The organism is Micromonospora sp. NPDC005707, assembly GCF_040631005.1.
Classification (GTDB): domain Bacteria; phylum Actinomycetota; class Actinomycetes; order Mycobacteriales; family Micromonosporaceae; genus Micromonospora.
Map to the genome: position 1 here is coordinate 1 of NZ_JBEXYR010000023.1, position 55,889 is coordinate 55,889.

A 55,889-nucleotide genomic window follows, 5' to 3' on the forward strand; every position below is an offset into this window, starting at 1 on the left:
CCGACGGCAACACCCACTCCTTCGAGGGTGGCCACTACATCAGCGTCGTCGGCTACCAGGACGACGGCCACACCGTGACCATCGCCGACAGCGCCAACCCGAACACCGCGTCCTACCGGATCAGCGTGGACAACCTCGCCGACTGGATCGCCACCCGCGGCTACAGCGCCTCCTGACCGGCTATCCGCTGACAGGAGCGAGCACGAAGGGCCGGCCCCCACAAGGGGCCGGCCCTTCGTCGTGTCTCAGGAGCGGTGTCTCAGGACTCCGCGAGTACGGCGAGGATCCCCTCGCCGTACTTGGCCAGCTTGTTGTCGCCGACGCCGCTGATCCGGGACAGCTCGGCCAGGGAGGTCGGCGCCTCGGTGGCGATCTGCCGGAGGGTGGCGTCGTGGAAGATCACGTACGCGGGGACGCCCTGTTCCTTGGCGGTGGCCGCCCGCCAGGCGCGGAGCCGCTCGAACACCGGGAGGGCGGCCGGGGCGAGGTCGGCCACCACGGTGGCCGCGCCGCGGGGCTTGGCGGACCGGCCGGACGCCGGGCGCTCCGGCTCCCGCCGCATGGTGACCGTGCGCCGGCGGCCCAGCACCTCGGCGCTCGCCTCGGTGAGGGCCAGCGTGCCGTAGTCGCCCTCGACGGCGAGCAGGCCCTCGGCGAGCAGTTGCCGCACGACGCCCCGCCACTCTGCCTCGCGCAGGTCGGTGCCGATGCCGAAGGTGCTCAGCGCGTCGTGGCCGTGCTGGTCGATCTTGTCGGTGCGCTTGCCGAGCAGGATGTCCACGCAGTGCCCGGCGCCGAACCGCTGGTTGCGTTCGCGGTCGAGCCGGTAGACGGTGGAGAGCAGCTTCTGCGCGGCGACCGTGCCGTCCCAGGACTCCGGCGGCTCCAGGCAGGTGTCGCAGTTGCCGCAGTTGGCGGTGCCGCCCTCGCCGAAGTATTCGAGGAGCTGCGCACGGCGGCAGCGGACCGTCTCGCAGAGCGCCAGCATGGCGTCGAGATGGGTGGCCAGGTTGCGCCGGTGGGCCAGGTCGCCCTCCGACGTCTCGATCATCTTGCGCTGCTGCACGACGTCCTGGAGCCCGTACGCGAGCCAGGCCGTCGACGGCAGCCCGTCCCGCCCGGCGCGGCCGGTCTCCTGGTAGTAGCCCTCCACCGACTTGGGCAGGTCGAGGTGGGCGACGAAGCGGACGTCGGGCTTGTCGATGCCCATGCCGAAGGCGATGGTGGCGACCATGACGAGGCCGTCCTCGCGCAGGAAGCGCTGCTGGTTGGTCGCCCTGGTCGCCGCGTCGAGCCCGGCGTGGTAGGGCAGCGCCGCGATGCCGTTGGCGACGAGGAAGTCGGCGGTCTTCTCCACCGAGGCGCGGGACAGGCAGTAGACGATGCCGGCGTCGCCCGGGTGCTCGTCGCGCAGCAGTGCGAGCAGCTGCTTGCGCGGCTCCCGCTTGGGCACGATCCGGTACTGGATGTTGGGCCGGTCGAAGCTGGCCACGAAGTGCCGGGCGTCGGTGAGGTTGAGCCGGGTGGCGATCTCCGTGCGGGTGGCCTGGGTGGCGGTGGCGGTCAGCGCGATCCGGGGCACCCCCGGCCAGCGCTCGTGCAGCATCGACAGGTTGAGGTAGTCGGGGCGGAAATCGTGCCCCCACTGCGAGACGCAGTGCGCCTCGTCGATCGCGAAGAGCCCGATCCGCCCGCGCTCCAGCAGGGCGACGGTGGTGCGCGTCGCCAGCGCCTCCGGGGCGAGGTAGAGCAGGTCGAGCTCGCCCGCGAGGAAAGCCGCCTCGACCCGGCGCCGCTCGGCGAGGTCCTGGGTCGAGTTGAGGAACCCGGCCCGGACCCCGACCGCGGTGAGCGCGTCGACCTGGTCCTGCATGAGCGCGATCAGCGGCGACACGACCACCGCCACGCCGTCGCGGACCAGCGCCGGGATCTGGTAGCAGAGCGACTTGCCGCCCCCGGTCGGCATCAGCACCAGCGCGTCGCCGCCGGCCACCACGTGCTCGACGACCTCGTGCTGGAAGCCGCGGAAGGCGTCGTAGCCGAACACCCGGCGCAGCACCCGCAGCGCGTCCTCGGTCCGCTCATCGGTGGGGGAGACCATCCGCGCAGTCTACGAGCGCCCGCCGACACCACCCCGCCCGAACGGCGTGTGGCGGCAGCCGGGCCGCCGGGAAGCGGCAGCCGAGCCTCCCGAAACCGGCAACCCGACCCGGGCGAGGGCGGCAGCCGGACCTCGACAAAACGGACAAGCGCCTGTTCCGGTCGTCACCCCGTGGAATCCCGGGCGGGGTCGCAGCCGTTAGAGTCGCTGACTGACCACGCGCGGCCGACCGGCCGCGGCGCCACGGCTGGGGGTACGGGTGAGCGAGGCGCGGACGGCGGGAGACCTGGTGCCGACCAACGCGGAGACAGCTCTCGGGCGGCCGGCGCCGGCCGAGGCGGACACCACCCTGGTGGTGGTGACCGGCCTGTCCGGCGGTGGCCGCAGCACGGTGGCCCGGGCCCTGGAGAACGTCGGCTACTACGTGGTGGACAACCTGCCCCAGGCGCTGATGCTGGACATGGCCGAGCTGGCCTTCAAGGCCGGCGGCGCGGCCCGGCGTACGGCGATGGTGCTGGACGTCCGCTCGCGGGCCTTCTCCACCGACCTGGCCGGGGCGATCCGGGAGCTGCGCGAGCGCGGCTTCCAGCCCCGGGTGGTCTTCGTCGACGCCGACGACGAGGTGCTGATCCGCCGGTTCGAGAGCGTCCGCCGCTCGCACCCGCTGCAGGGCGACGGGCGGCTGGCCGACGGGATCGCCGTCGAGCGGGCGTTGCTGGAGGAGGCCCGGGACCAGGCCGACGTGATCATCGACACCAGCCACCTGAACGTGAACCAGCTCCGCCGCCGGGTCGAGGAGCTGTTCGGCGGGGAGGACTCCCGCCGGCTGCGGATCACCGTGCTCTCGTTCGGCTTCAAGTACGGCCTGCCGCCGGACGCCGACTTCGTGATGGACGCGCGGTTCCTGCCGAACCCCTACTGGGTACCGGAGCTGCGTGAGCACACCGGGCGCGAGGAGGCGGTGAGCGCGTACGTGCTGGGTCAGGAGGGCGCGGACGCCTTCGTGGCCGGGTACGCGGACCTGGTCAACGCCACCACCGCCGGTTTCGAGCGGGAGGGCAAGCGCTACCTGACCGTGGCCGTCGGCTGCACCGGTGGCAAGCACCGGAGCGTGGCGATCGCCGAGGAGCTGGCCGCCCGGCTGCGCCGCTCTGGCATCGCCGCCAACCCCCAGCACCGGGATCTGGGGCGCGAATGACCCCGACCAGGGTGGTCGCCTTCGGCGGCGGGCACGGGCTGTCGGCGTCGTTGCGGGCGCTGCGGCACTGCGTACCCGGACTGGATCTGGACATCACCGCGGTGGTCACGGTCGGCGACGACGGCGGCTCCAGCGGGCGGCTGCGCGCGGAGCGCGGCGGCCTGCCGCCGGGCGACCTGCGGCAGGCGCTCGTCGCGCTGGCCGGCGACCACCCGGCCACCCGGCGCAGCGCGGCGCTGTTCCAGCACCGCTTCGCCGCCGCCGGGGGCGGGCGGGACGGTGCCGATTCGCTCGCCGGCCACGCGGTCGGCAACCTGCTGCTGCACGGGCTGACCGAGCTGCTGGGGGACCCGGTGGTCGCGCTCGACCACGCGGGCGCGATGCTCGGCGCGGTCGGCCGGGTGCTGCCGATGTCGCGGCAGCCGGTCGGCATCGAGGCCCGGGTACGCGGCGCCGACCCGGACCGCCCGGACGAGGTCCGCACGGTGCGCGGCCAGCACCAGGTGGCGGTCACCTCCGGCACGGTCGAGTCGCTGCGGCTCACGCCGGCGGCGCCGGCCGCCTGCGCCGAGGCGGTGACCGCGGTCCGCGCCGCCGACTGGTTGATCTTCGGGCCGGGCAGCTGGTACACCAGTGTGCTGCCGCACCTGCTGGTCCCCGGCCTGGCCGACGCGATCGTCTCCAGCCCGGCCCGTCGGCTGGTCACTCTCAACCTGGTGGCGGAGAAGGAGACGCTCGGGTTGTCCCTGCCCGACCATCTGGACACCCTCCGGCGCTATCTGCCCGAGTTGAAAGTGGACATGGTGCTGGCCGACTTGAAGGCGGTGGGTGATCCCGTGGCGGTCGAACGTGCGGCAGAATCGCTGGGTGCCCGGCTGGTCCTCGCTCCCGTCGCCGTCACCGACGGCACACCCCGTCATGATCCGGCCGCCCTGGGCGCCGCGTTGGTGCCTGTCCTGGGCGCCGATCGTTAGACACGTACGTAATCACCGGCGACACGCCGGAACCCGGTCCGTGAGGGGGCGCGCAACATGGCGATGACGGCTGCGGTCAAGGACGAGCTGAGTCGGGTCGACGTGCCCAAGCCCTGCTGTCGGCGGGCGGAGATGGCTGCCCTGCTCCGGTTCGCCGGTGGGCTGCACATCGTGTCGGGTCGCGTCGTGGTCGAGGCGGAGCTCGACACCGGTGCGGTGGCCCGGCGGCTCCGCCGGGAGATCGCTGAGGTCTACGGCTACCCGAGCGAGATCCACGTGCTCGCCTCGGGCGGCCTGCGCAAGGGCAGCCACTTCATCGTGCGGGTGGTGAAGGACGGCGAGGCCCTCGCCCGGCAGACCGGCCTGCTGGACGTCCGGGGCCGGCCGGTGCGTGGCCTGCCCCCGCACGTGGTGGCCGCCAACGTGTGCTGCGCGGTCTCGGCCTGGCGGGGCGCGTTCATGGCGCACGGCTCGCTCACCGAGCCGGGCCGGTCCAGCGCGTTGGAGATCACCTGCCCCGGCCCGGAGTCCGCGCTGGCCCTGGTCGGCGCGGCCCGCCGGATCGGCATCAGCGCCAAGAACCGCGAGGTGCGCGGGGTGGACCGGGTGGTGGTCAAGGACGGCGACGCGATCGCCGCGCTGCTCACCCGGATCGGCGCCCACTCCAGCGTGCTGGCCTGGGAGGAGCGGCGGGTGCGCCGCGAGGTGCGGGCGACCGCCAACCGGCTGGCCAACTTCGACGACGCCAATCTGCGCCGCTCGGCCCGCGCCGCGGTGGCGGCCGCCGCCCGCGTCACCCGCGCGCTGGAGATCCTCGCCGACGACGCCCCCAACCACCTGACCTCGGCCGGCCAGCTGCGGCTGGAGCACCGGCAGGCCTCCCTGGAGGAACTGGGCGCGCTGGCCGAGCCGCCGCTGACCAAGGACGCGATCGCCGGCCGGATCCGCCGGCTGCTCGCGCTCGCCGACAAGCGGGCCCGCGACCTGGGCATCCCGGATACCGAAGCGGCCGTCACGCCCGACATGCTCGTGGTCTGATAGGACCGGTGAGGCGTCGGGCTGCGAAGGGGATCACCACCCGCCGCAGCGCGGCGGCGCGCGCTCGGATAAGGTCGCTGCGTACGGCAAGGGGGCCGGCAAAGGCACCCCTCGCCGTGCTCACCGCCTCGGGCGGTCTGGTCTCCTGGGACCGCGGCGGGGTGGCCGAGATGAACCGTCAACGGCCGGCTCCACCGGTCGGCGAACAATCTCCGCCGGCCGGGGTTCGACGCCGGCGGACCAGAACGCGAGGAGATGGGACCTGTGACCATCCGGGTTGGCATCAACGGCTTCGGCCGGATCGGCCGCAACTTCTTCCGGGCAGTGCTGGCGTCCGGCGCTGACATCGAGGTCGTGGCGGTCAACGACCTGACCGACAACGCGACGCTCGCCCACCTTGTCAAGTACGACAGCATCCTGGGCCGCCTTCCGCACGAGGTGAAGGCCACCGCCGACGAGATCACCGTGGGCGGCAAGACCATCAAGGCGTACGCCGAGAAGGACCCGGCCAAGCTGCCGTGGGGCGAGGTCGGCGCCGACGTCGTCATCGAGTCCACCGGTTTCTTCACCGACGCCACCAAGGCGAAGGCGCACGTCGACGGCGGGGCCAAGAAGGTCATCATCTCCGCCCCGGCGAAGAACGAGGACGTCACCGTGGTCATGGGCGTCAACCAGGACCAGTACGACCCGGCCAAGCACACGATCATCTCGAACGCCTCCTGCACCACCAACTGCCTCGCCCCGATGGCCAAGGTGCTGCACGACACGTTCGGCATCCAGCAGGGTCTGATGACGACCATCCACGCGTACACGCAGGACCAGAACCTGCAGGACGCGCCGCACAAGGACCTGCGCCGGGCCCGGGCCGCCGCGCTCAACATCGTGCCGACCTCGACGGGCGCCGCGAAGGCGATCGGCCTGGTCCTGCCGGACCTCAAGGGCAAGCTGGACGGCTACGCGCTGCGCGTGCCGATCCCGACCGGCTCCGTCACCGACCTGACCGTCACGGTCGGCCGGGAGACCACGGTGGACGAGGTCAACGCCGCGCTGAAGGCCGCCGCGGACGGCCCGCTCAAGGGCATCCTGATTTACAACGACGATGCGATCGTCTCCTCGGACATCGTCACCGACCCGGCGTCGTGCATCTTCGACGCGCCGCTGACCAAGGTGATCGGCAACCAGGTCAAGGTCGTCGGCTGGTACGACAACGAGTGGGGCTACTCGAACCGCCTGGTCGACCTGGTCAAGCTGGTGGGTTCGTCGCTGTGAGCATCCGCAACCTCGACGACCTGCTCGGCGAGGGGGTGTCGGGTCGGCGCGTGCTGGTGCGCGCCGACCTGAACGTCCCGCTCGACAAGCAGACCGGTGAGATCACGGACGACGGCCGCATCCGGGCCGTGCTGCCGACGCTGAGCGCGCTGGTCCAGGCCGGCGCCAAGGTGGTCGTCTGCTCGCACCTGGGCCGCCCGAAGGGCGCTCCGGACCCGCAGTTCAGCCTCCGCCCGGTCGCCGGGCGGCTCGGCGAGCTGCTCGGCGCGCCGGTGCGCTTCGCCGAGGACACCGTCGGCGACTCGGCCCGCGCCTGCGTGGAGGGCCTGGCCGACGGCCAGGTCGCCCTGCTGGAGAACCTACGCTTCAACAAGGGTGAGACCAGCAAGGACGACGCCGAGCGGGGCGCCTTCGCCGACCAGCTCGCGGCCTTCGGCGACGCGTACGTGGACGACGCCTTCGGCGCCGTGCACCGCAAGCACGCCAGCGTCCACGACGTGCCGGCCCGGCTGCCGCACGTCGCCGGCCGCCTCGTGCTGCGCGAGGTGGAGGTGCTCAGCAAGCTCACCGGCGACCCGGAGCGGCCGTACGTGGTGGTGCTGGGCGGCTCCAAGGTCTCCGACAAGCTGGCCGTGATCGAGGCGCTGCTGCCCACGGTCGACCGGCTGCTCATCGGCGGCGGGATGTGCTTCACCTTCCTCAAGGCCCAGGGCCACGAGGTGGGCACCTCGCTGTTGGAGGCGGAGATGGTCGAGACCTGCCGCAACCTGCTGGAGCGCTCCGGCGGCAAGATCATGCTCCCGGTCGACGTGGTGGCCGCGGACGCGTTCGCGCCCGACGCCGCCCATGACACCGTGCCGGCCGACGGCATCCCGAGCCACCGGCTGGGGCTGGACATCGGTCCCGAGACGGTGGCCGGCTTCGCCGCCGCGCTGTCCCAGGCGAAGACGATCTTCTGGAACGGCCCGATGGGCGTGTTCGAGATGGCCGCGTTCGCGAACGGCACCCGGGGCGTCGCCGAGGCGATCACCAAGACCGACGCGTTCAGCGTGGTGGGCGGCGGTGACTCGGCCGCGGCGGTGCGGGCGCTCGGCCTGGACGAGTCCTCGTTCGGCCACATCTCCACCGGCGGCGGCGCCTCCCTGGAATACCTCGAGGGCAAGACCCTCCCCGGCATCGCGGCCCTGGAGAACTGAATGGCGAGCACCCCCCGCCGGCCGCTGATGGCCGGCAACTGGAAGATGAACCTGAACCACCTCGAGGCCAACCTGCTGATCCAGAAGCTGGCCGCGAGCCTCACCGAGAAGCAGCTCACCGAGGTCGAGACGGTGGTCCTGCCGCCCTTCACCGACCTGCGCACCGTGCAGACCGCGGTGGACGGCGACAAGCTGCTGATCGGCTACGGCGCGCAGGACCTGTCGCCGTTCCAGTCGGGCGCGTACACCGGGGACATCTCCGGTGCGATGCTCGCCAAGCTGGGTTGCACCTACGTGGTGGTCGGCCACTCCGAGCGGCGGCAGTACCACCACGAGGACGACGCCCTGGTCAACGCCAAGGTGGCCGCCGCGCTGGCGAACGGGCTCACCCCGATCCTCTGCATCGGCGAGGGGCTGGAGATCCGCGAGCAGCTCCTGCACGTGCCGCACTGCTGCGACCAGCTCGACGGCGCGCTGAAGGGGCTCACGGCGGAGCAGGTGACCAAGGTCGTCGTGGCGTACGAGCCGGTCTGGGCGATCGGCACCGGCAAGACGGCGACCCCGGAGGACGCCCAGGAGGTCTGCGGCGAGGTGCGCAAGCGCCTGGTGGAGACCTTCGGCCAGGACACCGCGGACCAGGTCCGGATCCTCTACGGCGGGTCGGTGAAGTCGTCGAACGTGGCGGCGACAATGGCCCAGCCGGACGTGGACGGGGCCCTGGTCGGGGGCGCCAGCCTGGACGCCGAGGAATTCGCGCAGATCTGCCGGTTCCCGGAGCACATCGCCCGCTGATCGCTCGCTATCCTTGACGCTGCCCGCCCACCGGCCGGTGCCGCTGTGCCCGTCAGGACCGGGCAGTGATCGCAACGAGAGGATTGACCCCCGCCATGCCGATCTGGTTCGCCTACACGATGATCACGTTGTTGGTCATCACGAGCATCCTGCTCACCCTGCTGATCCTCCTGCACCGCGGTAAGGGCGGCGGGTTGTCGAGCATGTTCGGCGGCGGCGTCAGCTCCAGCCTGGCCGGTTCCTCCGTGGCCGAGAAGAACCTCGACCGCTACACCGTTCTGGTGGGGATCATCTGGTTCGCGTGCATCGTCGGGATCGGGCTCTGGCTCCGGCTCCAGACGGGCAGCGGCGCCTGAGCGAGCGCTCCGAGTCGTACAATCTGCGCGCGGTCCGTGACGGACCGCGCGCAGATTGTTTCTCCGCGCGTCGCCCGCCGCCCACCCCCGTAAGCGGCGGTCCCCTCCGACGACAGGAGCGAGCAGCCGTGTCCAGTGGCAACGTCATCCGCGGCACCCGGATCGGGTCCGCCCCCGAGCGGTTCGAGCAGCGCATCGAGCCGGCGCCCCGCCGGCCGGTCACCTACTGGTGCGCCAACGCCCACCGCGTCCAGTTCCTCATCGCCGCCGAGGCGGAGGCCCCGGAGACCTGGGACTGCCCGCGCTGCGGCGAGCCGGCCGGCCCCGATCCGGGCAACCCGCCCGGCCCGGCCCGGGCCGAGCCCTACAAGACCCACCTGGCGTACGTGCAGGAGCGGCGCACCCCGGAGCAGGGCGAGGCGCTGCTCGCCGAGGCCCTGGAGACGTTGCGCCGGCGGCGCGGCAGGGCCTGAGCACGCGGGAGCCCCGACCCGCCCGGGCCGGGGCTCCGCCGTCGTTCAGCGCAGGCTGCGCAGCCGGGGCGGCACGTCGGCCGCCGCGGCCCGGTCCAGCAGCCAGAGCGTCCGGGACACCCCGCGCACGCCGGCCGCCGGCAGCTGCACCGGCCCGGCACCGGCCAGGGCCATCCCGACCGCCCGGGCCTTGTCCGCCCCGGCGGCCACGAGCCAGACCTCCTCGGCCGTGTTGATCGTCGGGAGGGTCAGCGTGGTGCGCACCGGCGGCGGCTTGGGGCTGCCGCGTACCGCGCTGACCGGGCGGTTGTCGTGGTGCACCGGGTGCTCCGGGAAGACCGAGGCGACGTGCCCGTCCTCGCCGACGCCGAGCATCAGCACGTCGAAGTGGGGGAGTGCGGCGGTCCCCGGCCGGGCGGCCCGGGCCAGCTCCCGCGCGTACCCGGCGGCGGCCGCCTCCGGGTCGTTGCCGGCGGGCCCGTCCGATGCCGGCATCGGGTGGATGCGGGCCGGGTCCAGCGGGACCACGTCCAGCAGCGCCGCCCGGGCCTGGGTCTCGTTGCGCTCGGGGTCGCCGGCCGGCAGGAACCGCTCGTCGCCCCACCAGACGTCGACCCGGGACCAGTCGACGGCGTCGCGGGCCGGCAGCTGCGCCACCGCCCGGTACACCGCCGCGGCGATCCGGCCGCCGGTCAGCACCACCGACGCCTGGCCGCGCTCGGCCTGCGCGTCGAGCAGCTTCACCACCAACCGGGCCGCCACCGCCTGCGCCAGCAGGTCGGGGTCGGCGTGTACGGCGACACTCGCCTCACTCATTCATCGTGCCTTCGTCCTCGGACCGCCCCGCGGCGGTCACCTGTGCGGTCCGACCGCCGAGCGGTCCGCGCGTCCCGCTCACTCGTTGGCGGTCGCGCCGGCGTGCGCGGTGACCCCGGCCTCGGCCCGCTTTGCGGTCGCCGGATCCTTCCACACGTGCACCCGCTGGGGGACACGCTGGTCGAGCGCGGTCAGCCCGGCGGTCGCGCCGAGCGCCTCGGCGTAGACCTGGTCGGCGTCGAGCCGGCGCAGCTCCTCGGCCAGCTCGTCGCCGAGCGGGCGCCGGACCAGCGGCAGCGTCCGGTCCTCCTGGCCGCTGCGCCGGAAGATGGCCATGTTGTCGTCGCGGGTCAGCATCAGCTCGTCGCCGTTGGCGCAGCGCAACTGCACCTCGCGCATCCGGGGGAACTTGTCGGTGTGCTCCCAGACCGGGTCGATGCCCAGCCGGGCGGTCAGCCAGCCGCGCATGAGCGCGGCCGTCGGGTCGGTGCGCGGCGCCACCACGGTCGCCTCGGTGACCCGGGCCTGCGTGGTGTCGAACGCCCCGGCCACGAGGGTGCGCCACGGGGTGATCCGGGTCCAGGCCAGGTCGGTGTCGCCGGGTGCGTAGTCCGCGGCCCGCTGCCGCAACGCGGCGATCGGGTCGGCGGCCTGCGCCGCGTCGGTGATCCGCCGGTCGGCCACCACACCGAGGAAGTCGGTCGCGATCTCCTCCGGCGGCTCGCCGTGCCACCAGGTCACCACCGGCACGTCCGGCACCAGCAGCGGCATCACCACCGACTCGGCGTGCAGCGCGAGCCGGCCGTACATCCGGGTCACCACGGCCTCGCAGGGGCCGAGCCGGCCGCCGACGACGATCTCCGCGTCCAGCCGGTTGCGGTCCCGATCGACGTCGGAGCGCACCACCACGAGCAGCCGGCACGGGTGGGCGGCGGCCGCGATGGTCGCCGCCGCCTCGGCCTCCCGGACGCGCTTCTCGTCGACCACCACGATCAGCGTGAGCGCCATGCCGCTGGCCACCCCGCCCGCGCTGCGCCGCTCGGCGGCGAGCGCCTTGACCACCTCGTTCCCGGTGGTGTCCCACAGCCCGATCATGCTCTCCTCCAGGACCGGCCCTCGCTGGCCAGCATCTCGTCGGCGGCCCGAGGGCCCCACTCGCCGGCCCGGTACGGCTCCGGCTTGGTGCCCGCCCAGGCGTGCTCCAGCGGGTCCACCACCTGCCAGCTCTGCTCCACCTCGGCGGCGTCCGGGAACAGCGTCCGGTCACCGATGAGCACGTCCAGCACCAGCCGCTCGTACGCCTCGGGGCTGGACTCGGTGAACGCCTCGCCGTACTGGAAGTCCATGGCGATGTCGCGGACCTCCATGGTCGTGCCCGGCACCTTGGAGCCGAACTTCAGCACCACGCCCTCGTCGGGCTGGACCCGGATGACGAGCTGGTTGGGGCCGAGCGACTCCATGTCGGCGGCGTCGAACGGCAGGTGCGGCGCCGTCTTGAACACGATGGCCACCTCGGTGACCCGCCGGGGCAGCCGCTTGCCGGCCCGGATGTAGAACGGCACCCCGGCCCAGCGGCGGTTCTGGATGCCCAGCTTCACGGCCACGTACGTCTCGGTGGTGGAGTCCGCCGGGACGCCCTCCTCGTCGAGGTAGCCGACGGCGCGTTCGCCGCCCACCCAGCCGGGCAGGTACTGGCCGCGGACGGTGTCCCGGGAGACGTCCTTCGGCACCGTGATGGCCCTGAGCACCTTGAGCTTCTCGGTGCGGATCTCGTCGGCGTCGAAGCTGGTCGGCTCCTCCATGGCCACCAGGGCGAGCAGCTGGAGCAGGTGGTTCTGGAGCACGTCCCGGGCGGTGCCGACGGAGTCGTAGAAGGCGGCCCGGGTGCCGATGCCGACGTCCTCGGCCATGGTGATCTGCACCGAGTCGACGTACTTGGAGTTCCACAGCGGCTCGAACAGGTTGTTGGCGAACCGCAGGGCCAGGATGTTCTGGACCGTCTCCTTGCCCAGGTAGTGGTCGATCCGGAACACGTCCTGCCGCGTGAAGACGTCGTCGACCAGGTCGTTGAGCGACTTCGCCGAGGGCAGGTCGTTGCCGAACGGCTTCTCCACCACCACCCGGCGCCAGCCGCCGGACTTGGCGTTGTCCGCCATGCCGGTGCGGGCGAGCTGCTTGAGCACCACGGGGAACGCCGCCGGGGGGATGGAGAAGTAGAAGGCGGCGTTGCCCGGGATGCCGTGGGTGTCGCGCAGCTCGTCGAGGGTGGCGGCGAGGTGGTCGAAGGCCGCGTCGTCGTCGAACGAGCCGCCGACGAACTTGATGTTTCCGGCGAGCCGGGCCCAGACCTCTTCCCGCCACGGGGTGCGGGCGTGCTTCTTGGCCGCGTCGTGGGCCAGCGACTCGAAGTCGCCGTCGCCCCAGTCGCGCCTGGCGAAGCCCAGGACCACGAAACCGGGCGGCAGCAGCCCCCGGTTCGCCAGGTCGTAGACCGCCGGCAGGAGCTTCTTTTTGGCCAGGTCGCCGGTCACCCCGAAGATCACCAGAGCGCACGGCTCCGGGATCCGCGGCAGCCGGCGGTCCTGAGGATCGCGCAGCGGGTTCATGCCGCCTCCTCGCTCCGCCGATGTCACGTCGTTCATCGTCACGTCAGTGTCCGTCCGGCCGCATCCAGTAGCTGGGCGACGCCCGCCGCCCGCTCGGTCAGGTGCAGGCGCAGCACCGGTCGCCCGCGACCGGCGAGGGCCCGCCGGTCGCCGGCGGCCTGGGCCGCCTGAAGGTCTCCGAAGGTGTACGGGCGGCCGGGCACCGGCAGGTCGTCGGTGACCGCGCCGGTCACCTGGAGGTGACTGCCGGCCCGTGGGCCGCCCTTGTGGTACTGCCCGGTGGAGTGGAGGCACCGCGGCCCCCACCCGAAGGTGACCGGGCGCGTGACCGCCCGCGCCAGCAGCGGGCGCAGCCCCGCCACCGCCGCGTCGCCCGACCGGTCGAGGTAGGCGGTCACCGCCAGGTAGCCGTCGTCGGCCAGCCCGGCGAGCAGCCAGCGCAGCGCGCCGGCCAGGTCGGCGGGGGCCCCGGCCGGGGCGTACACCTCGATCGCGCCCTCGGTGGCCGAGGGCGGCTCCGCCGGCGTGCCGGCGGCGAGCAGCCGCGCGGTGTGCTCCGCGCTCTCGGCGACGTCCGGCTGGTCGAACGGGTCGACGTCGAGCACGGCGGCGGCGAGCGCGGTGGCGTACTCCCAGGTGAGGAACTGGGCACCGAGCGGACCGTTGACCGCCACGTCGGCGGGGCCGGGCACGGCGCCCGGGCCGAGGGAGCCGCCGTAGCCGACGGTCAGCACGTCCGGGCCGGTGGCGCCGGGGGCGTCCGGGGATTCGACCACGACCGGGAGGATGCCCCGGCCGGCCTTGCCGGTGGACTCGGCGAGCAGTTGCTCGGCCCAGTCGCCCAGCCCGTCGAGCCCCGTGCCGTCGGACACCAGCGCGACGGTGTCCCGGCCGCTGGTGGCCGCCGCGGCGAGCGCCGCCCCGAGGGCCAGGCCCGGGTTGTCCCGGTCCCGGTCGAGCACGCCGGCGAGGGCCTCGGCGTCGTCCAGCAGGTCGGCGACCGGCGCGCCGGCCAGCGCCGCGGGGACCAGCCCCAACGCGGTGAGCGCCGAGTACCGGTCGCCCACCTCCGGGTCGGACGGGATCACCACCACGCCCAGCTCGTCGGCGACCGCCTCCAGCGGCGAGCCGGGGTCGGTGACCACCACGAAATGCCGGGCCGTCTCCGCCTCGGTCAGCCCGGCGTCCAGGAACGCCTGCCAGTAGGCCCGCCGGATGCCGTCGGTCTCCACCGTGGCGCCGGACCGGCCGGCGACCACCACGACGGTACGGTCCAGCCGGTCGGTCAGGGCCGCGCGGACCTCGCCGGGGTCGGTGCCGTCCAGCACGGTCAGCGGCCGGCCGAGGGTCCGGGCGACCACCTCCGGGGCGAGCGAGGAGCCGCCCGTCCCGGCCAGGACCACGTGGTCCAGGTCCGCCAGCTCCTCGGTCAGCTCGGCGAGCTGGGGGAGCAGCTCCCGGGACCGCGCGTGGGCGTCCAGCCAGCCCAGCCGCGCCCGGGCCGCCGCCTCGGCCGCCGGACCCCAGAGCGTCGGGTCCTTGGCGGCGAGCCGGGCGGGGAGATCCGCGGCGACCAGCGCGGCCCGCACGGACGCGGGCGCGGACCCGTCGACCGCGTCCGCGCCGTGCACGGCCAACCCGGCGGCGATGTCCGCCCGGCCGGCCAGCAGGTCGCTCACCTCACCACCCCGTCCTCGTGGCGCGGCGCGTCCCGGGACGGTTCTCCTGTCCCGGGACGCGCCCGGCGCCGTCCGTCACGCGTTGCCCCCGGCCTTCTCGGCGGCCCGCGCGTTGCCCTTGGCGGCCCGGCCCGGCTTGCCGATGCCCTTGGCCGCCTCGGCGAGGGACTTCTTGACCCCGTCGAGCAGTTCCAGCCAGCTCGCCTCGAACTTCTCCACGCCCTCCCGCTCCAGGGTGGCGATCACGTCGGCCATGTCCACGCCGGCCGACTCCAGGTCGGTGAAGACCTTGCGGGCCGCGTCGTACGCGCCGGTGATGGTGTCGCTGCGGGTCTCGCCGTGGTCCGCGTAGGCGTGGATGACCGCCTCCGGCATGGTGTTGACCGTGCCGGGGGCGATCAGCTCCTCGACGTAGATGACGTCCCGGTAGTCGGGGTTCTTGGTCGAGGTGGAGGCCCACAGCGGGCGCTGCGGGTGGGCCCCCGCGTCGGCCAGCTTCTTCCACCGGTCCGAGCCGAAGACCTCGCTGTAGCGCTCGTACGCCAGCTGGGCGTTGGCGATGGCGGCCTTGCCGCGCAGCGCCTTGGCCTCGTCGGAGCCGATCTTCTCCAGCCGCTTGTCCACCTCGGTGTCGACCCGGGAGACGAAGAACGAGGCGACCGACCCGATCTTCGACAGGTCGTGGCCGTTCGCCTTCGCCTGCTCCAGACCGGCCAGGAACGCCTCCATGACCTGCGAGTACCGGTCCAGGCCGAAGATCAGCGTGACGTTCACGCTGATCCCCTCGGCCAGGGTCGCGGTGATCGCCGGCAGGCCCGCCTCGGTGGCCGGGATCTTGATGAACAGGTTCGGCCGGTCGACCAGCCACCAGAGCGCCTTGGCCTCGGCGACGGTCCGGTCGGACTCGTGGGCCAGCCGCGGGTCGACCTCGATCGACACCCGGCCGTCCACCCCGGCGCTCTTGTCGTAGGAGGGGCGCATCACGTCGCAGGCCCACCGCACGTCATACGTGGTGAGCATGCGGACCGCCTCCTCGACCTCGATGCCGCGGGCGGCGAGGTCGCGCAGCTGCCAGTTGTACTCGTCGGCGTCGCTCAGCGCCTTCGCGAAGATCGTCGGGTTGGTGGTCACCCCGGCCACGTGCGACTCGCGGCGGAGCTTGTCCAGCCCGCCGGAGCTCAGTCGTACCCGGGAAAGATCGTCGAGCCAGATCGCCACACCGGCGGCCTGGAGCTCGCTCAGCCTGTCCGTCATGCTGCCCACGCTCCCTCAGTTGCCGGTCGTGAAACCGGTGATGTCGCCCACCCGGGTCAGCGCCGCGTGCGCGGCGGCGACGATCCGGTCGGGGGTGAACCCGAACTGCTCGAAGAGCACGGTGTGCGGCGCGCTCGCCCCGTAGTGCTCCAGGCTCACGCACTCGCCGCTGTCCCCGACGATCGCCCGCCAGGACATGGCGATGCCCGCCTCCACGCTCACCCGTGCCTTTACCCCGCGCGGCAGCACCGACTCCCGGTAGGCCTCGTCCTGCTCGAAGAACCACTCCTGGCAGGGCATTGAGACGACCCGGGTGGGGGTGCCGTCGGCCTCCAGCCGCTCCCGGGCGGTGAGGCAGAGCTGCACCTCGGAACCGGTGCCGACGATGATCACCTGGGGCTTGCCGCCGGACGCCTCGGCCAGCACGTAGCCGCCCTTGGCGGTGCCCTCGGCGCCGGCCAGGTCGGTGCGGTCGACGGTCGGCAGCGCCTGCCGGCTGAGCGCCAGCGCGGTGGGGCGGTCGGTGTGCTCCAGGGCCTGCCGCCACGCCCAGGCGGTCTCGTTGGCGTCGGCCGGGCGGACCACGTCGAGGCCGGGGATGGCGCGCAGCGCGGTCAGGTGCTCCACCGGCTGGTGGGTCGGGCCGTCCTCGCCGAGGCCGATCGAGTCGTGCGTCCACACGTAGACCACGGGCAGCTTCATCAGCGCGGCGAGCCGCACCGAGGGGCGCATGTAGTCGCTGAACACCAGGAACGTGCCGCCGTACGGGCGGGTGCCGCCGTGCAGGGCGATGCCGTTGAGGATCGCGCCCATGGCGTGCTCGCGGATGCCGAAGTGCAGGGTGCGGCCGTACTCGTCGCCCGGGAAGTCCTTGGTGGCGTGCACCGCCGGGATGAAGGACGGCTCGCCCTTCATCGTGGTGTTGTTGCTCTCCGCCAGGTCGGCGGAGCCGCCCCACAGCTCGGGGAGCACCGGGGCGAGCGCCTCCAGGACCTTGCCGGAGGCGGCCCGGGTGGCGACGCCCTTGGCGTCGGCCGGGAAGGTCGGCACCGCGTCCGCCCAGCCGGTCGGGAGCGTGCGGGTGGACATCCGCTCCCACAGCGCCTTGCGCTCCGGGTTGGCCTGCGACCAGGCGTCGAACGCGGTGGTCCACGCCGCCTGCGCCTCGGCGCCCCGCTCCATCACCTGACGGGCGTGCTTGAGCACCTCGTCGTCGACCTCGAAGGTGCGCTCCGGGTCGAAGCCGAGGATCTGCTTGGTGGCCTTCACCTCGTCGCCGCCGAGCGCCGAGCCGTGGATCTTGCCGGTGTTCTGCTTGTTCGGGGCGGGCCAGCCGATGATGGTGCGCAGCGCGATGAAGGAGGGGCGGCCGGTCTCCGCCTTGGCGGCCAGCAGCGCCTCGTAGAGGGCTTCCACGTCCTCGTGGTAGTCGCCCTGGTCGGCGTCGCCGCGGCGCCAGTCGACCGTCTGGACGTGCCAGCCGTACGCCTCGTAGCGGGCCGCCACGTCCTCGCTCTTGGCGATCCGGGTGTCGTCCTCGATCGAGATCTCGTTGTCGTCGTAGATCACGCAGAGGTTGCCGAGCTGCTGGTGGCCGGCGAGGGCGCTGACCTCGTGGCTGATGCCCTCCTCGATGTCGCCGTCCGAGGCGATGCACCAGATGTCGTGGCGGAACGGGGAATCGGCCCGATCCGGGTCGGGGTCGAACAGGCCGCGCTCGCGGCGGGCCGCCATCGCCATGCCGACCGCGTTGCCGAGGCCCTGGCCGAGCGGGCCGGTGGTGGTCTCCACGCCCGGAGTGTGGCCGTGCTCCGGGTGCCCCGGGGTGAGCGAGCCCCACTGGCGCAGCGCCTTGAGGTCCTGCAGGGCCAGCGGGTAGCCGGAGAGGAAGAGCTGGATGTAGAGGGTCAGGCTGGAGTGCCCGGCGGAGAGCACGAACCGGTCCCGGCCGGGCCAGTTCGGGTCGGCCGGGTTGTGCCGCATGACCCGGTTGAAGAGCAGGTACGCCGCCGGGGCGAGGCTCATGGCCGTGCCCGGGTGGCCGTTGCCGGATTTCTCCACGGCGTCCATGGCCAGCACGCGGACCGTGTCGACGGCCCTGCGGTCGAGGTCGGACCAGTTGAGAGCGGGAAGCTCGGGTCGGTTGGCAGCCACGATGGTTGTGCTCCTCGGCAGATGGGCGGAACCCTCACTGATGACCCTATCGAGCGGCCCTAAACGTCCGCCCGGGGATCTCTGCATGCTGGTCTGTACGTCTCCGACCGGATCAGCCGTTCAACCGGGGATGTGACGGCCCGCACCGTTGCCGGGTCTGCGGGGCAGCCAAAACGACGCCGCGTAGTGTGTGGGGCGGTGTGTGGACCCGGAGGGGTCCGAGCCGACACCGACCTCCCCCGCCGAAGCCGGAAGGTGGCAATCCGTGAGCATGATCACCGAGCGCCCCGTCAGCGACTCTGCCGGGCACCCGCCGGTGAGCACGGTGGCGGAGGGGCCGGCGACCGGCCGGCGGGACGTGCGGGCCGTGGTGGCCGCGTACGTGGCGCTCACGAAGCCGCGGATCGTCGAGCTGCTGCTGGTCACCACCGTGCCGGCGATGATGCTGGCCGACGGCGGCATGCCGGCGCTCTGGCTGGTGGCCGTGGTGCTGGTCGGCGGCTCGCTGGCCGCGGGCGCGGCCAGCGTCCTCAACTGCTACATCGACCGTGACATCGACCAGTTGATGCGGCGCACCAAGCGCCGGCCGCTGCCCGCGCACACGGTGTCGCCGCGCAGCGCGCTGATCTTCGGCCTGGTGCTCGCGGTGATCTCGGTGGCGCTGATGGCCGCCGCCACCAACTGGCTGGCCGCCGGGCTGACCCTCGCGGCGATCGCCTACTACGACCTGGTCTACACGCTCTGGTTGAAGCGCACCACGGCCGCCAACACCTTCTGGGGCGGCGCCTGCGGGGCGGCGCCGGTGCTGATCGGCTGGGCGGCGGTCACCGGCTCCCTGGCACCGGAGGCGTGGGGCCTGTTCGCGGTGGTCTTCTTCTGGCAGATGCCGCACTTCTACGCCCTGGCGATCAAGTACAAGGCGGACTACGCGCGGGCCGGCATCCCGATGCTGCCGGTGGTGGCCTCGGTCCGCCGGGTCAACGCGGAGATCATCCTCTTCTCCTGGCTGACCCTGCTCTCCTCGCTGGCGGTCTGGCCGCTCGGGATGAGCCCGATCTACGGCGTGACCGCGCTGGTGGTCGGCGGGATCTTCGTCGTCGAGGCACACAAGCTCTGCCGGCGCGCGGCGCGCGGCGAGGCGGTCAAGCCGATGCGGCTCTTCCACTGGTCCACCACCTACCTCACCATCCTGTTCGCGGCCGTCGCCCTCGACGCCCTGCTCTAGTCGCTTTCCGGCGCTCACCGGGGTGGATGAGTTCCCCGTGTCGCGGATTTCATCAGAATTTTTTTCGGCCTGAGCCGGACGGGCTCAACCCGGACAGACTGTGACGATCTCCCCCGCCCGTTTTGGGCCGGCATAAGCGACATGTACGGGCGAATTACCTGTGGTCTTCCTTAAACCAGTAGGTAATTGGCATCACATTCAGTTCATCGTTCTCGCACATCCGAGTGGATGTCTGCTTAGGCTTCGCGTCATGGCAGATGGTTCCGATACGACGCTGACGGCTGACAAGACCGGCGAACAGGCCCCCAACGGCCTGGTCGCGGGCATCAAGTCGTTCGCCGCCGAACACGGCGGGGCGAAGGCGGTCATCGAGTACGTCGGCAAGCGCGGCGCACGAATCGTCCTCGTGGGTTCCGACGGGGCGTGGGCCGACCAGTTCGCCGACGGCACCGACACCGCGCGGCAGGCCTGCTCCAAGGCAGGAGTGACCGTCGAGAACGCCTGGGAGCGTGAGCTGATGGACCAGATGCGTCCGAGCAACGACCTCTGGCGGTCGATGGCCCGGCGCACGATGGCCCGTTGACATAAATTGACCAACCACCACCAGCCGACCCGGGGGAAACCCCGGGTCGCTCTCGTCACCTGCACCGCCCTTCCCGACCTCGACCCGGACGACCGGCTCGTGCTCGACCCGCTCGCCGCCCGCGGCGTCGCCGCCGAGGCGGTCGTCTGGGACGACCCGGCCGTGGACTGGTCCGGCTACGACCTGGTCGTGCTCCGCTCGCCCTGGGACTACGCGCTGCGCCGCGACGAGTTCGTCGCCTGGGCGCGCACGGTGCCCACCCTGGTCAACCCGGCCGACGTGGTCGCCTGGAACACCGACAAGCGCTACCTGGCCGAGCTGTCCGCGGCCGGCGTGCCCACCGTGCCGACCGCCTGGGTCGAGCCCGGGGCGGACTGGACCCCGCCGGCCGACACCGGGGAGTACGTGCTCAAGCCGGCGGTCAGCGCCGGCAGCCAGGACACCGGCCGGTACGACCTGGCCGACCCGGAGCACCGGGAGCTGGCCGTGGCGCACGTGCGGCGGCTGTCCGCCGCCGGCCGGGTCACCATGGTCCAGCCGTACCTGGAGGCGGTGGACACCGCCGGGGAGACCGCGCTGCTCTTCCTGGCCGGGCCGGACGGCCTGGCGTTCAGCCACGCGATCCGCAAGGGGCCGATGCTGACCGGCCCCGACCGCGGCGTGGCCGAGCTGTACAAGGAGGAGCGGATCGACGCCCGGGCGGCCACCCCGGAGCAGCTCGACACGGCGGAGAAGACCCTGGCCGTCGTGCCCGGCGGCACCGAGCGGCTGCTCTACGCCCGGGTGGACCTGATCCCCGGCCCGGACTCCTCGCCCGTCCTGGTCGAGTTGGAGCTGACCGAGCCGAGCCTGTTCGTCGGTTACGCCGACGGCGCCCCGGACCGGCTCGCCGCGGCGATCGCCACCCACCTGGCCCGGCGGTCCTGACCTCGCGCCCGGCCCGCGCCGAGCGGGCCGGGCCCGACCTCACTCCCCGTCGCAGTGGTTGCGTTCCCAGCGGCCGCCGATCGGTGGGGTGTCCAGCCGGACCGCCGCCTCGTTCCCGGCGAGGTCGTTGTCCTCCACCCGGCAGGACACGCAGCTGCCCGCCTCGGTGATCCACAGCCCGTAGGTCTGGGTGTGCTCCTCCCGGTGCCAGATCCGGTTGCCCCGCACGGTGGCCGAGTCGAACGGGGCGTTGATCGCGATCCCGGCGCGCTCCGGCGGCCCGGCGGGCAGCTCGTACGGCGTGCCCGGCGCCGGCGTGGCCTCGTTCCAGCCGGTAGCCCCGTCGGGCCGCACCTCGGCCAGGGACAGCTCGTCGCCGGTGTTGTCCGCGACGACCGCGGTCCGCGAGTCGACCCGCAGGACCTTGCCCCGGTGCCCGCCGGGCGGCCAGTCCGCCGTCCCGTCGGTGACCCGGCGCTGGGCGTAGCGCACCGTCGCGCCGGCGCCGTGGCACGCCGGCGCGGACCGGCGCCCGTTGTCCCGGATCCGGTTGTCCACCACCGCGGCGTCGGTCATCGGCCGGTCGATCCGGATCCCGTCCAGCGCGTTGTCCCAGATGTGGTTCCCCTGGATCACCACGTCCTCGGCGGGGCCCCGGTAGCCGTGGCCCAGGTCGTGCTCGTGGTAGCCGTAGCCGCCGTTGCGGCTGATCCGGTTGCCCCGGATCACGTACGGACCGGGGGTGTTGCCCATGCTGATCCCGTCGCCGACGTTGCGGTCGATCACGCAGTCGGTCAGCAGCCCGCCGCGGCCGGCGATCCCGGCCGTGCCGTTGGCGGAGACGTCGAAACCCGCCTCCAGGTTGTTCGTCAGGGTGCAGGCCGAGACGATCAGCCCGTCGGCCCCCCAGTCGGAGATGCCGAACCGGTTCGCCTGGCTGTGGCACCCGACGATGCGGAAACCGCGCGGGGGCGGCCAGTAGTCCTTCTGCAGCTCCAGGAAGATCCCGTTGGTCCCGTTGCCCACCGTGGTGCAGTTGGCGATGGTGAGCCGCTCCACGTCGCCCCAGCCGCCGATGCCGACGCCGATGCCCGCGCCGCCCATCTGCTCGCCGTTGTCCAGCCGGCCGCAGCCCACCACGACCACCCCGTCGATCAGGCCGTCCTGGAGGAAGTCGCAGCCCAGCCCGGTCGCCCCGGTGTGGTGGATGTAGAGGTTCCGGAAGACGCCACGCACCACGTACTGGAGGCCGAGGCCCTTGGCCAGGTAGTTGTACTGGGTCATGCCGACACCGGAGCCGTCGATCTCGAAGTCGGTGAAGGAGCAGTCGGCGATGTGCCGGTCCCGGTCCGCGCCGTGCTGCACCGTGGTCCAGAACGCCAGCGGGACGGGATCGTTCCGGTTGCCCTCGTTGCTGAGCAGGAACCGGGTCGCGGCGGGCCCCGCGCCGATTAGCGACACGCCGCTGCGCCAGACGGTGCCGGCGTCCCGGATCGAGTAGATGCCCGGCGGGCAGTAGATGACCCGCGCCCGGCCGTCGGCGGCGTACCCGTCACCCAGCCGTTCCACCAGGGCGGCCAGCGCCGGCTGGTCGTTGGTCACGCCGTCACCGGTGAGCCCGAAGTCGAGGGCGTCGCACCACAGCGGCGCGCCGGCCACCGGCGTCAGCCGCTGCGGGACGGTCGTGGTCAGGCCCTTGCGCGACACCGGCGGGCTCCCCTCGGGCGGACGATCCGTGGCGCGGACCGCATTCCCGCTGCCGCCCGGGGGTAACGCCGGGGGGAGCGCCGCGGGCGGCGCTCAGGCGGCGGCGGTGACCGGCTGGCCGGCCGGCGCGGCGGCGGCCGGGGCGGGCGGGGCGGCCGGACGCCGCTCCCGGGTGGCCCAGAGCACGCCCAGGGTCGCCAGCAGCACCAGGCAGGAGCCGAGCATGTGCGCGGCGACCAGCAGGGCGGGCAGGTGGGTGAAGTACTGCACGAAGCCGATCAGGCCCTGGCCCAACTCGACCGCGACCAGCAGCCCGGCGGCCCGGGCGGCCCGGGCGGCGCCCACCGCGCGGAACGCGAAGAGCAGCGCCACCGAGAGGCCGATCAGCAGGAACACCCCGTCGGCGTGCACCTGGGAGATCGCCTCCGGGTCCAGGCCGTTGCGGGCCGCGCCCTGGTCGCCCGCGTGCGGCCCGCTGCCGGTCACCCAGGTGCCGATCACCAGCACGGCCGCGCTGACCACGGTGGTGAGCAGAGCGAGGGTACGCAGCGGCGCAGGCACGGACGGGACGACCGGCCCGTCGGGCTCGACGGTGCGCCGCCAGAGCGCGTACGCGGCGGCGATCACCACCATCGAGGCGAGGAAGTGCAGCCCGACCACCCACGGGTTGAGGTTCGTGAGCACGGTGATGCCGCCGATCACGGCCTGGGCGGGGATGCCGAACAGCACGCCGATCGCCAGCGGCAGCACCCCGCGCGGGCGGGTCCGCTGGGCCAGCACGGCGAGCACCACGGCCAGCGCGATGACACCCACGGCGAAGGTGAGCAGCCGGTTGCCGAACTCGATCGCCCCGTTGACGCCCATCTCCGGGGTGGCGATGTACGACTCGTCGGTGCACCGGGGCCAGGTGGGGCAGCCGAGCCCCGAGCGGGTGAGCCGGACACCCCCGCCGGTGACCACGATCGCCACGTTCGCGATGATCGAGGTGTACGCGAGGCGGCGCAGCAGCGTGGGGGAGACCGGGAACCGGGCGAAAGCCTTCACGGAGCGAATCCTACGCACCGTAGTGGAACCCGATCGGGTGACTCCGGCACACCGGTGGTCGGGATCACCGGACCCCGGGTTTGCGGGCCTCCGGCGAATTACGTAACGTTGTCGTTGTGAAAAACGCGGCGGCGCTCTCCGGGCAGCAGCCGGCGACCGCACCGGTCGCCGGGTCGCGGCGCGGCGCCAGGCGCGCCGAGCCGGAGCTGTCGCAGGCCGCGTCCACCGACCTCTCCACCCGTGACCGGGTCACCCAGCTGCTGCTGGAGCAGGGCGCGACGACCGCCGCGCAGCTCGGCTCGGCGCTCGGGCTCAGCCCGGCCGCGATCCGCCGGCACCTCGACGCCATGCTCGCCGACGGCGACGTGGAGGCCCGCGAGCAGGTCGTGCGGGGCAGCCGGGGGCGGGGCCGGCCGGCCAAGGTCTTCGTGCTGACCGAGGCGGCCCGGGTGCGCTGCGGCACCCACCACTACGACAACATCGCCACCGCCGCCCTGCGCTGGATCGCCCGCACCGGCGGCTCGCCGGCCGTCGAGGCGTTCGCCGCCGAGCAGGTGACCGCGCTGGAGGAGCGCTGCCGCGCCGCCATGGAGGACGCCGGCGACGAACCGCTCGCCCGGGCGGAGGCGCTCGCCGGGGCGCTGACCGCCGAGGGCTACGCTGCCAACGCGTCCACGATCGCCTCCGGCGGCCAGCTGTGCCAGCACCACTGCCCGGTGGCGCACGTGGCCGCCGAGTTCCCCCAGCTGTGCGAGGCCGAGACCGCGGTGATCTCCCGTCTGGTCGGCACCCACGTGCAGCGCCTGGCCACCATCGCGCACGGCGACGGGGTGTGCACCACGCACATCCCCACCCAGCCGCGTGCCCAGTCCGGTAACACCGTCACCACTGTGAGGACAGATAGATGACCGAGCAGATCGTCCAGCCCCTGACCCAGGAGGAGCAGCTCGCCGCTCTGGGTCGCTACGAGTACGGCTGGGCCGACCCCGACGTCGCGGGGGCGTCCGCCCAGCGCGGCCTCAACGAGGCGGTGGTGCGGGACATCTCGGCCAAGAAGAACGAGCCGGCCTGGATGCTCGACCTGCGCCTCAAGGGCCTGCGGCTGTTCGGCCGCAAGCCGATGCCGGCGTGGGGCGCGGACCTCACCGGGATCGACTTCGACAACATCAAGTACTTCGTGCGGTCCACCGAGAAGCAGGCCACCAGCTGGGAGGACCTGCCGGAGGACATCAAGAACACCTACGACCGGCTGGGCATCCCCGAGGCGGAGAAGCAGCGGCTGGTCGCCGGCGTCGCGGCGCAGTACGAGTCCGAGGTCGTCTACCACAAGATCCGTGAGGACCTTGAGGAGCAGGGTGTCATCTTCCTGGACACCGACACCGCGCTGCGCGAGCACGAGGACATCTTCAAGGAGTACTTCGGCACGGTGATCCCGGTCGGCGACAACAAGTTCGCCGCGCTGAACACCTCCGTCTGGTCCGGTGGCTCGTTCATCTACGTGCCGAAGGGCGTGCACGTGGAGATCCCGCTGCAGGCCTACTTCCGGATCAACACGGAGAACATGGGCCAGTTCGAGCGGACGCTGATCATCGTCGACGAGGGTGCGTACGTGCACTACGTCGAGGGCTGCACCGCGCCGCTCTACTCCTCGGACTCGCTGCACAGCGCGGTCGTGGAGATCATCGTCAAGAAGAACGCCCGGTGCCGTTACACGACCATCCAGAACTGGTCGAACAACGTCTACAACCTGGTGACCAAGCGCGCCGTCTGCCACGAGGGCGCGACCATGGAGTGGGTCGACGGCAACATCGGCTCCAAGGTCACCATGAAGTACCCGGCGGTCTACATGACCGGCGAGCACGCCAAGGGCGAGGTGCTCTCGGTGGCCATGGCCGGCGAGGGCCAGCACCAGGACGCGGGCGCCAAGATGGTGCACGCCGCGCCGCACACCTCCTCGACCATCGTGTCGAAGTCGATCGCCCGGGGCGGCGGCCGCACCTCCTACCGGGGCCTGGTGCAGGTGCTGGAGGGCTCGCACAGCAGCCGGAGCACGGTCAAGTGCGACGCGCTGCTGGTCGACACCATCTCCCGCTCCGACACCTACCCCTACGTCGACATCCGTGAGGACGACGTGTCGATGGGGCACGAGGCGACCGTCTCCAAGATCAGCGACGACCAGCTCTTCTACCTGATGAGCCGGGGCCTGAGCGAGGACGAGGCGATGGCCATGATCGTGCGCGGCTTCATCGAGCCGATCGCCAAGGAGCTCCCGATGGAGTACGCCCTGGAGCTCAACCGCCTGATCGAGCTCCAGATGGAGGGGGCGGTGGGCTGACCGCCGCGCGGCCCGGACTCGTCCCGCCGCGTCGCGACCAGCGCGACCGACCCTCCGATCAATCGCAGAACAGACCAAGGAAGAGATGACTACCCAGGCTTCCGCGCCGCCCGCGACCAAGTCGCAGGCGCTCCGCTCGTACGACGTCGCCGACTTCCCGGCCCTCACCGGCCTGGAGGAGGAGTGGCGCTTCACCCCGCTCAAGCGCCTGCGCGGCCTGCTCGACGGCGCCGTGACGGACGAGTCGGCGCACTGGCCGGCCTACGAGTACGGGCAGCTCCCCGAGGGGGTCACGGTCGGCACGCTGGCCAAGGACGACCCGCGCCGGGGCAGCGTGCTGGTCCCGTTCGACCGGATCAGCGCCCGCGCCTACGGCGAGTCGGACCTCGGCCAGCTGGTGCAGGTGGCCCGGGAGGCGGTGGTCGCCGAGCCGGTGATCGTCACCGTGCACGGCGGGCCCTCCGACGTGGTGGCCTTCGCGCACACCTTCGTCGAGATCGGCGCGCTCTCCGAGTCGGTCCTGGTCCTGCGGCACGTCGGCTCCGGCACGCTGGCCGACAACGTCGAGGTGTCGGTGGGCGACGGCGCGAAGCTGACGCTGGTCACGATCGCGGACTGGGCCGACGACGCCGTGCAGGCGCAGCACCTCAAGGTCAAGCTGGGCCGCGACGCCAAGGTGATCCACGTCCAGGTGAGCCTCGGTGGCGACCTGGTCCGGCAGTACACCTCGGTGGAATACGCCCAGCGCGGCGGCGAGGCCGAGCTGTACGGCGTCTACTTCGCCGACTCCGGGCAGCACCTGGAGCACCGGCAGCTGGTCGACCACACCGTGCCGGACTGCCGCAGCTACGTCGGCTACCGGGGCGCCCTGCAGGGCGACAGCGCGCACACGGTCTGGGTCGGTGACGTGCTGATCCGGGCCGAGGCGACCGGCACCGACACGTACGAGATCAACCGGAACCTGCTGCTCACCGACGGCGCCCGGGCGGACTCGGTGCCCAACCTGGAGATCGAGACCGGCGAGATCGCCGGCGCCGGGCATGCCAGCGCGACCGGCCGCTTCGACGACGAGCAGCTCTTCTACCTCATGGCCCGGGGCATCCCGGAGGGCGAGGCCCGCCGCCTGGTGGTCCGCGGCTTCTTCGCCGAGCTGATCAACAAGATCCCGGTCGACGACCTGCGCGAGCGGCTCGGCGACGCGATCGAGGCCCGCCTCGCCAAGGCCGGCGCCTGATGATCAAGATCTGCTCGACCGAGGACGTGCCGAAGGGCACCGCGATCAGCGCCGACGTCGACGGCACGCAGATCGCGATCGTGCACGGCGAGGACGACGCGTTCTACGCCGTGTACGACGAGTGCTCGCACGCCGCGGTGGCCCTCTCCGAGGGTGAGGTCGACGGGTGCACGCTGGAATGCTGGCTGCACGGATCCCGTTTCGACCTACGGACCGGTGAGCCCACCGGGCTGCCCGCCACCGAACCCGTTCCCGTCTATCCCGTCGAAGTCCGCGAGGGCGACATCTACGTCAGCCTGACGCCGAGCAATGGAGTGACCCGCTGATGAGCACCCTGGAGATCCGCGACCTGAAGGTGTCGGTCAAGCTGCCCGAGGGTGAGCTCAAGCCGATCCTGGCCGGTGTCGACCTGACCGTGAAGTCGGGCGAGACCCACGCCATCATGGGCCCGAACGGCTCCGGCAAGTCGACGCTGGCGTACTCGATCGCCGGCCACCCCAAGTACGAGATCACCGGCGGTTCGGTGACCCTCGACGGCGAGGACGTGCTGGCCATGTCCGTCGACGAGCGGGCCCGCGCCGGCCTCTTCCTGGCCATGCAGTACCCGGTCGAGGTCCCCGGCGTCTCGGTGGCCAACTTCCTGCGCACCGCCAAGACGGCCATCGACGGCGAGGCGCCGAAGCTGCGCACCTGGGCCGGCGAGCTGCGCGGCGCCATGGAGAAGCTCCAGATGGACCCGGCGTTCGCCCAGCGCAACGTCAACGAGGGCTTCTCCGGCGGCGAGAAGAAGCGGCACGAGATCGTGCAGCTGGAGCTGCTCAAGCCGAAGATCGCCATCCTCGACGAGACCGACTCCGGTCTCGACGTGGACGCGCTGCGCGTGGTCAGCGAGGGCGTCAACCGGGTGCGCGACACCGGCGACACCGGCCTGCTGCTGATCACCCACTACACGCGGATCCTGCGCTACATCAAGCCCGACTTCGTGCACGTCTTCGTGGCCGGCCGGATCGTCGAGCAGGGCGGCCCGGAGCTGGCCGACAAGCTCGAGGAAGAGGGCTACGAGCGGTACGTCGCCGGGGCCGGCTCGGCGCGGGCCTGAGCTCCGATGACCTCCATCGCGATCCCGTCGGGCATGCCGCAGTACGACGACGTGCCCCGCTACGACGTGGCACGGGTGCGGGCCGACTTCCCGATCCTGGACCGGGAGGTCAACGGGCACCCGCTGGTCTACCTCGACAGCGCCAACACCTCGCACAAGCCGCGGCAGGTGCTCGACGTGCTCGCCGAGCACTACGCGCGGCACAACGCCAACGTGTCCCGCTCGGTGCACACGCTGGGCACCGAGGCGACCGAGGCGTACGAGGGGGCCCGGGCGAAGATCGCCGCGTTCATCAACGCGCCGAGCGTGGACGAGGTGGTCTTCACCAAGAACTCCACCGAGGCGATCAACCTGGTGGCGTACGCGTTCTCCAACGCCTCGCTGCGCCCGGACGCCGACCCCCGGTTCCGGCTCGGGCCCGGTGACGAGATCGTGATCTCCGAGATGGAGCACCACTCGAACATCGTCCCGTGGCAGCTCCTCGCCGAGCGGACCGGCGCGACCCTGCGCTGGTTCCCGGTCACCGACCACGGCCGGCTCGACGAGTCCGGCCTGGACGACCTGGTCACCGAGCGGACGAAGATCGTCTCGCTGGTGCACATGTCCAACATCCTCGGCACGGTCAACGCCACCTCGCGGATCACCCAGCGGGTCCGCGAGGTGGGCGCCCTGCTGCTGCTCGACTGCTCGCAGTCGGTGCCGCACATGCCCATGGACGTGGTCGACTACGACGCGGACTTCATCGTGTTCACGGGTCACAAGATGTGCGGCCCGACCGGCATCGGTGTGCTGTGGGGCCGGGGCGAGCTGCTCGCCGCGATGCCCCCGGTGTTCGGCGGCGGCTCGATGATCGAGACCGTGTCGATGGCGCGTTCGACGTTCGCCGCGCCGCCGGCCCGGTTCGAGGCGGGCACCCCGCCGATCGCCGAGGCGGTCGCGCTCGGCGCGGCGGTCGACTACCTCACCGGGATCGGGATGCCGGCCATCCAGTGGCACGAGAAGGAGCTGACGGCGTACGCGCTGGACGCCCTCTCCACCGTGCCCGGGCTGCGGATCTTCGGCCCGAACGTGCCGGTCGGCCGGGGCGGGACGATCTCCTTCGCGCTCGGCGACGTGCACCCGCACGACGTCGGGCAGGTGCTCGACTCGCTCGGTGTGCAGGTCCGGGTCGGGCACCACTGCGCCAAGCCGGTGTGCAACCGGTTCGGCGTGCCGGCCACCACCCGGGCGTCGTTCTACCTGTACACCACGACCGAGGAGATCGACGCGCTGGTGGCCGGTCTCGAGCAGGTGCGGAAGGTGTTCGACTGATGCAGCTCGACCAGCTCTACCAGGAGATCATCCTGGACCACTACAAGCACCCGCACGGCCGCGGCCTGCGGGACGCGACGGACCCGGCCGCCCGGGTCGGGGAGGCGCACCACGTCAACCCGACCTGCGGCGACGAGATCACCGTGCGGGTGACCACCGACGGCAAGGTGTTCACCGACATCTCGTACGACGGGATGGGCTGCTCGATCAGCCAGGCGTCGGCCAGCGTGCTGCACGAGCTGCTGCGCGGCCGGGCCGCCGACGACGCCGGCGTGGTGCATGAGGCGTTCGTCGAGTTGATGTCCGGGCGTGGCCAGGTCACGCCCGACGAGGACGTGCTCGGAGACGGGGTGGCGTTCGCGGGTGTCGCGCGCTACCCGGCCCGGGTGAAGTGCGCGCTGCTGTCGTGGATGGCGTTCAAGGACGCCGCGGCACGCGCCGGGGTGGGCGTGAGCCCGGAGGTGAAGGCATGAGCAGCGAAGAGACCACCTCGACGCCGGAGACCGGCGCGGTGGCGACCGACGGCGCGGCCCCGGCCGGCGACGTTCCGGCCAACGGTGCCGCGGCGGCCGACGGTGCGGCGGGTGGCGGCAAGCCCGCGATCGACGACATCGAAGAGGCGATGAAGGACGTCGTCGACCCGGAGCTGGGCATCAACGTGGTCGACCTCGGCCTGGTGTACGGCATCCACGTCGACGATCAGAACGTCGCCACCCTGGACATGACGCTGACCTCGGCGGCGTGCCCGCTCACCGACGTGATCGAGGACCAGGCCCGGCAGGCGCTGACCACCGGCCCGGGCGGCGGCCTGGTCGACGACATCCGGATCAACTGGGTCTGGCTGCCGCCGTGGGGCCCCGACAAGATCACCGACGAGGGCCGGGACCAGCTCCGCTCCCTCGGCTTCAACGTCTGACCGGTTCCCCCGGTCCCCGTCGAGCGCGACACCCCCTGCGGGTGCCGCGCTCGACCCGTTCCACCCCGCGTGGGCAGAGCCCGGATCAGCGGTTGTCGCCGCTGCCACCCAGCACGCCACGGCCCTGGCGGCTGGCCAGCTTGGCCAGGTTGGCCGCCGCGACGTCGTCCAGCGACAGATCGAGGTAGTCGGCGAGCACCGCCACGTACCAGAGCACGTCACCGAGCTCCTTCGCGATGTCGGCCCGGTCGATCCGCGACTCGTCGCTGTCGAGGTCCCGGACCCACTTCTTGAACTTCTCGGCGATCTCACCGGATTCGCCGACCAGCCCGAGCACCAGGTGGAGCAGCTCGTTCGGCTTGTCCCGTGGAGCGGCGGTACGCAGGGCGCCGCGCTGATAGTCGTCCAGGTCCAATTCGGCGCTCCACCGGATCTTGGTAGCGAACGGCCCCCTACCGGGCCGGTTCCGTCCATGATCCCAGAGGGACCGGGCTCGGGAAAACGGGTGGCGGCGTCGGGGAGGTGCGGGCACGATGGGCGCGTGATCGAGGCGTACCCGAAGCAGGCTCCTGTCCGTGCGGCCACTGCCGCGCGTCGACAGCGCACCCTGCCGCCGGCCGCCTCGACCCGCCGCCCACCGTCGTGACCGGGGCGTTCCTCGCCGGTCTGGTGGCCGGCTACGGCGTCGCCGTGCCGGTCGGCGCGATCGCGATCCTCATCCTCGGGCTCAGCGCCCGCACCTCGTTCCGGGTCGGCGCGGCCGCGGCGCTCGGGGTCGCCACCGCCGACGGCCTCTACGCGGCGGTGGCCGTGCTGGGCGGCGCGGCCGTCGCGTCCGTGATCACGCCGATCGCCGGGCCGCTGCGGCTGGTGGCCGCGGCAGTGCTGTTTGCCCTTGCCGCGCACGGCGCGTGGCGGGCGCTGCGCTCCCGCTCCGAGGCCAGGGCCGCCACCGTCAACCGCGGCCTGGACACGGCCGGGCGGGCGTTCGCCGGCATCCTGGCCCTGACCCTGCTCAACCCGGCCACCGTCATCTACTTCGCCGCGCTCGTCCTCGGGCGCAACGACGCGACCGGCCGGGACCCCGTGGGCGCGGCGCTCTTCGTGCTCGGCGCCTTCCTCGCCTCGGCCAGCTGGCAGTTGCTGATCGCCGGCGGCGGCACCCTGGTGGGCCGGGTCCTCACCGGACCCCGGGGCCGCCTGGTGACCGCGCTGGCGTCCAGCGCGATCATCGCCGCGCTCGCCGTCGCCACGCTGCTGGGCTGACCCGCGGCGACCGCCGTCCTGTCAGGAGTGTCAGCTGTCCGGCTGATGTGAAGAATTCCCTGGTCCGCCTAGGGTCTGTGACCATCTGTGGATCATCCGCGTACGCCCCGTCGATCCGGGCGCGTGCGCGGCTCCACCCACTCCTCACCGAGCAGGGGGACGACGACTGATGATCACTCTGGTACGACGACCGCACCGGTCGACAGACCGTCGGGCGCGACGCGGGCGGATGGCAGGTCTCCTGGTCGCCGCGCTGGCGGCGGCGGTGCTGCCGGCGCTGGCGGCACCGGCCCCGGCCGGCGCGGCCCCGCCCTCCGGGGGCCCGTGGCACAAGGTGGACGGCAAGCCCGCGCCGACCAAGGCCGGCCGGAAGGCGACCGTGCACGCCGACCGGCTGACCACCTACACGCTGGACCGGCAGAGCATGAAGGGCGTGCTCGACAAGGCGCCGCCGGAGCGGAGCCCGTCCCTCCGCCCATCGGCCCAGGTCGTGACGCTGCCGGCGCCGAACGGGACGTTCCAGCGCTTCGAGCTGGTGGACTCGCCCGTCATGGAAGCGGGCCTGGCCGCGGCGCACCCCGAGATCAGCACGTACGCCGGTCGTGGCCTGGACGACCCGACCGCGACCGTGCGCGCGGACCTGACTCCGCTCGGCTTCCACGCCTCGGTCCGCTCGGCGGCCGGGAACTGGTACGTCGACCCCTACTACCACCTGGACCAGAGCCTCTACGCGAGCTACTTCGTCCGCGACCTGGCGAACCCGCACGGCGACCTCGTCGAACGGGAGGACGTCATGGCGGCCGCCCAGGCCCTCGAGGGCGAGGTGGGTGTGGCACCCACCGAGGTCCCCACCGGACCGTCGGTGACGCTGCGCACCTACCGGGTGGCGCTGGTGACCGACCCCTCCTACGCCACCTTCTTCGGCGGCGCGGAGAACGTCACCGCGGCCAAGGTCACCCTGATGAACCGGGTCACCCAGATCTACGAGGACGAGACCGCGATCCGGCTCGTGCTGATCAACGACACCGAGAAGACCAACCTCAACACCCCGGCGCTCGCCACCGAGCCCAACGGCCCGTGCGGCGCGGCGGCCTGCTTCACCCCGGCACAGCTCAGCTCCTGCGGTAGCGGGACGCTCAGCCGTAACCGCATCGTCCTCGGTCAGCTCGTCGGCGCCGGCAACTACGACGTGGGCCACATCGGCCTCGGCGTCAACGGCGGCGGCGTGGCCAGCCTCGGCGTCATCGGCGGCAACGGCAAGGCCCAGGGCTGCACCGGCCTGCCGACACCGGTCGGTGACTTCTACGCGGTGGACTACGTGGCGCACGAGATGGGCCACCAGTTCGCCGGCAACCACACGTTCAACGGCAACCAGTGGAACTGTTCGGGCGGCAACCGGAGCGCGGCCAACTCGTACGAACCGGGCAGCGGGTCGTCCATCATGGCCTACGCGGGGATCTGCCAGCAGGACAACCTCCAGCCGCACAGCGACCCGTACTGGTCGCACCGCAGCTACACCGAGATCACCAACTACGTCACCTCCACCCGCCCGGCCATCAACGAGGTGCAGACGGTCTCGCTGCGCGACTTCGACACCGACGGCGACACGTTCACGGTGTCCTGGAACGGCGTCGAGTCCGCGCCGATCGTGCGGGGGGTCAACTACAGCACGGCCGGCATCAAGGCGGCCGTCGAGGCGATCACCGGCTGGCCGGCCGGTGCGACGGTCACGGTGGCCGCGTTCGGCGGCAGCGGCGCGCTCAACGACACCGGCTTCCAGGTCACCTTCGGTGGCACGCTGGCCGCCACCAACGTCGCCCCGCTCGCCCTCACGGGCCTCTCCGGCGCGTCCGGGTTCGTCGGCGAGACCGCCAAGGGCGGCGCCATCGACAACGGCGGCTTCCTGGCCGAGGTGACCGCCAACCACGCGCCGGTGGTCACCGTGCCGGACACGGTCACCATTCCGGTGCGTACCCCGTTCGCGCTGTCCGGCAGCGCCACCGACTCGGACGGCGACACCCTGACGTACCTGTGGGAGCAGAACGACCGGGGCGGCGCCGCCGGCACCGCGCTGGTGAACAACACCAAGGTCAACGGCCCGCTGTTCCGGGTGTTCGGCACGGCCGCCAACGTCTCGCCGAGCGACACCCTGGAATACCACTCGCCCGGCCTGAACGCGGTTTCCACCGACCCGACGCGGGTGTTCCCGGACCTGACGCAGATCCTGGCGGGCAACACGAACGCCAGAACCGGCGCCTGCCCGGCCGCGCCGGCGCCGCCGGCCAGCGGTGGCGCCACCAACGTGCCGGCGGACCTCGTCGACTGTTACTCGGAGTTCCTGCCCACCCGGGACTGGGTCGGGTTGGCCAACGACCGGACCATGCACTTCAAGCTCACCGCCCGGGACGGCCGGCCGGGTGGCGGCGGCGTCGGCAGCGCCGACGCCGCCGTGGTGCTGGCGCCGGACGCCGGGCCGTTCCTGGTCACCTCGCAGGGTTCCGCCGCCGTCCTGGACGGCGGCTCGACGCAGGCGGTCACCTGGGACGTGGCCGGAACCGACGCGGCGCCGGTGAACGCCGGCCAGGTGAAGATCACGCTCTCCGCGGACGGCGGGAAGACCTTCCCGTACGTGCTGGCCGAGAGCACCCCGAACACCGGTAGCGCGACGGTGAGCCTGCCGAACGTGGCGACGAAGCAGGCGCGGATCCGGATCGAGGCGGTCGGCAACGTCTTCTTCGACCTGAACGACGCCGACCTCACGATCCGGGCCGTGCCCGTGGTGTCGAACGACGCCCCGGCGGGCGGGGCAGCCGTCCAGTACAGCGACGGTCTCGCGCCGACGGTCCGGGTCACGGCGACCGACGCGGACACCGTCGGGGCGGAGCTGACCGCGTCCGCCGCCGGCCTGCCCGCCGGCCTGTCCCTGGCCGTGTCGGCCACCTCCGGCACCGGGACGCCGGGCACGCGGAGCTGGACGGTGACGGGGACCACCGGCGCGGCGCCGGGCGACTACCCGGTCACCGTCACGGTCACCGACGGCACCGGCCTGGTCGCGGCCACCTCGTTCACGATCCGGGTCGCCGCGGAGGACGCGGCGGCGAGCTGGGCCGGCGACACCCTGGTGACCACGAACGGCGCCACGGGCCGGGCCCTGCTGCGGGCCGTCGTCCGGGACAGCGCGGTGCTGCCCGGCGCGACGGACACCACCGCGGGGGACATCCGCACCGCCACGGTCACCTTCGCCGAGGGCGGCGTGCCGCTCTGCACCGGCGTGCTCGACCTGCTCGGTGCGGACAGCGGCAGCGCATCGGCGTCGTGCGAGGCGACCCTGCCGGCGGGTAGCCACACCGTCACCGCGACGGTCGGCGGCCACTACACGGGCGGCACCAGCGCCCGGGTGACCGTGGCGGCCTCCGACGGGTCGTTCCTCACCGGCGAGGGCGCACTGGCCGCGGGCCGGTCCGCCGGCCGGTATCCGGCGGCCGCCGGATCGCCGGTGACCGTCGACCTGGCCGCGAAGGCGGCCCGGCCCGGTAAGAGCCCGACCGGTTCGGCGACCGTCGGGTTCCGCTCCGGCGGCCGGAGCTACGAGATCCGGGGCACGGCCGTCGAGGGTGTCGGCCTGGCCGGGGACGGCGGGGCCGCGCAGGTGCGTTACCGGGCCGACCTGGTCGACCGCACCGGCACGGTGGTGGCCGGCGGGCTGACCCTGGCCGTGACGGTCACCGACCGGGGTTCCCCCGGCCGGAAGGACAGCGTCGGGATCACCCTGTGGCAGGGGGGTGCGCTGCTCTTCTCGTCCGACTGGACGGGGGCCGGCACCGCCGAGGTGAAACTGACCGGCGGGAACCTCACCGTCCACTGACGGCGGGTAACGCGGGAGGGCGCCGGTCCGGTGTCCTCCCGCGTTCCGTCTCCCCGTGGTGTCCGGGCGCGCCCCGGTGCCGTACCGTCGTCGCATGAGCAGCCGACCCGCGGCCGGGGGCGGCCGGTGGGTCGAGGTCGACCCGACCCGCGTCGCCCGCTGGGTCGAGGGCTTCGCCGAGCGGCACGGCCCGCCCACCACGACCGTCGAGGGGTACGGCCTGCTGCTCAGCGCCCCCGACGGCGCCACGGCCGAGCTGCACACCCCGCCCGGCGCCCCGGCCACCGCCGACGTGCCCGGGTTCGTGGCCGCGGCCGGCGCGCCCCGCCGCCTCGGCCTGCTGCTGGCCCGCAAGGGCGCGGTGGCGGTCGGCGTCGCCGAGGGCCCCGACCTGGTCGTCTCGAAGGTGGACACCCGGTACGTGCAGGGGCGCACCGCCGCGGGCGGCTGGTCCCAGCAGCGCTTCGCCCGGCGGCGGGACAACCAGGCGAAGGCGGCGCTGGGTGACGCGGCCGAGCTGGCCGTACGCCTGCTGTTGCCGGAGGCGGAGCGCCTGACGGCCGTGGTCGGCGGCGGGGACCGGCGGGCCGTGGACACGGTGCTGGCCGACCGGCGGCTGGCCCCGCTGGCCGCCCTGCGCGCGGAGCGGCTGCTCGACGTGCCCGAGCCCCGGCACGCCGTGCTGGTCGGCGCGGTGGCCGCCGCCCGCGCGGTGCGGATCCTGGTCCGCGACCCGGCCCCCGACGGCGCCCGCTGACCCCCCCCGTCGGGGCCGGACATGGCGGGACCCCGGCGCCGGGGTGGTCGCCGGGGTCCGGTGTGTCGGGCGTTACTGGGTGCCGCCGAAGGTGTCGCAGGCCTTCGGGTCGCCGGTGGAGAAGCCCTTGGTGAACCACTGCTTGCGCTGCTCGGAGGTGCCGTGGGTGAACTCGTCCGGGTTCACCGGCCGGCCGGAGCGCTGCTGGATCGCGTCGTCGCCGATCTTCTCGGCCGTGTCGATCGCCTGCTGGATGTCCTGGTCGGTGATGCTCTTGAAGATCTTCTGGCCCTTCTCGTCGGAGGTGCCGGTGGCGTTCTTCGCCCAGGCGCCGGCGTAGCAGTCGGCCTGGAGCTCCAGCTTCACCGACAGCGTGTTGGCGTTCTGCGGGTCGCGCTGCTGCTGGCGGCGCATCTGCGCCTCGGTGCCGAGCAGGTCCTGCACGTGGTGCCCGTACTCGTGGGCCAGCACGTACGGCTGGGCGAACTCGCCCTCGGCGCCGAGCTGGTCGGCGAGCAGGCGGTAGAAGGTGAGGTCGATGTAGACCAGGTCGTCCGCGGGGCAGTAGAACGGGCCGACCCCGGAGTCGGCCGCGCCGCAGCCGGTGCTCACGTTCTGGCTGAAGAACACGGTCTTCGACGGCTTGTACTGGTCACCGAAGACCTGCGGCAGGGCGGTCCGCCAGTACGCCTGGATCGAGTTGACGTAGAGCGTGTTGCGGCAGTCGAGCTGCTCCAGCGCGTCCTGCGCGGAGCACTTCTGCTCCAGCGAGGTGTTGTCGCCCTGCTCGGAGCCGCCGCCGTTGGTGGCCGCGTTCAGCCCGAAGCCGCCGCCCACCAGGGCGACCACGACGGCGATGATGATGCCCACGATCCCGCCCCGGCCGCCGCCGATCGGGATCGGTATGCCCATCCCGCCGCCTCCGCCGGACCCTCGCCGATCCTCCACCTGGCTGGTGTCGACCCGCGCGTTCTCGTTCAGCTCCATGTTGACCCCGATCACCGATTAGTCCGTGTGTGGTGGTTGCGGTACCGGACCGGGTCCGGACGGGGTTTTCGGTACCCGATGATCTTGCGCGGTAATCCGCCGGGCCGCCCGGGGAGCGCCCGGTACAATTGGCGCGTGCTGCGCTGCGAAGGCTGAACGGCCCCGCGCCGACGGGAAATCATGACCCGCCGGCGCTTTCGCGTGCCCTGAGTCAGCCCTTCGCCGAACCCCGAGAGCGAGTACCTCGACATGATCAACGCCACCGGCCTGGAACTGCGCGCCGGTTCCCGGATCCTGCTGTCCGACACCACGCTGCGGGTGCAGCCGGGTGACCGGATCGGCCTGGTCGGCCGCAACGGCGCCGGCAAGACCACCACGCTGAAGGTGCTGGCGGGGGAGGGGCAGCCCTACGCCGGGCAGATCGACCGGCGCAGCGCGATCGGCTACCTGCCGCAGGACCCGCGCACCGGCGACCTGGAGGTCACCGGGCGGGACCGGGTGCTCTCCGCCCGCGGCCTGGACGTCCTCATGGCGCAGATGAAGGAGCTGGAGGAGAAGCTCGCCGAGGGCGCCGACGACGAGCGGCTGGTCCGCCGCTACGGCGCGCTGGAGGACCAGTTCGCCTCCCTGGGCGGCTACGCGGCCGAGGCCGAGGCGGCCCGGATCTGCGCGAACCTCGGGCTGCCCGACCGGGCCCTGGCGCAGACCATCGGCACCCTCTCCGGCGGCCAGCGCCGCCGCATCGAGCTGGCCCGGATCCTGTTCCGCGACGCCGGCGAGAACGGCGGCGGCATCCTGCTGCTCGACGAGCCGACCAACCACCTCGACGCCGACTCGATCACCTGGCTGCGCGGCTTCCTCGGCAACCACAAGGGCGGCCTCATCGTGATCTCCCACGACGCCTCCCTGCTGGAGGCCGTGGTCAACAAGGTCTGGTTCCTGGACGCCACCCGCTCCGTGGTCGACGTCTACAACCTGGGCTGGAAGGCGTACCTGGAGGCGCGGGAGACCGACGAGCGGCGCCGCCGCCGGGAGCGGGCCAACGCCGAGAAGAAGGCCGGCGCGCTGATGGCCCAGGCGGACAAGATGCGGGCCAAGGCCACCAAGACCGTCGCCGCGCAGAACATGGCCCGGCGGGCCGAGAAGCTGCTGTCCGGCCTGGAGGACGTCCGGGTCGCCGACAAGGTGGCGAAGGTGCGCTTCCCCACCCCGGCGCCGTGCGGCAAGACCCCGCTCACCGCCTCCGGCCTGTCGAAGTCGTACGGGTCGCTGGAGATCTTCACCGACGTGAACGTGGCGGTGGACCGCGGCTCCCGGGTGGCGATCCTGGGCCTCAACGGCGCCGGCAAGACCACCCTGCTGCGGATGCTCGGCGGCCTGCTCGAACCGGACACCGGCGAGGTGCGCCCCGGGCACGGCCTGCGGCTCGGCTACTACGCGCAGGAGCACGAGACGCTGGACGTCGAGCGGACCATCCTGGAGCACATGCGCAGCGCCGCGCCGGAGCAGACCGACACCGACCTGCGCCGCATCCTGGGCGCGTTCCTGTTCTCCGGCGAGGACGTCGACAAGCCGGCCGGGGTGCTCTCCGGCGGCGAGAAGACCCGGCTGGCCCTGGCCACCCTGGTCTGCTCCGGCGCCAACGTGCTGCTGCTGGACGAGCCGACGAACAACCTCGACCCGGTCAGCCGCGAGCAGGTGCTGGACGCGATCGCCCGCTACCCGGGCGCCATCGTGCTGGTCACCCACGACCCGGGCGCGGTGCTGGCGCTGAAGCCCGACCGCGCCATCCTCCTCCCCGACGGCGACGAGGACGCCTGGTCCGACGACCTCCTGGAACTGGTCGAACTGGCCTGACCCCCGTCAGGGGAGCAGGTGGGGGAGGACGCCGGAGGTGGTCAGGATGACCACGCCGAGGGCGATGAAGACGGCCGGGACCAACCAGTGGCCGGCGCGGCCGACCAGGGACACCACCCGGGGGTGGTTGCCGAGCAGGGCGGCGGCCGCGCACCAGACGGCCACCAGGGCGGCGAAGACCAGCAGCCAGGCCAGGCCGGTGGCCGGGTCGAGCGAGCGGAACACCGGCACGTAGACGGCGACGTTGTCGGCGCCGTTGGCCACCGTCACCCCGGCCACGCCGAGCAGGCCGCCGACCACGGCCGGCGGCTCGTCGTCGCCGCGGCGGGCCAGCAGGGCGCGGACGCCCAGCGCGATCGGCAGCAACCCGAGCAGGCCGGTCCACGGATCGGGCACCACCAGCAGCCCGGCGGCGACCACCACCGCGACCCCGACCAGCGCGCCGATGCCCGCGTACTGGCCGGCGACGATCTGCCAGGGGAGGGGCCGGCCGGTGCGCCGGGCCGCCACGAAGAACACCGTGAGCACGACGATGTCGTCGATGTTGGTGGCGGCGAAGACGCCCGCGGCGGCGGCCGCCGCGGCCAGCAGGTCGATCACCCGAGGAGCGTACGGCTCGGCCGGCCGGTCGGCCTCTCATGATCCGGCCGGCCGACGCCGGCTGGGCCGGTCAGGAGGATCACTCTATCGGGAAGCTGACATTGCATAGCGTGTCGGTTGGCGAATAGTTGATATCTGGCGCATGATCGTCCGAGGCGGTCTAATAGGTGGGACCGTATCCGAACCGCACAGTCTGGGACGTGAGGAATCAGCATGGCAGCCACCGGCACAGCCACCAGCACTGAGAAGGGTCGCCGGATCGTCGGGGCCGAGCGGCAGACGCTCGCCAAGGACCTGGTAAAGCGGTACACCTCGGGTGAGAGCATCCGTGCGCTCGCGGCCTCGACCGGCCGTTCCTACGGGTTCATCCACCGGGTGCTCACCGAGTCCGGGGTGCAGCTGCGGCAGCGTGGCGGCGCCCGGCGCCGCAAGAAGGCGTGACCCGCCCCCCAGCGTCGTCCATCAGCGCTGTGCTCCGGGCGGTCCGGTGACCGCCGAGACGACCGGAGTACGACTCGACTGCGACGGGCCGGTCGCGACGGTGACGTTGTGCCGGCCCGACGTGCTCAACGCGCAGACCCCGGCCATGTGGCGCGCGATGAGCGACTTCTCCCGGGACCTGCCCGGCGACGTCCGCGTCGTCGTGGTGCGCGGTGAGGGGCGGGCCTTCTCCGCCGGCCTCGACCTGTCGGTCGCCGGCTCCTCCGGCCCGGGTTCCTTCGCCGAGCTGTCCACCCTGTCCGAGCAGGAGTGCGCCGACCGGATCGCCGAGTACCAGGGCGGTTTCACCTGGCTGCACCGGCCCGACGTGATCTCGATCGCCGCCGTGCAGGGCCACGCCATCGGCGCCGGCTTCCAGCTCGCCCTCGCCTGCGACCTGCGGGTGCTCACCGAGGACGCCCGACTCTCCATGGCCGAGGTGACCCTCGGCCTGGTCCCCGACCTGGCCGGCACGAAGCGCCTCGCCGAGCTGGTCGGCTATTCCCGCGCGCTGGAGATCTGCGCCACCGGCCGCCGGATGGACGCCGCCGAGGCGGACCGCATCGGCCTGGCCACGCTCGTGGTGCCGGCCGGTGAGCTCGACGGCGCGGTGCGCGACCTGACGGCGGGCCTGCTGGCCAACAACCGCGACGCGATCGTGGAGATCAAGGCGCTGCTCGCCGGCGCGGGCGGGCGCACCCACGCCGAGCAGCAGCGGGCCGAGCGCGAGGCGCAGACCCGGCGGATCCGCGACCTGGCCGGTCGAGGCGAATAGTAAGGACCATCCGGGAAGATCCGGGTTACTCGCGAGGTTGTCGTAGTCGTCGGGAGAATTGACCCCGACGGTCCACGGCTGCCGACGACCCGGAGGTGACGAGTGTCCAACCCGATGGCCGGTGGCGGCATGGGCGGCTGGAGCATGCTCCGGTCGATGCGCAACCGCGACGAGATCTCCACCCACCAGCTCAAGCGCGGCACCGCCCGGCGGATCGTCGCTTTCGCCCAGCCCTACCGGCGCGACATCATCGTCTTCCTGGTCACCGTGGTGATCGCCGCGGTGATCGGGGTGGCCACCCCGCTGCTCGCCGGTGACGTCATCGACGCGATCGCCGGCGGCGGCTCCGACGCGGGCGCCACCGTGGTCCGCCTCGCCCTGATCATCGCCGTGCTGGCCGTGGCCGACGCGCTCTTCTCGCTGGCCCAGCGGTGGTATTCGGCCCGGATCGGCGAGGGCATCATCCTCGACCTGCGCACCCGGGTCTACGACCACGTGCAGCGGATGCCGCTGCAGTTCTTCACCCGCACCCAGACCGGCGCGCTGGTCAGCCGGCTCAACAACGACGTGCTCGGCGCCCAGCGGGCGTTCACCTCGACGCTGTCCGGCGTGGTCAGCAACGTCATCCAGCTCGTGCTCACGGCCGGCGCGATGCTCATCCTGTCGTGGCAGATCACCGTGCTGGCGCTCGTGCTGCTGCCCATCTTCATCATCCCGGCGCGCCGGGTCGGCCGCCGGCTGGCCGAGATCACCCGCGAGTCGTACAACCTCGACGCCAAGATGAACGCGACGATGACCGAGCGGTTCAACGTCTCGGGCGCCCTGCTGGTCAAGCTCTTCGGCTCGCCCGAGGTGGAGGCGACGCGGTTCGCCGGCCGGGCCGAGCGGGTCCGCGACATCGGCATCCAGTCGGCCATGTACTCGCGCACCTTCTTCGTCGCCATGCTGCTGGTCGCCTCCCTCGCCCAGGCGCTCACCTACGGGCTCGGCGGCTGGCTGGCCGTCACCGGCGCGGTCAGCGCCGGCACCGTGGTCAAGCTGGCGCTGCTGCTCACCCGCCTCTACGGCCCGCTCACCGCGCTCTCCAACGTCCGGGTCGACGTGATGAGCGCGCTGGTCTCCTTCGACCGCGTCTTCGAGGTGCTCGACCTGCGCCCCGGCATCGAGGAGAAGCCCGACGCCCAGCCGGTGCCCCGCGGCAACGGCCGGGTCGAGTTCCGCGACGTGCGGTTCCGCTACCCGAGCGCCGCCGAGGTGTCGCTGGCCTCCCTGGAGGAGGTCGCCGCGCTCGACCGCACGGTCAACGAGCCCGTGCTCAAGGGCGTCTCGTTCGCCGTCGAGCCCGGCCAGATGGTGGCCCTGGTGGGCCCCTCCGGCGCCGGCAAGTCGACGCTCTCCATGCTGATCTCCCGGATCTACGACGTCAGCGACGGCCAGGTGCTGGTCGGCGGGGTCGACGTGCGGGAGGCCACCCTCGCCTCGCTCCGCGACGAGATCGGCGTGGTCACGCAGGACTCGCATCTGTTCCACGAGACGATCCGGGAGAACCTGCGCTACGCCAAGCCGGACGCCACCGACGACGAGATCTGGGCCGCGCTGGCCGGCGCGCAGGTCGCCGACCTGGTCCGCGCCCTGCCCGACGGGCTGGACACCACGGTCGGCGAGCGCGGCTACCGCTTCTCCGGCGGCGAGAAGCAGCGCATCGCCATCGCCCGGCTGCTGCTCAAGGCCCCGTCGATCGTGATCCTCGACGAGGCCACCGCGCACCTCGACTCGGAGAGCGAGGCGGCGGTGCAGCGGGCGCTGTCGGTGGCGCTGACCGGGCGCACCGCGCTGGTGATCGCGCACCGGCTGTCCACGGTCCGCGACGCCGACCAGATCCTCGTCCTCGACGAGGGGCGGATCGTCGAGCGCGGCCGGCACGACGAGCTGGTCGCCGTCGGCGGCCTCTACGCCGAGCTCTACCGCACCCAGTTCGCGGTCACCGACTCGCCGGCCCCCTACGCCGAGCCCGAGCAGCCGGAGAGGGTGGTCACCACCGTGCCGGTCGGCACCTACGTGGCGCAGGAGGCCCTGCCGCCGGCCGCCGCCAACTAGCCCGGCGCCGACCAACCGGCCCGGCGCCGGCCAACTGTCGCCGGACAATCCGCCCCGCGGGCTTGACCCTGACGCTGCGTCAACCCTCCATGCTGCCGTCATGAGCATTCCCCCAACGGAACATCAGGTCGAGCAGCCCGCGATACACGTGCGAGGCCTGGAGAAGTCGTTCAAGCAGCTCAAGGTGCTGCGCGGCGTGGACGTCGACGTGGCACGGGGCAGCATCTTCGCCCTGCTCGGCTCGAACGGAGCGGGCAAGACCACCGTGGTGAAGATCCTGTCCACGCTGCTCAGGGCCGACACCGGGACCGCCCGGGTCAACGGCTTCGACGTCGCGACACAGGCCGCCGACGTACGCGAGTCCATCAGTCTCACCGGGCAGTTCGCGGCGGTCGACCAGATCCTCAGCGGGCGGGAGAACCTTGTCCTGGTCGCCCGGCTGAGGCACCTCAAGAACCCGGGCGCGATCGCGGACGACCTGCTGCGGCGCTTCTCGCTGACCGAGGCGGGCACCCGGAGGGTGGCGACGTACTCCGGTGGCATGCGCCGCCGGCTGGACATCGCGATGAGCCTCATCGGGAACCCACCGGTCATCTTCCTCGACGAGCCGACGACCGGGCTGGACCCGGAGGCGCGCATCGAGGTGTGGCAGGCCGTCCGGGAACTCGCCCAGGGTGGCACGACCGTGCTGCTCACGACCCAGTACCTCGACGAGGCGGAGCAGCTCGCCGACCGGATCGCGATCCTCCACGAGGGCCGGATCATCGTGAACGGCACCCTCGACGAACTCAAGCGGCTGCTCCCACCCGCCGAAATCGAGTACGTCGAGAAGCAGCCGACCCTCGAAGACGTCTTCCTCACCCTCGTCGGCGCCGGAACGGACAAGGAACAGCGATGAACAAGCACTTCCTCGGCGACACCACCGTCCTCCTGGGACGCTCCCTGCGCCACATCGCCCGCAGCCCGGACACCATCATCACGACCGCGATCATGCCGATCGCCTTCCTGCTGCTGTTCGTCTACGTCTTCGGCGGCGCGATCGAGACCGGGACCGACTCGTACGTGAACTACCTGCTGCCCGGCATCCTGCTCATCACGATCGCCTCGGGCATCTCCTACACCGCCTACCGGCTCTTCCTGGACCTGCAGGGCGGCATCTTCGAACGGTTCCAGTCGATGCCGATCGCGCGATCCTCCGTGCTGTGGGCGCACGTCCTGACCTCGTTGGTCGCCAACCTGATCTCGCTCGTGGTCGTCGTCCTCGTCGCCCTCCTCATGGGCTTCCGCTCGGGGGCAGGGGTGCTGGCGTGGCTCGCGGTCGCCGGCATTCTGGTCCTGTTCACCCTGGCGCTGACCTGGATCGCCGTGATCCCCGGGCTCACCGCGAAGTCGGTGGACGGCGCGAGCGCCTTCTCCTACCCGCTCGTCTTCCTGCCGTTCGTCAGCTCGGCCTTCGTGCCCACCGGGTCGATGCCCGGCCCGGTGCGGGCGTTCGCCGAGCACCAGCCGGTGACCTCCATCGTCAACGCGATCCGGGACCTGTTCACCGGGCAGAGCGTCGGCACCGACATCTGGATCGCCCTCGCCTGGTGCGTCGGCATCCTCGTCGTGGCCTTCGTGTTCGCCGACCTCACCTACCGTCGCAGGATCTCCTGAGCCGGCGACGGGCGGGTGGAGGGCAGGATCAGAGCATGCTGACGATCGGTCAACTGGCGGCGTACGCCGGGGTCACGGTGCGGGCGGTGCGGCACTACCACCAGATCGGGCTGCTGCCCGAGCCCGAGCGGGACGCTTCGGGTTACCGGCGGTACGGCGCGACGGCGGTCGTGTCGCTCATCAAGATCCGCACCCTCGCGGACGCCGGCGTTCCGCTGTCGCAGATCAGCCGGATGCTCGACGCCGACGCGGCGGCCTTCGCCGAAGCGGTCCGGCGGATCGACAACCACCTGTGCGGTGAGATCGAACGGCTGGAGACCAGCCGCAAGCAGATCGCCCAGCTCACTGCCGGGGACAGTCTGGCGCTCCCACCGGAGGTGGTCGCCTACCTCGATCGGCTTCGGGACATCGGAGCGTCGAAGCGGATGGTGGAGGCCGAGCGGGACGGCTGGATCCTGGTCGCGGCCCGCTGGCCCGATCGGGTCCGCGAGTGGATCCCCGCGAAGCTCGCGGAGCTGGAGAACCCGCAACTCGTTCGGCTCTACCGGGTGCTGTCCGAGATCTTCGACAGCGACGCGGGCGGCGAACCGCTCCTGGCGGAAGCCGCCGACATCATGGCCGGCCTGGCCGAGCAGGCCGACAGCTCCGGTGACCTGATCGCCGGCGAGGAGGCGCACGACGATCTGCCGTTCGACCTGCTGGACGCACTTGCCGTCGAAACCGACCCGCGGGCGGAGCGACTGCGGGACCTGATGCGCGAACGTGGCTGGACCGGTTGGAACCGCATGGAGCGGCTGGAGCGGCCCGACTGACCTGCGGCTAGCCGGCGACCGCGGCGCGCAGCTCACCGAAGGCGGCACCGAGCGTCTCCGGGGTGAAGTGCGCGTTCAACCCGCTCGGGTTGGGCAGCACCCAGAGCCGGGCCGCCGCGAGCGGTTCCGGCTGCGGCCCGAAGGACGCCTTCGGCCGGGCGAACCCGATCCGGTACGCGGTGACCCCGACCACCGCCACCCAGCGCGGCCGGTAGCGCGCCACCTTGGTGGTCAGCTCCCGCGCCCCCTCGACCAGCTCCTCGGCGGTCAGCTCGTCCGCGCGGGCGCTGGCCCGGGCGACCATGTTGGTGATGCCCAGTCCGAGGCCGGGCAGCTCGTCCTGCTCGCTGGGGTGCAACTGGCGCGGGGTGAAACCGCCCCGGTGCAGCGCCGGCCAGAACCGGTTGCCCGGCCGGGCGAAGTGCCAGCCGGTGGCCGCCGACCACAGGCCCGGGTTGATCCCGACGAACAGGACGTCCAGCCCGGGCGCGATCAGGTCCGGCAGCAGCAGGTCGGCCGCCGCCGCGAGCTGCTCCTTCGTCGGCCGGGGATACCGGCGGGTGGCCGCCGCCCGGCCCGGCTCGGCCGCACCGGCCGGCGTCCGGTCCGGCTCGGCCGGTCCGGGCCGGGAAGCGCCGGGCGCGGCCGCCCCGGGTCGGGTGTCCCCGGGTCGGCGCCGTCGCCCGTTCACCGGCTCGCGGGTCACAGGCCGCGCAGCGCGCCGCCGTCGACCGGCACGGTCACCCCGGTGACGTAGCCGGCGGCGGGGGAGAGCAGGAAGGCGGCCACCCGGCCGAACTCGGCGGGGTCGCCGATGCGGCCCAGCGGGATCGACGCCTCCGCCTCGGTGCGGGCCCGCTCCGCGTCGCCGCTCGCGGCGAGGAGCTCCCGGTTGCGGTCGGTCATGATCCGCCCCGGCAGCAGGCTGACCACCCGTACGCCGCGGGGGCCGTGCTCGTCGGCCAGGTCCTTGGCCACCCCGGCCAGGCCGGGGCGCAGGCCGTTGGAGATGCCGAGCCCGGGCAGCGGGCCGCGGACCGAGGTGGACAGCACCAGCCCGATGGCACCCCCGTCGGTGAGCGCAGCGGCCACCGTGCGCGCGGTGCGGACGGTGCCCAGGAAGACCGTCTCGAAGGACTCCCGCCACTGCTCGTCGGTGACCTGGGCGGCGGTGCCCCGGGGCGGGCCACCCACCGAGATCAGCGCCCCGTCGAGCCGGCCGAACTGCTCCCGCGCCGCCGCGACGAGACGCTCCGGTGTGCCCGCGTCGGTGAGGTTGGCGGTCAGCCCGATCGCCCGCTCCGGACCGCCGAGCGCCTCGACGGCGGCGGCGACCCGCTCCGGGGCGCGGGACGAGATCACCACGCGGGCGCCGTCGGCGACGAGCTGTTCGGCGGTGGCGAAGCCGAGGCCGCCCGAGGCGCCGGTCAGCACGTACACCCGGTCGGCGAGTCCGAGATCCATGCCGCCGATCCTGCCGTACCCCGCGGGCGCCTGCCACCCGCTCTCAGCGTCGCGCGGGCCGGAGCAGGCGTACCCGGCCGGCGAGCTGGGCCGCGACGGCGCCGCCGGCCCGGGCGACGGCCGGCAGCCGCCGGGGCCGGGGGGCGGTGCGGCCGTCGTAGCGGCTCGCCGCCTCGCGGGCGGCCAGCTCCTCCGCGCCCAGCGGCGGCAGCGTGCCCCGGTCGCGCAGCTCCCGGGCCAGGTCCCAGCCGTCGCGCAGCGAGCCGGCCGTGGGGCGGCCGGCCGCCCAGCCGGCGAAGGTGGCCGGCCAGGCGTCGCCGAGACCGGCGGCGAGCAGCGGCCAGTGCCGGGCCACGTCGCCGGCCCGCTTGCGCAGCAGCGCCCGCCGGGCCGCCTCCACCGGCGCGGCGGCGAACCCGGGCGGCAGCGGCCCGCCGGCCACGAGCGCCGCGACCAGCTCCGCCTGCCGCCCGGCCAGGTCCCCGCCGGTCACGTGACCACCGGGTACGCCGACGCGGCGGCCAGGGCGTCCAGCTCGCCGCGCAGCTCGGCGGCGGGCGGGTAGTGGCCGTCGCGTTCCAGCAGCAGCGCCGGTGGCCGGCGCCGCCCGCACAGCTCACGGACCAGGTCGAGCACCTCGGCGGGGACCGGGTCGGTGTGCGTGTCGTGGTAGAAGCCGCCCTGCTCGGCGCCGCCGGCCACGTGCACGTAGGCGATCCGGTCCAGCGGCAGCCGGTCCAGCAGGGCGGCCGGGTCGCCGCCCCGGTTGCGGGCGTTGGCGTGCACGTTGGCGACGTCGAGGAGCAGCAGCGCCCCGGTGGCGTCGAGGATCTCGGTGAGGAAGTCGGCCTCGTCCAGCTCGTCGTCCGGCCAGTCGAAGAGCGCGGCGATCGGCTCCAGGGCCAGCGGCACCGGCAGCTCGGCCTGCGCCCGGCGTACGTTGGCCACCACCGCGGCCACCGCCTCCCGGCTGCGGGGCAGCGGCAGCAGGTGACCGGCCTCCAGACCGCCGGCTCGGACGAACGCGATGTGCTCGCTGACCAGCGGCGCGTCCAGCGCCGCGGCCACAGCGGCCAGGTGCGCGACCCGGGCCGGGTCGACCGGCTCCGCGCCGCCGAGGGAGAGCTTCACCCCGTGGGGTACGACGGTGACGCCCCGCCCGCGCAGCTCGGCCAGGCCGTCGGGGAGCGGCCCGGCCGGGGCGACCGTCTCCGCGACCACCTCGACGAACCGCAGCCCGGGCAGCCCCGCCACGAAGCCGGCGATCTCCGGCCGCCACCCGATGCCCACGCCGGACGGTCCGGCCGTCATCCGCCGCACCCGCCACCGCCGCCGCAGCCGCCACCGCCGCCCCCGCAGGAGCTGCCCCCGCCGCACGAGCTGCCGCCTCCGCAGGAACTGCCCGAGCTGCCGCTCGACCCCATGGCCTGGCGCTGGATCTCGGCCTGCTCGGAGAAGCCCGGGTCCATGCTCCAGAGGGTGGCGGTGCCGAACAGCGCGACGCCCATCGCCGCGGCGGACGGGCCGTAGGTGGCGTACGCCGGTGCGGCGGCGGGACGCAGCCAGGTGTGCTGGCGGCGCAGCTCGCGCAGCTCCCGGTCGGCCGCCCGGGTGCGCCACGGCACCCGGTTGAGCAGCGGGAACGCGATGAAGAGCGGCACGAGGGTGAGCAGCAGCCAGCCGGCGGGCCGGCCGTTGGAGATGCCGACGAAGGCCCGGACGAAACCGACCGCCACCAGGGCCCCGACGAGCAGCGAGCCGCGGCGCAGCGTCGCCCGCCGCTCCTTGTCCAGTGCCAGGCCCCGGCGCACGAGGCCGTCGCGCAGCTCGTCGAGGGCGCGCCGGACCCACTCGTCCTGGCTCAGCTCCCGGGTGCGCAGGCCGCGGTTGGCCGCGTGGTGGATCGCCTGGTCCAGTGGGGTGACTCCGGCCGGCAGCGGACGGCCGGTGGTGAGCCGCCGGTCGGGCCGTACGCCGACCGCGCCGGCATGGCGCAGCCCGCCGAGCGCCGTCCAGACGGCGAGCTGGTCGCCCCCGTTGAGGTACGCGACCTGCTGCGGCCCGAGCGGCCCACCGCCCTGCACGGGGGTGCCGGCCAGCGCGCGCCACCGGTACACCAGGGTGCCGACGACCAGGACGACGGCCGCCACGAGGTACCAGCGGAGGAAGACGGGGCCGGGGATGCCCCAGGTCTCGCCCGCGAGAATGTCGCCCGCGAGGACTGTCATGCTCTGCTCCTGTCGCGAGGGGTCGCGCTCATTGTGGAGCAGGTCCGCCAGCGGTGATCTCCGCGGCCGGTCGAGTTATCGGACCGATATCCGCGGGCCGGTCAGTGCCGGCGGACGGCCTCCTCGACCAGGTCGAGCACCCGGCTGAGGTCACCGGCGGGGCGGCCCATCGCCAGGTGCAGCACGAGACCGTCGTACGCCAGCTCCAGGAACTGGGCCAGCACGTCGATCGGCACGTCGTCGCGGAGCACCCCGGCCTCGCGCTGGCGGAGCAGGCGTTCCCGGGTGGCCTCGGCGATCGCCGCCGAGCGTTCCGCCCAGCGCCGGGCGAACGCGGGGTCGGTGCGCAGGCGCCGGGAGACCTCGAGCTGGCTGCCGAGCCAGCCGGTGGTGTCCGGGGAGACGGCCCGGGCCAGCAGGTCCCGCATCACCTGGACCAGGCCGTTGCGGGCGACGGTCTCCACCATGATCGCGGCGTCGTCCTCGGCCACGGCGAGGAAGAGCGAGTCCTTGTCCCGGAAGTGGTGGAAGATCGCGCCCCGGGAGAGCCCGGTGGCCTCCTCCAGCCGGCGGACGGTGGCACCCTCGTAGCCGTGCCGCGCGAAACACGCCCGCGCGGCGCCGAGGATCTCCTGCCGGCGCGCGTCGAGCTGGTCCTGGCTTACTCTGGGCACGTGTCGATCGTTCCAGGTGGAAGCGGTCGATGCAAACCGTACGTACGGCTTGAGATGCGGTTTCGCATGATCGGCTCGGCCGGCCGCGCCGGTTAGGATCCTCGCGTGACCCAGGCCGTGCCCCTCCCCACCCGCCCGCTGACCGTGGCCACCGTGCAGGCCGAGCCCGTCCCCGGTGACGTCGCCGGCAACGCGGCCCTGGCCGCCCGCCTCGTCGGCCGGGCCGCCGGCGCCCGGGTCGTGGTGCTGCCCGAGCTGTTCCTGCCCGCGTACCACCCGCCGACCCTGGGCGCCGACCCGACCGGCACCGACGTGGCCGCCGACCCGGAGGGCCGGGTGGACGACGCGCGGCTGGACCCGCTGCGCGCGGCCGCCCGTGCCGGCGGGACGAGCGTGGTGATCGGCGCGGCGGTCCGCCAACCCGACCGGCGGCGCACCATCTCCTCGCTCGTGGTCGACCCGGCCGGCACGGTCACCGCCGCGTACGACAAGCAGCAGCTCTGGAGCGGCGAGCGCGAGCTGTTCGACGCCGGCCGGCGAGGCGCCTCGCTGCTGGTCGACGGCTGGCTGTTCGGCCTCGGCATCTGCTACGACGGCTGCTTCCCCGAGCACGGCCGGGCCGCCGCCGTCGACGGCGCGCACGGCTACCTCTGCCCGAGCGGCTACCTGGCCGGTTCCGAGCACCGCCGCGACCTCTACTACGCCGCGCGCGCCCTGGACAACACGATGTACGTGGTCTTCGCCAACGCGGTGGGCGGCGCGGACCCGTGGCGGTTCAACGGCGGCGCCGCCGTCTACGAGCCGGAGGGCCGGCCGCTGGCCCGGGGCGCGGACACCGGCGAGGACGTGCTGGTGGCGACCCTGGACCCGGCCGCCCTCGGCGCCACCCGCGCGGCGCACACCATGCTCACCGACCGCCTGCCCGACCAGGGGCTCGCCCGAACGACGCTCGTCGGCTGACGGACGGCGTGGTGCCCTCGGGCCCTGTCGGTCGCGCGCCCCTGTCCCGTAAGGTTCCCGAGTGCCGTTGCTCCTGCTCGATCTGGACAACACCCTGCTCGACCGCGAGGGGCCGTTCCGCGCCTGGGGTGAGCGGTTCCTGGACAGCATCGGCGCGCCGCCCTCCGACATCGAGTGGTTGCGCTCCGTCGACGCCGACGGCCTGACCGACCGCTGGGACGTCGCGGACGCGATCCGCGACCGGTACGGGGTGCGCATCCCCTCCATCGACCTGGTCGAGGAGCTGCACGACGGCGTGGTGGCGTTCACCCGGCTGGACCCGCTGGTGGCCTGCGCGCTGCGGATCGCCGACGACGCCGGCTGGGTGCCTGTGGTGGTCACCAACGGCACGTCCCGCCAGGAGGACGCCAAGATCCGCAAGACCGGGCTGGACCGCTACATCGCCGACTGGGTGATCTCCGAGGAGGCCGGGGTCAGCAAGCCCAATCCGCGGATCTTCGCGCTGGCCGCCCAGCGGGCCCGGATGCCGCTGCGCGGCGCCTGGGTGATCGGCGACAGCCCGGAGGCGGACATCGGCGGCGCGACCGCGGTCGGCCTGCCGAGCGTCTGGCTGCACCGGGGGCGCCGCTGGTCGGACACCCGGTTCGCGCCCACCCGCACCGTCGACGGGCTGATCGCCGCGGTGGCCGCGGTCCTGGCCGGCTGAGCGGAAATTCGGTTGACCCGCCCGCGGCCGCCCGTGACCATGGTGCGGCGCGAGGGCGCAGCCGGGCGGGGCCCGGTCGAGGAGAGGAGGTCGGTCATGGCCGTCTTTGCAGGGTCCAACCACCTGCCTCCACCAGCCTCGATCGAAGGACCGATCCACCCGTGCGCGATCACGACTTCCCGGCGCCGCAGCGCCGTGGCCGCGGCAAGAGCCGCTTCGACGACGACGAACCCACCTTCCTGAAGCGGGGCCGGCACACCGAGCCGGTCCTCACCGATCCCGACGCCGAGCCGGACGCGGAGGACACCTGGTCCTCCTGGGACCAGGCCGTGCACGGGCCTGAGCCCCACCCGGAGTGGCTGGTCACCGAGCTGGCCGCGAAGGACACCGAGCTGGGGGTGCTGAAGACCGGCAAGGAGGCGGACGTCCACCTGGTCCGCCGGGCCGTGCCGGACACCGGCCGGGGCTGCCTGCTGGCGGCCAAGCGGTACCGGGATCCCCAGCACCGCCTCTTCCACCGCGACGCCGGCTACCTGGAGGGGCGCCGGGTCCGCCGCTCCCGGGAGATGCGGGCGATGGCCGGCCGGACCTCGTTCGGCCGGCAAGTGATCGCCGGGCAGTGGGCGGCGGCCGAGTTCGCCGCGCTCGCCCGGCTCTGGGAGATCGGCGCCGCCTCCGGGCGGATCGCCGTGCCCTACCCGGTGCAGCTGCTCGGCACCGAGCTGATGCTGGAGTTCGTGGGCGACGCCGAGGCGGGCGAGGCGGCGCCCCGGCTGGCCCAGCTCCGGCCCGAGGGGGCCGACCTGCGCGACCTGTGGGAGCAACTGGTCGACGCGCTGGTCGTGCTGGCCCGCGCCGGGTACGCGCACGGGGACCTGTCCCCGTACAACCTGCTGGTGCACGCCGGGCGGCTGGTCATGATCGACCTGCCGCAGGTGGTCGACGTGGTGGCCAACCCGCAGGGGGCGGAGTTCCTGGGCCGGGACGTCCGCGTGGTGGGCACCTGGTTCACCGCCCGCGGCCTGCCCGCCTCGGACACCGATCCGGAGGCGCTGACCGACGTGCTGCTACGGGAGGCGGGCCTCCGCTGAGCGGCCGCGTCCCGGGCGGGCACCGGCCCGCCCGGGACGCGCGGCGACCGGCCGCCGGCCCCGGGTCACTGGAGGTAGCGCTCGACCTCCGTGACGGGGCGCTGGCCCTGGGCGTCCGGGTCGCCGTGCGTCCGGCGCGCCGCCCGGCGGCGGCGGAGCAGGTCCCAGCACTGGTCGAGGGACTCCTCCAGGGCCCGCAGCCGCTCCTTGGCCTCGTCGTCGGTGCCGGCCTCGTGCTCCTGCGCGGCCGCGCGCAGCCGGTGCTCCTCGTCGACGAGTTCGGAGATCCGGCTCAGGATGGTCTTGTCGTCCATGCCCGAAGCTTGGCACAGGGGGCGGGCACGCGCCCGGGTTCTCCCCAGTCGGCCGGGAGGAGTTGATCGCGCCGGTGCGCCCGCCCGGCCGGCGACCGGCTCGGGGCGGTCACGGCCGGCAGGCGGGCGTCGGCGCCGGGCGGACCTGCGCCGGGAGCCGGCTGAAAACTCCACAGTGGAAGGCCGGCTGCGCCGGAAGGCTTCCGGCGTGACGCAAATCCCACCGGCTCCATTGTCGACACCGGGATTGTTGTGCAGTGAGATATTTTCCTGTCCGCCTTTTTATCCGTCGTTCAGGATGGCATGCTCGCGGGCAACGTCACGGGTCATGACGGCGTCGCGACCCTGGGTAGAACAGAGGGAGCCATTCACGTGGACGAGTCGCCGACCGCGCCCCGGCCCACCGGGCGGCCCCACCCCGTCCCCCTGCGGCAGATCCTGCCCGGCCTGCTCCGCGACCCGGCCCGCGCCCTGATCGACGTGGGCAACCGGACCGGGGGCGCGCTCGTCCGGCTGAACCTGGGATCCTTCCGCCCCTACCTGGTCACCCACCCCCGGCACGTCCAGCACGTGCTGCGCGACCGGGCGGACAACTACGAGCGGGCCGGCGACGGGCTGTTCTGGCGCCCGGTCAAGCGGCTGTTCGGCGAGGGCATCCTCGGCGAGGGGCAGATCTGGTCGGCCAGCCGCCGGATGCTCCAGCCGATGTTCACCGCCAAGCGGGTGGAGGCGCTGATCGACGGCATGGCCGACGCCATCCGGGACGCCGTCGACGAGCTGGACGAGCCGTTCCGGGCCGGGCGCCCCGTCGACATCGGCGCCGAGCAGGCCCGGATCGTCAGCCGCGCGATCATGCGGGTGCTCTTCGCCGACAAGATCTCCGTGCCGGACGCGCTGCGGGTGATCGAGGCGCAGGACGTCATCGCCACCGCGGTGATCCCCCGGATCGTGGTGCCGTTCGCCCCGCTCTCCCTGCCGATGCCGGGGGACCGCCCCTTCCGCCGCGCGGTCCGCATCGTCGACGACGTGCTCGTGCCGATCGTCCGGGAGACCCGGGCCGTGGCCGACCAGGGCGACGACATCATCTCCACGCTCTGGCAGGCCCGCACCGACGACGGGCGGCAGCTCGACGAGCGGCAGGTCCGCAACGACACCGTGGCCATGTTCGCGGCCACCACCGAGACCACCATCAACGTGCTCACCTGGGCCTGGCCCCACCTGGAGCAGCGGCCCGACGTGGCCGAGCGGCTCTACGCCGAGATCGACCGGGTCGTGGGCGACGAACCGGTACGCCGCGAGCACCTCGCCGACCTCACCTACACCCGCATGGTCCTGGACGAGCTGCTCCGGCTCTACCCGATCGGCTGGATCATCCCGCGCCGCGCGGTGGCCGACGACGTCATCGACGGCGTGCCCATCGAGGCCGGGGCGACCATGGTGGCCAGCCCGCTGATCACCCAGCGGATGCGCCAGTTCTGGGACCGGCCGGACGAGTTCGACCCGGAACGGTTCCGGCCCGAGCGCGTCCGCGCCCGGCACCGGTACGCCCACTTCCCGTTCGGCGGCGGCCCGCACCAGTGCCTCGGTATGTACCTGTTCTACCTGGAGGCGCAGCTCATCCTCGCCACGATGCTGAGCCGCTACCGCTTCCGGCTGCGCCGGCCCGGCGTACCCGGGTTGCGGCTGGCCGCGGCCCTGCGGCCGCGCGAGCGGGTCGAGCTGACCCTGCTGGCCTCCGGCCGGCGGGCGGAGCCGGCGTGACCGGCGGGGAGGTACCGGATCCGGTCGCCGCGGCGGCCGAGCAGGGGCGGATCTGCGCGCTCGCCGCGAAGGGCCAGCGCGACCTGGCGCGGTGCGCCGCCGGGCACGCCGAGCTGTTCCCCGGCCGGCCGTTCGACGCGGCGCTGTTCAGCAGCATCGCCCTCGCCATGGCGTTCAGCGCGCCGTGGTGCACCGCCGAGGAACTGGCGCTGACCAACCGGGCCGTGCTGTGGGGCTTCGCGGTCGACTGGCAGGTCGACCACCTGGCGGCCTCCCGGTCGGAGGTCGACCGGATCGTCAAGTCCTGCCTCACCGTGGTCGACGGCGCCGCACCCGACGACCCGCTGGGCCGGTTCCTCGCCGAGCTGCGCGACGACCTGGCCGCCACCCCGGCCTACGCCGAGCTGCGCGAGCCGTGGCGGGACGCGATGGCCCGCACCCTCGAGGCGATGGCCCGCGAGTGGGAGTGGAAGCAGGCCGACCACCCCACCCTCGCCGACTACCTGGCGAACGCCGACAACCTCGCCGCCACCGTGGTGAACGTGGCGCACTGGATCCACACGGGGGACGCCGGCACGCACCGGGAGCTGCCCCGGCTGATCGCGGTGAGCGACGAGGTCCAGCGGGCCCTGCGGCTGGTCAACGACCTCGGCACCCATCGGCGGGACCGGGAGTGGGGCGACCTCAACGCGCTCATGCTGGTGGACGACCCGGCGGAGATCGAGCGGCGCCTCGCGGAGCAGGTCGACCACTGCCGGCGGCTGCTGGTCGACCTGGCGCCCGCCTGCCCCCGGCAGGCCGACTTCCTGGCCCGGCAGCTCGGCTTCACCAGCGGCTTCTACCGGCTCACCGACTTCTGGGGCGCCCAGTGAGCCTCACCGCGGGTCGCGCTCCGGTCACCCACCCCGGCGACGCCCGTGCCGGGCAGGCCCGGGAGATCGTCGAGGCCATGGTGGACAACCCGGCCGGGGAGACCTCCGCGTCGGTCTACGAGACCGGCCGGCTGGTCGGCCTGGCGCCCTGGCTGCCCGGCCACGACGTCCGCGTCTCCTGGCTGCTCGACCGGCAGCGCGCCGACGGCGGGTGGGGCGGCCCCGGCGGGTACGCCCTGGTGCCCACCCTGAGCGCCACGGAGGCCCTGCTGACCGTGCTGCGCCGGGGCGAACACGGTCCCGCCGCGTCGCTGGCCGGCGCGGCGCACCGGGGCCTGGCCTTCCTGGCCGGCGCCCTCGACGCCGGCACCCCGCCCGAC

At 73.1% G+C, this 55,889-nt stretch carries 54 protein-coding genes and 1 pseudogene (1 of these 55 running past the window's edge); 36 read left to right on the plus strand and 19 right to left on the minus strand.

Annotated features, from left to right (window positions below):
* Positions 1–176: pseudogene (locus ABZ452_RS30170) on the plus strand (phytochelatin synthase); the annotation flags it as partial.
* 83 nt (positions 177–259) lie between these two features.
* Here the strand turns inward: ABZ452_RS30170 and recQ are convergent.
* A complete protein-coding gene (gene recQ, locus ABZ452_RS30175; protein WP_357950115.1) occupies positions 260–2,101 on the minus strand; it encodes a DNA helicase RecQ in 1,842 nt (613 codons plus the stop codon).
* 289 nt (positions 2,102–2,390) lie between these two features.
* On the opposite strand from recQ, the gene rapZ reads away from it, so the two are divergent.
* From rapZ to ABZ452_RS30215, 8 genes are all read left to right on the plus strand, one after another.
* Entirely contained in the window at positions 2,391–3,299 is a 909-nt protein-coding gene (gene rapZ / locus ABZ452_RS30180) for an RNase adapter RapZ (RefSeq protein WP_151461987.1), read from the plus strand.
* Entirely contained in the window at positions 3,296–4,273 is a 978-nt protein-coding gene (gene yvcK, locus ABZ452_RS30185) for a uridine diphosphate-N-acetylglucosamine-binding protein YvcK (RefSeq protein WP_357950118.1), read from the plus strand. The genes rapZ and yvcK overlap by 4 nt, the downstream gene beginning before the upstream one ends.
* Positions 4,274–4,330: 57 nt before the next feature.
* The gene (gene whiA / locus ABZ452_RS30190; RefSeq protein WP_357950121.1) at positions 4,331–5,311 is read left to right on the plus strand and encodes a DNA-binding protein WhiA; all 981 of its coding nucleotides are present in this window, start codon (positions 4,331–4,333) and stop codon (positions 5,309–5,311) included.
* Positions 5,312–5,575: 264 nt separating this feature from the next.
* Entirely contained in the window at positions 5,576–6,580 is a 1,005-nt protein-coding gene (gap, locus tag ABZ452_RS30195) for a type I glyceraldehyde-3-phosphate dehydrogenase (protein WP_357950123.1), read from the plus strand.
* Positions 6,577–7,776: a phosphoglycerate kinase gene (locus ABZ452_RS30200; RefSeq protein WP_357950126.1), complete on the plus strand. Its 1,200-nt coding sequence runs from the start codon at positions 6,577–6,579 to the stop codon at positions 7,774–7,776. Before gap ends, ABZ452_RS30200 begins: the two co-directional genes overlap by 4 nt.
* Positions 7,777–8,568, plus strand: a complete 792-nt coding sequence (tpiA, locus tag ABZ452_RS30205; RefSeq protein ID WP_357950129.1) for a triose-phosphate isomerase — start codon at positions 7,777–7,779, stop codon at positions 8,566–8,568.
* A 95-nt stretch (positions 8,569–8,663) separates the two neighbouring features.
* Positions 8,664–8,924 carry a preprotein translocase subunit SecG gene (gene secG, locus ABZ452_RS30210; protein WP_313719348.1) on the plus strand — a complete coding sequence of 87 codons (261 nt, stop codon included), beginning with the start codon at positions 8,664–8,666 and terminating at the stop codon, positions 8,922–8,924.
* Positions 8,925–9,052: 128 nt separating this feature from the next.
* Positions 9,053–9,397, plus strand: a complete 345-nt coding sequence (locus ABZ452_RS30215) for an RNA polymerase-binding protein RbpA (protein ID WP_357950132.1) — start codon at positions 9,053–9,055, stop codon at positions 9,395–9,397.
* Between the two features lie 45 nt (positions 9,398–9,442).
* Here the strand turns inward: ABZ452_RS30215 and pgl are convergent, their stop codons facing one another.
* From pgl to tkt, 6 genes are all read right to left on the minus strand, one after another.
* The gene (gene pgl, locus ABZ452_RS30220; protein WP_357950134.1) at positions 9,443–10,213 is read right to left on the minus strand and encodes a 6-phosphogluconolactonase; all 771 of its coding nucleotides are present in this window, start codon (positions 10,211–10,213) and stop codon (positions 9,443–9,445) included.
* A 78-nt stretch (positions 10,214–10,291) separates the two neighbouring features.
* Positions 10,292–11,308: a glucose-6-phosphate dehydrogenase assembly protein OpcA gene (locus ABZ452_RS30225; RefSeq protein WP_357950136.1), complete on the minus strand. Its 1,017-nt coding sequence runs from the start codon at positions 11,306–11,308 to the stop codon at positions 10,292–10,294.
* Positions 11,305–12,819 (minus strand): glucose-6-phosphate dehydrogenase, encoded by a 1,515-nt coding sequence (zwf, locus tag ABZ452_RS30230; RefSeq protein ID WP_357950138.1) that lies wholly within the window; start codon positions 12,817–12,819, stop codon positions 11,305–11,307. Before zwf ends, ABZ452_RS30225 begins: the two co-directional genes overlap by 4 nt.
* Positions 12,820–12,857: 38 nt before the next feature.
* Positions 12,858–14,498 (minus strand): glucose-6-phosphate isomerase, encoded by a 1,641-nt coding sequence (locus ABZ452_RS30235; RefSeq protein ID WP_357950141.1) that lies wholly within the window; start codon positions 14,496–14,498, stop codon positions 12,858–12,860.
* 75 nt (positions 14,499–14,573) lie between these two features.
* Positions 14,574–15,752, minus strand: coding sequence for a transaldolase (gene tal / locus ABZ452_RS30240; protein WP_357950144.1), 1,179 nt, complete (start codon positions 15,750–15,752; stop codon positions 14,574–14,576).
* A 15-nt stretch (positions 15,753–15,767) separates the two neighbouring features.
* On the minus strand, positions 15,768–17,906 hold the full coding sequence (tkt, locus tag ABZ452_RS30245; protein WP_357950147.1) for a transketolase: 2,139 nt from the start codon (positions 17,904–17,906) through the stop codon (positions 15,768–15,770).
* Positions 17,907–18,171: 265 nt separating this feature from the next.
* On the opposite strand from tkt, the gene ABZ452_RS30250 reads away from it, so the two are divergent.
* The 3 genes from ABZ452_RS30250 to ABZ452_RS30260 all read left to right on the plus strand — a co-directional run bounded on the left by ABZ452_RS30250 (position 18,172) and on the right by ABZ452_RS30260 (position 20,641).
* Positions 18,172–19,131 (plus strand): heme o synthase, encoded by a 960-nt coding sequence (locus tag ABZ452_RS30250; protein ID WP_357950150.1) that lies wholly within the window; start codon positions 18,172–18,174, stop codon positions 19,129–19,131.
* A gap of 250 nt (positions 19,132–19,381) precedes the next feature.
* A complete protein-coding gene (locus tag ABZ452_RS30255) occupies positions 19,382–19,714 on the plus strand; it encodes a hypothetical protein (RefSeq protein ID WP_357950153.1) in 333 nt (110 codons plus the stop codon).
* A 6-nt stretch (positions 19,715–19,720) separates the two neighbouring features.
* Positions 19,721–20,641: a hypothetical protein gene (locus ABZ452_RS30260; protein ID WP_357950156.1), complete on the plus strand. Its 921-nt coding sequence runs from the start codon at positions 19,721–19,723 to the stop codon at positions 20,639–20,641.
* Between the two features lie 39 nt (positions 20,642–20,680).
* Here ABZ452_RS30260 and ABZ452_RS30265 read toward each other — a convergent pair whose 3' ends face one another.
* Both ABZ452_RS30265 and ABZ452_RS30270 read right to left on the minus strand, forming a co-directional pair.
* Entirely contained in the window at positions 20,681–22,348 is a 1,668-nt protein-coding gene (locus ABZ452_RS30265; protein WP_357950159.1) for a right-handed parallel beta-helix repeat-containing protein, read from the minus strand.
* A gap of 93 nt (positions 22,349–22,441) precedes the next feature.
* A complete protein-coding gene (locus tag ABZ452_RS30270; protein ID WP_357950162.1) occupies positions 22,442–23,410 on the minus strand; it encodes a COX15/CtaA family protein in 969 nt (322 codons plus the stop codon).
* A 98-nt stretch (positions 23,411–23,508) separates the two neighbouring features.
* Between ABZ452_RS30270 and ABZ452_RS30275 the strand changes: the two genes are divergently transcribed.
* The 8 genes from ABZ452_RS30275 to ABZ452_RS30310 all read left to right on the plus strand — a co-directional run bounded on the left by ABZ452_RS30275 (position 23,509) and on the right by ABZ452_RS30310 (position 30,287).
* The gene (locus ABZ452_RS30275; protein WP_357950165.1) at positions 23,509–24,300 is read left to right on the plus strand and encodes an HTH domain-containing protein; all 792 of its coding nucleotides are present in this window, start codon (positions 23,509–23,511) and stop codon (positions 24,298–24,300) included.
* Complete coding sequence (gene sufB / locus ABZ452_RS30280) at positions 24,297–25,727, plus strand: Fe-S cluster assembly protein SufB (protein WP_154227702.1); 1,431 nt, start codon at positions 24,297–24,299, stop codon at positions 25,725–25,727. The genes ABZ452_RS30275 and sufB overlap by 4 nt, the downstream gene beginning before the upstream one ends.
* A gap of 85 nt (positions 25,728–25,812) precedes the next feature.
* Positions 25,813–26,961, plus strand: coding sequence for a Fe-S cluster assembly protein SufD (sufD, locus tag ABZ452_RS30285; RefSeq protein ID WP_357950167.1), 1,149 nt, complete (start codon positions 25,813–25,815; stop codon positions 26,959–26,961).
* Positions 26,961–27,287, plus strand: coding sequence for a non-heme iron oxygenase ferredoxin subunit (locus ABZ452_RS30290; protein ID WP_357950170.1), 327 nt, complete (start codon positions 26,961–26,963; stop codon positions 27,285–27,287). The genes sufD and ABZ452_RS30290 overlap by 1 nt, the downstream gene beginning before the upstream one ends.
* Entirely contained in the window at positions 27,287–28,060 is a 774-nt protein-coding gene (sufC, locus tag ABZ452_RS30295) for a Fe-S cluster assembly ATPase SufC (protein WP_357950172.1), read from the plus strand. Before ABZ452_RS30290 ends, sufC begins: the two co-directional genes overlap by 1 nt.
* Positions 28,061–28,066: 6 nt before the next feature.
* Positions 28,067–29,371, plus strand: a complete 1,305-nt coding sequence (locus ABZ452_RS30300) for a cysteine desulfurase (protein WP_357950175.1) — start codon at positions 28,067–28,069, stop codon at positions 29,369–29,371.
* Positions 29,371–29,844: a Fe-S cluster assembly sulfur transfer protein SufU gene (sufU, locus tag ABZ452_RS30305; protein ID WP_357950177.1), complete on the plus strand. Its 474-nt coding sequence runs from the start codon at positions 29,371–29,373 to the stop codon at positions 29,842–29,844. The genes ABZ452_RS30300 and sufU overlap by 1 nt, the downstream gene beginning before the upstream one ends.
* The gene (locus ABZ452_RS30310; RefSeq protein ID WP_357950180.1) at positions 29,841–30,287 is read left to right on the plus strand and encodes a metal-sulfur cluster assembly factor; all 447 of its coding nucleotides are present in this window, start codon (positions 29,841–29,843) and stop codon (positions 30,285–30,287) included. The genes sufU and ABZ452_RS30310 overlap by 4 nt, the downstream gene beginning before the upstream one ends.
* Before the next feature lie 85 nt (positions 30,288–30,372).
* Here ABZ452_RS30310 and ABZ452_RS30315 read toward each other — a convergent pair whose 3' ends face one another.
* The gene (locus ABZ452_RS30315) at positions 30,373–30,702 is read right to left on the minus strand and encodes a nucleoside triphosphate pyrophosphohydrolase family protein (protein WP_357950183.1); all 330 of its coding nucleotides are present in this window, start codon (positions 30,700–30,702) and stop codon (positions 30,373–30,375) included.
* 227 nt (positions 30,703–30,929) lie between these two features.
* On the opposite strand from ABZ452_RS30315, the gene ABZ452_RS30320 reads away from it, so the two are divergent.
* From ABZ452_RS30320 to ABZ452_RS30330, 3 genes are all read left to right on the plus strand, one after another.
* A complete protein-coding gene (locus ABZ452_RS30320) occupies positions 30,930–31,553 on the plus strand; it encodes a LysE family transporter (protein ID WP_357950186.1) in 624 nt (207 codons plus the stop codon).
* A 229-nt stretch (positions 31,554–31,782) separates the two neighbouring features.
* Positions 31,783–35,418, plus strand: coding sequence for a M12 family metallo-peptidase (locus ABZ452_RS30325; protein WP_357950189.1), 3,636 nt, complete (start codon positions 31,783–31,785; stop codon positions 35,416–35,418).
* A gap of 94 nt (positions 35,419–35,512) precedes the next feature.
* Positions 35,513–36,175, plus strand: a complete 663-nt coding sequence (locus ABZ452_RS30330) for an acVLRF1 family peptidyl-tRNA hydrolase (protein WP_357950192.1) — start codon at positions 35,513–35,515, stop codon at positions 36,173–36,175.
* A 72-nt stretch (positions 36,176–36,247) separates the two neighbouring features.
* On the opposite strand, the gene ABZ452_RS30335 is transcribed toward ABZ452_RS30330, so the two are convergent.
* Positions 36,248–37,162: a neutral zinc metallopeptidase gene (locus ABZ452_RS30335; protein WP_357950278.1), complete on the minus strand. Its 915-nt coding sequence runs from the start codon at positions 37,160–37,162 to the stop codon at positions 36,248–36,250.
* Between the two features lie 249 nt (positions 37,163–37,411).
* Here ABZ452_RS30335 and ABZ452_RS30340 point away from each other — a divergent pair, with 249 nt between their 5' ends.
* Positions 37,412–39,019 carry an ABC-F family ATP-binding cassette domain-containing protein gene (locus ABZ452_RS30340; RefSeq protein WP_357950194.1) on the plus strand — a complete coding sequence of 536 codons (1,608 nt, stop codon included), beginning with the start codon at positions 37,412–37,414 and terminating at the stop codon, positions 39,017–39,019.
* 6 nt (positions 39,020–39,025) lie between these two features.
* Here ABZ452_RS30340 and ABZ452_RS30345 read toward each other — a convergent pair whose 3' ends face one another.
* Positions 39,026–39,619: a cadmium resistance transporter gene (locus ABZ452_RS30345; RefSeq protein ID WP_357950196.1), complete on the minus strand. Its 594-nt coding sequence runs from the start codon at positions 39,617–39,619 to the stop codon at positions 39,026–39,028.
* 213 nt (positions 39,620–39,832) lie between these two features.
* Between ABZ452_RS30345 and ABZ452_RS30350 the strand changes: the two genes are divergently transcribed.
* From ABZ452_RS30350 to ABZ452_RS30375, 6 genes are all read left to right on the plus strand, one after another.
* Positions 39,833–40,060, plus strand: a complete 228-nt coding sequence (locus tag ABZ452_RS30350; RefSeq protein WP_007462679.1) for a helix-turn-helix domain-containing protein — start codon at positions 39,833–39,835, stop codon at positions 40,058–40,060.
* A gap of 46 nt (positions 40,061–40,106) precedes the next feature.
* Positions 40,107–40,874: an enoyl-CoA hydratase/isomerase family protein gene (locus tag ABZ452_RS30355; RefSeq protein WP_357950198.1), complete on the plus strand. Its 768-nt coding sequence runs from the start codon at positions 40,107–40,109 to the stop codon at positions 40,872–40,874.
* 114 nt (positions 40,875–40,988) lie between these two features.
* Positions 40,989–42,971, plus strand: coding sequence for an ABC transporter ATP-binding protein (locus tag ABZ452_RS30360; RefSeq protein ID WP_357950281.1), 1,983 nt, complete (start codon positions 40,989–40,991; stop codon positions 42,969–42,971).
* A 100-nt stretch (positions 42,972–43,071) separates the two neighbouring features.
* Positions 43,072–43,869, plus strand: coding sequence for an ATP-binding cassette domain-containing protein (locus tag ABZ452_RS30365; RefSeq protein ID WP_357950200.1), 798 nt, complete (start codon positions 43,072–43,074; stop codon positions 43,867–43,869).
* Positions 43,866–44,627 carry an ABC transporter permease gene (locus ABZ452_RS30370; RefSeq protein WP_357950203.1) on the plus strand — a complete coding sequence of 254 codons (762 nt, stop codon included), beginning with the start codon at positions 43,866–43,868 and terminating at the stop codon, positions 44,625–44,627. Before ABZ452_RS30365 ends, ABZ452_RS30370 begins: the two co-directional genes overlap by 4 nt.
* Before the next feature lie 35 nt (positions 44,628–44,662).
* Positions 44,663–45,439: a MerR family transcriptional regulator gene (locus tag ABZ452_RS30375; protein ID WP_357950206.1), complete on the plus strand. Its 777-nt coding sequence runs from the start codon at positions 44,663–44,665 to the stop codon at positions 45,437–45,439.
* 7 nt (positions 45,440–45,446) lie between these two features.
* On the opposite strand, the gene mug is transcribed toward ABZ452_RS30375, so the two are convergent.
* The 6 genes from mug to ABZ452_RS30405 form a co-directional block, all read right to left on the minus strand.
* Entirely contained in the window at positions 45,447–45,950 is a 504-nt protein-coding gene (mug, locus tag ABZ452_RS30380; RefSeq protein WP_357950284.1) for a G/U mismatch-specific DNA glycosylase, read from the minus strand.
* Between the two features lie 191 nt (positions 45,951–46,141).
* Positions 46,142–46,903, minus strand: coding sequence for an SDR family oxidoreductase (locus ABZ452_RS30385; RefSeq protein WP_357950209.1), 762 nt, complete (start codon positions 46,901–46,903; stop codon positions 46,142–46,144).
* 43 nt (positions 46,904–46,946) lie between these two features.
* On the minus strand, positions 46,947–47,396 hold the full coding sequence (locus ABZ452_RS30390; RefSeq protein WP_357950211.1) for a hypothetical protein: 450 nt from the start codon (positions 47,394–47,396) through the stop codon (positions 46,947–46,949).
* Positions 47,393–48,214 (minus strand): DUF692 domain-containing protein, encoded by an 822-nt coding sequence (locus ABZ452_RS30395; protein ID WP_357950214.1) that lies wholly within the window; start codon positions 48,212–48,214, stop codon positions 47,393–47,395. The genes ABZ452_RS30390 and ABZ452_RS30395 overlap by 4 nt, the downstream gene beginning before the upstream one ends.
* Positions 48,211–49,131: a TIGR04222 domain-containing membrane protein gene (locus ABZ452_RS30400; RefSeq protein ID WP_357950217.1), complete on the minus strand. Its 921-nt coding sequence runs from the start codon at positions 49,129–49,131 to the stop codon at positions 48,211–48,213. Before ABZ452_RS30400 ends, ABZ452_RS30395 begins: the two co-directional genes overlap by 4 nt.
* 101 nt (positions 49,132–49,232) lie before the next feature.
* On the minus strand, positions 49,233–49,805 hold the full coding sequence (locus ABZ452_RS30405; RefSeq protein ID WP_357950219.1) for a helix-turn-helix domain-containing protein: 573 nt from the start codon (positions 49,803–49,805) through the stop codon (positions 49,233–49,235).
* A 105-nt stretch (positions 49,806–49,910) separates the two neighbouring features.
* Between ABZ452_RS30405 and ABZ452_RS30410 the strand changes: the two genes are divergently transcribed.
* The 3 genes from ABZ452_RS30410 to ABZ452_RS30420 all read left to right on the plus strand — a co-directional run bounded on the left by ABZ452_RS30410 (position 49,911) and on the right by ABZ452_RS30420 (position 52,562).
* On the plus strand, positions 49,911–50,765 hold the full coding sequence (locus tag ABZ452_RS30410) for a carbon-nitrogen hydrolase family protein (RefSeq protein ID WP_357950222.1): 855 nt from the start codon (positions 49,911–49,913) through the stop codon (positions 50,763–50,765).
* A 61-nt stretch (positions 50,766–50,826) separates the two neighbouring features.
* Positions 50,827–51,471 carry an HAD-IA family hydrolase gene (locus tag ABZ452_RS30415; RefSeq protein WP_357950225.1) on the plus strand — a complete coding sequence of 215 codons (645 nt, stop codon included), beginning with the start codon at positions 50,827–50,829 and terminating at the stop codon, positions 51,469–51,471.
* A gap of 161 nt (positions 51,472–51,632) precedes the next feature.
* Positions 51,633–52,562 carry an RIO1 family regulatory kinase/ATPase gene (locus tag ABZ452_RS30420; protein ID WP_357950227.1) on the plus strand — a complete coding sequence of 310 codons (930 nt, stop codon included), beginning with the start codon at positions 51,633–51,635 and terminating at the stop codon, positions 52,560–52,562.
* A gap of 65 nt (positions 52,563–52,627) precedes the next feature.
* Here the strand turns inward: ABZ452_RS30420 and ABZ452_RS30425 are convergent, their stop codons facing one another.
* Positions 52,628–52,876, minus strand: a complete 249-nt coding sequence (locus tag ABZ452_RS30425; protein WP_151463982.1) for a DUF2630 family protein — start codon at positions 52,874–52,876, stop codon at positions 52,628–52,630.
* A 372-nt stretch (positions 52,877–53,248) separates the two neighbouring features.
* On the opposite strand from ABZ452_RS30425, the gene ABZ452_RS30430 reads away from it, so the two are divergent.
* The 3 genes in view from ABZ452_RS30430 to ABZ452_RS30440 are tightly spaced (each overlapping or abutting the next) and all read left to right on the plus strand, a layout consistent with a single transcriptional unit that may run on beyond the window.
* Entirely contained in the window at positions 53,249–54,637 is a 1,389-nt protein-coding gene (locus ABZ452_RS30430) for a cytochrome P450 (protein WP_357950231.1), read from the plus strand.
* On the plus strand, positions 54,634–55,509 hold the full coding sequence (locus tag ABZ452_RS30435; protein ID WP_357950234.1) for a terpene synthase family protein: 876 nt from the start codon (positions 54,634–54,636) through the stop codon (positions 55,507–55,509). The genes ABZ452_RS30430 and ABZ452_RS30435 overlap by 4 nt, the downstream gene beginning before the upstream one ends.
* A protein-coding gene (locus ABZ452_RS30440) for a prenyltransferase/squalene oxidase repeat-containing protein (protein ID WP_357950237.1) crosses the window boundary here: on the plus strand, positions 55,506–55,889 show its 5' end (the start). 1,170 nt of this gene lie beyond the right edge of the window; the window shows 384 of its 1,554 coding nt (coding positions 1–384); the start codon lies at positions 55,506–55,508; the stop codon falls past the right edge of the window. Before ABZ452_RS30435 ends, ABZ452_RS30440 begins: the two co-directional genes overlap by 4 nt.

Excerpts from the sequence above, each read along its gene's own strand:
- ABZ452_RS30385 (WP_357950209.1), bottom strand. The coding sequence starts at position 46,903 with ATGGATCTCGGACTCGCCGACCGGGTGTACGTGCTGACCGGCGCCTCG.
- sufD (WP_357950167.1), top strand. The coding sequence starts at position 25,813 with ATGACTACCCAGGCTTCCGCGCCGCCCGCGACCAAGTCGCAGGCGCTC.
- ABZ452_RS30300 (WP_357950175.1), top strand. The coding sequence starts at position 28,067 with ATGACCTCCATCGCGATCCCGTCGGGCATGCCGCAGTACGACGACGTG.
- ABZ452_RS30290 (WP_357950170.1), top strand. The coding sequence starts at position 26,961 with ATGATCAAGATCTGCTCGACCGAGGACGTGCCGAAGGGCACCGCGATC.
- sufC (WP_357950172.1), top strand. The coding sequence starts at position 27,287 with ATGAGCACCCTGGAGATCCGCGACCTGAAGGTGTCGGTCAAGCTGCCC.
- ABZ452_RS30310 (WP_357950180.1), top strand. The coding sequence starts at position 29,841 with ATGAGCAGCGAAGAGACCACCTCGACGCCGGAGACCGGCGCGGTGGCG.
- pgl (WP_357950134.1), bottom strand. The coding sequence starts at position 10,213 with ATGAGTGAGGCGAGTGTCGCCGTACACGCCGACCCCGACCTGCTGGCG.
- ABZ452_RS30335 (WP_357950278.1), bottom strand. The coding sequence starts at position 37,162 with ATGGAGCTGAACGAGAACGCGCGGGTCGACACCAGCCAGGTGGAGGAT.
- ABZ452_RS30360 (WP_357950281.1), top strand. The coding sequence starts at position 40,989 with ATGGCCGGTGGCGGCATGGGCGGCTGGAGCATGCTCCGGTCGATGCGC.
- ABZ452_RS30365 (WP_357950200.1), top strand. The coding sequence starts at position 43,072 with ATGAGCATTCCCCCAACGGAACATCAGGTCGAGCAGCCCGCGATACAC.
- ABZ452_RS30375 (WP_357950206.1), top strand. The coding sequence starts at position 44,663 with ATGCTGACGATCGGTCAACTGGCGGCGTACGCCGGGGTCACGGTGCGG.
- secG (WP_313719348.1), top strand. The coding sequence starts at position 8,664 with ATGCCGATCTGGTTCGCCTACACGATGATCACGTTGTTGGTCATCACG.
- ABZ452_RS30225 (WP_357950136.1), bottom strand. The coding sequence starts at position 11,308 with ATGATCGGGCTGTGGGACACCACCGGGAACGAGGTGGTCAAGGCGCTC.
- whiA (WP_357950121.1), top strand. The coding sequence starts at position 4,331 with ATGGCGATGACGGCTGCGGTCAAGGACGAGCTGAGTCGGGTCGACGTG.
- ABZ452_RS30340 (WP_357950194.1), top strand. The coding sequence starts at position 37,412 with ATGATCAACGCCACCGGCCTGGAACTGCGCGCCGGTTCCCGGATCCTG.
- ABZ452_RS30330 (WP_357950192.1), top strand. The coding sequence starts at position 35,513 with ATGAGCAGCCGACCCGCGGCCGGGGGCGGCCGGTGGGTCGAGGTCGAC.
- tal (WP_357950144.1), bottom strand. The coding sequence starts at position 15,752 with ATGACGGACAGGCTGAGCGAGCTCCAGGCCGCCGGTGTGGCGATCTGG.
- tpiA (WP_357950129.1), top strand. The coding sequence starts at position 7,777 with ATGGCGAGCACCCCCCGCCGGCCGCTGATGGCCGGCAACTGGAAGATG.
- ABZ452_RS30325 (WP_357950189.1), top strand. The coding sequence starts at position 31,783 with ATGGCAGGTCTCCTGGTCGCCGCGCTGGCGGCGGCGGTGCTGCCGGCG.
- ABZ452_RS30350 (WP_007462679.1), top strand. The coding sequence starts at position 39,833 with ATGGCAGCCACCGGCACAGCCACCAGCACTGAGAAGGGTCGCCGGATC.
- ABZ452_RS30425 (WP_151463982.1), bottom strand. The coding sequence starts at position 52,876 with ATGGACGACAAGACCATCCTGAGCCGGATCTCCGAACTCGTCGACGAG.
- recQ (WP_357950115.1), bottom strand. The coding sequence starts at position 2,101 with ATGGTCTCCCCCACCGATGAGCGGACCGAGGACGCGCTGCGGGTGCTG.
- ABZ452_RS30255 (WP_357950153.1), top strand. The coding sequence starts at position 19,382 with ATGGCAGATGGTTCCGATACGACGCTGACGGCTGACAAGACCGGCGAA.
- zwf (WP_357950138.1), bottom strand. The coding sequence starts at position 12,819 with ATGAACCCGCTGCGCGATCCTCAGGACCGCCGGCTGCCGCGGATCCCG.
- ABZ452_RS30395 (WP_357950214.1), bottom strand. The coding sequence starts at position 48,214 with ATGACGGCCGGACCGTCCGGCGTGGGCATCGGGTGGCGGCCGGAGATC.
- ABZ452_RS30370 (WP_357950203.1), top strand. The coding sequence starts at position 43,866 with ATGAACAAGCACTTCCTCGGCGACACCACCGTCCTCCTGGGACGCTCC.
- sufB (WP_154227702.1), top strand. The coding sequence starts at position 24,297 with ATGACCGAGCAGATCGTCCAGCCCCTGACCCAGGAGGAGCAGCTCGCC.
- ABZ452_RS30400 (WP_357950217.1), bottom strand. The coding sequence starts at position 49,131 with ATGACAGTCCTCGCGGGCGACATTCTCGCGGGCGAGACCTGGGGCATC.
- sufU (WP_357950177.1), top strand. The coding sequence starts at position 29,371 with ATGCAGCTCGACCAGCTCTACCAGGAGATCATCCTGGACCACTACAAG.
- yvcK (WP_357950118.1), top strand. The coding sequence starts at position 3,296 with ATGACCCCGACCAGGGTGGTCGCCTTCGGCGGCGGGCACGGGCTGTCG.